The organism is Cellulomonas sp. PhB143 (assembly GCF_003752595.1).
Classification (GTDB): Bacteria; Actinomycetota; Actinomycetes; order Actinomycetales; family Cellulomonadaceae; genus Paraoerskovia.
This window is the reverse complement of the sequence record NZ_RKIJ01000015.1, coordinates 56960-113932: the sequence shown is the minus strand read 5'-3', so window position 1 is coordinate 113932 and position 56973 is coordinate 56960. Positions and strand designations below refer to the sequence as shown.

Genomic DNA, 56973 nt, shown 5'->3' with positions numbered 1-56973 from the left:
ATTGCAGTGCCTCGCTTGTCCTCGCGCTACGGCTTCACGCCCGGCGGACCTTGTTACCCAAGAGTTGACGACGAACACCGTGATGCACGACCTCGAACGACGGGGTCGTTGACACCTCTTGAAGGAGCAGCAAGAAGATGACGCTTGGAATCGTGAAGTGGTTCAACGCTGAGAAGGGCTTTGGCTTCATCGCCCCCGAGGACGGCTCGGCCGATGTCTTCGCCCACTACTCGGCGATCCAGACGCAGGGTTACCGCACCCTCGAGGAGAACCAGCGCGTCGAGTTCGACGTGACGCAGGGCCCGAAGGGCCCGCAGGCGGAGAACATCCGCCCGGCCTGATCTGCCCGGAGCGGCGCGGCCCACGGTCGCCCGCACCAGTGCACTCCAGGAACGCCCCCGCCGTCACGGCGGGGGCGTTCGTGCGTCCGGCCACCTGACGGACGTGACGCGGGCGCCCGCGATGGGCCATAGTGTGCGCGCCCCCTCGAAGGAGTACCGATGCGCTTCAACCCGCCCCCGGGATGGCAGGTCCCGCTCGGGTTCGTGCCCGACGCCGCCTGGTCGCCCGACCCGTCGTGGCCGCCGGCACCGCCCGCCTGGCAGTACTGGGTCGAGGACGCGCCCGCCACGGCACCGCTCGCCACAGCACCGCTGGCCACAGCACCGCTCGCCACAGCGTCTCTCGCCTCGGCATCCGCCGTGCCGGTGCCGACCGGCCCGACGCGCGTGCACCGCGAGACGCGTGCCGGGCTCGCCGCCGGCTCCGCGAGCGCGGCCGGCGCCCCTGCCTCCGCCACGATGGTCATGCCCGCGGTCGCGCAGGGCGCGCCGCTCGCGCCCGCGCTCCTCACGCCCGCCGGCGCCACGCCGCCCGAGGAGGGGCCGCCCGTGGAGGGTTCGAGCTCCGCGCGCCGGCCCGCCCTGGTCGTCGTCGTCGGCATCGCGGGGCTCGTCATCGGGCTCGTCGTCGGGCTGCTGCTCGCGCTCGCCGCACGCTCCGACGCGCAGGACGCCACCGCCGCGGCCGAGGCCGCCTCCGCATCGGCGTCCACCGAGCGCGGGCGGCTCACGCAGGACCAGGCGCAGCTCGAGTCCGACACGGCCGACCTCACGGCCCGGCAGGACCGGCTGGCCGAGGATCAGGCGACCCTGACGAAGGACCAGGCGACGCTGAAGAAGGACCGGGACGCCGCGACGGCGTACGAGAAGGACCTCGACCAGCGCGACAAGGCCACCGCGGCGAAGGAGAAGGAGCTCGCCGACCGGGAGGCGGCCGTCGCCGCACGCGAGCAGCAGGCACCTGCCCCGGCGGACCCGAACGTCCAGCAGGCGCAGCCACCGGCGGCGGCCCAGAAGGTCTACTGGGACTGCGGGTCGGCGCAGGCCGACGGCATCGCTCCCATGCACCGCGGCGACGCGGGCTTCAACCCGCTGCTCGACCCGGACGGCGACGGCGTGGAGTGCGGCTGACGCCCGCCGCTGCGCGCCGGCGGCTCAGAGCACGTGCGCCAGGAAGTCCTTGGTCCGCGCCTGGCTGGGCGCGTCGATGACGGCCGAGGGCGGCCCCTCCTCGACGATGACGCCGTCGTCCATGAAGACGACGTGGTCGGCGACCTCGCGGGCGAAGCCGATCTCGTGGGAGACCACGACCATCGTCATCCCGGACCGCGCCAGGTCCTGCATGACCGCGAGAACCTCGCCCACGAGCTCCGGGTCCAGGGCGGACGTCGGCTCGTCGAAGAGCATGAGGTCCGGGTCCATGGCGAGCGCCCGGGCGATCGCCACCCGCTGCTGCTGACCGCCCGAGAGCTGGGCCGGGTAGTGGTCCACGCGGTCCGCGAGGCCGACCCGGTCGAGGAGCTCGAGCGCGCGCGCCCGCGCCGTCGAGCGCGAGTCGCCGCGCACGTGCACGGGCGCCTCCATGACGTTCTCCAGCGCCGTCTTGTGCGGGAAGAGGTTGAACCGCTGGAAGACCATGCCGATGCGGGCACGCTGGCGCGCGATCACCTTCGGGTGCAGGCGGTGCAGGCGCGTGCCGTCGTCGGTCGCGACCTCGGTGTAGCCCATGAGCTCGCCCTCGACCCGCACGGAGCCGCCGGTGATCTCCTCGAGCTCGTTGATGCACCGCAGCAGCGTCGACTTGCCGGAGCCGGAGGGCCCCAGGACCACGCACACCGAGCCCCGCTCCACGGTCAGGTCGACGCCCTTGAGGACGTGCACCGCGCCGAACTCCTTGTGCAGGGCGCGAACCTCGACCATCGCCTCGCGCGCGTCCGCCGCGCTCACGGGGTCACGTCCATGAAGGGGTCCTCCTTGGTGGTGCCGGCGGCCGCGATCGCCGCCTGCCGGGGCCGGCGCGGGGTGTGGTCGGTGCCGAACCCGCGTCCGTAGTACCGCTCCACGTAGTGCTGGCCGACCATGAGGATGCTCGTGATGAACAGGTACCAGATCGCCGCGACCATGAGCAACGGGATCGGCAGGAAGATGCGGTTGCCGATGGAGTTGGTGACGAACGTCAGCTCGAGCGTGAACGGCACCGCGAGCACCAGTGACGTGGTCTTGAGCATGGAGATCGTCTCGTTGCCCGTGGGCGGGACGATCACGCGCATCGCCTGCGGCAGGACGATGCGCCGCAGGATCTTCGAGTCCTTCATCCCCAGCGCCTTCGCGGCCTCGCTCTGGCCCGGGTCGACGGACCCGAGCCCGGCCCGCACGATCTCGGCCAGGTAGGCGGCCTCGTTCAGCGCCAGACCGAACATCGCTGCCCAGAAGGCGGTGATCAGGTCGCCGGTGTCGAAGACGAAGAACTCGGGCCCGAACGGGATGCCGATGCTCAGCCGGGGGTACAGCACGGACAGCAGGCCCCAGAACACGAGCTGCGTGTAGACCGGGGTGCCGCGGAAGAACCAGATGTAGAACCAGCTCGTCCACCGCATGACGGGGTTGCCGGAGCGGCGCATCACGGCGAGGGTCACGGCGAGCGCGATGGCCACGACCATCGCGCCCGCCGTGAGCACCAGCGTCCAGCCGACGCCGCGCACGACGGTCGTGTCGCGCAGGTAGAGCCAGACGATGTCCCAGCGGAAGTTCTCGTTCGTCACCAGGCCGTGCAGGGCCATGGCGGCGAGCACGAGGACGACGACGGCGGAGACGAGCCGCCCCGGCCGCGGGACGGGTCGGGCGTCGATCCGGTTCGGGACCGGGTCGGCGCCGGCCGGGCCGTCGCCGCTGGTCGAGGCGGTCATCGTGCTCCTTCTCTCGTTCCGGGAGGTGCCGCTCAGGAGGCGGGGTTGAGCTCCGCCGTGTCGAGCGCGCCGTCGGAGGCGCCCCAGACGTCGAGGATCTTGGTCATGTCGCCGTCGTCCATGAGCACCTGGAGCGCGGCCTGGATCGCCTTGGCGAGGTCCTCGTCGTCCTTCGCGACCGCGATCCCCTGCGGCGCGGACGAGAAGGTGTCCCCGAGCTGCTCGAGCTGACCGTCGGTCTGCGTGACCGCGTACTGCACGATCGGGGAGTCCGCGAACATCACGTCCGCCTTGCCGCCGACGACGTTCGTCGTCGCGTCGGCCTGGCTGTCGTAGTTGAGGACCTTCAGCGGGTCCTTGCCGTCGGACTCGCACTTCGTCGAGATGTCGTCGACCTCGTCGTCCTGGATGGTCCCGTTCTGCACCGTGACCGTCATGCCGCAGATGTCGTCGACGGTGAGCTTCTCCGGGTTCCCCTTGGGCACCGCGTAGGCCTCGCCGGCCGAGAAGTAGCTGACCATGTTCGCGCTCTCGAGGCGCTCGGGCGTGATCGTGAAGGACGAGATCCCGACGTCGTACTTCGAACCGAGACCGGGGATGATCGACGGGAACTCCGCCGTCTGCGGCTCGGCGTCGAGGCCCAGCACCGCCGCGACGGCGTCGATCAGGTCGATGTCGTAGCCGACCGGCGTCTTGCCGTCGGGGTCGATGAACTCCGCCGGGGCGTAGGTCGTGTCGGTCCCCACGGTGAGCTTTCCCGAGGCCGCGACGTCGGCCGGCAGGAGCTTCGCGGCGGCGTCGTCCTTCTGGATGCTCGACAGGTCGAACGTCGGGGCGGGCGACGACGAGTCGTCCGAGCCCGACGTCGCACCGGTCTGGGACGCGTCGGTGCAGCCCGACAGGGCGAGGGTGGCGGCCGCCGCGAGGGCGACGAGGACGGGAAGCTTGCGCATCTGGGCTCCAGGGATCGGGTACGCAGTGGGTGGGCCCGGCCCGTGGCCGTGGCGCGGGGGCACGCTACCACCGCCGTGTTTCGCGCCCGTTCCGCCCGCCGCGCTCAGGTGTCGTGGACGACCGGGCCTCCCTGCTCGCGCACGGGGTCCTCGGGGTCCTCCTCGCCGCCGGGCGGCAGGTGGTCCGCCTCCGGGCGGGCGCGAACGTACAGCACGCTGGCCACCAGGCCGCCCCACACGATGGCGAGGGTCAGGACGAGGAAGGTCACGGACGTGGCGGTCATGGGCGGTTCCCTCCGGTCGAGGTGCCCGACGGCGCCGTAGCGGCGCTCGCCGCCGCGACCTGTCGCCCCTCGGGCGGGTAGGGCGGCCAGGCGACGAACCGGTCCGGGTCGGTGCGCCAGCGCATCGAGGACATCACCACGGCGAGCACGATGCAGAAGGCGATCGCGCCCCAACCGACCGTGAGGAGGTACCACGTCGGGTAGCTCTCGTCCGGCGCGGCCGGGTAGCCGTGCTGGACGAGGTCGACGATCCGCGAGACCAGCATGTAGCCGAGCAGCAGGGGCGCGAGCACCCCCACGCACACGTACCACCAGCGCCCGACGCGGAACGTGGAGACCGCGTTGAGGTGGTAGCGCAGCTCCGGACCCTTGCGCAGCACCCACAGCAGCAGGATCGTCATCAGGACCGCCGAGCCGACGATCCCGATGTTGTTGGCCCAGTTGTCGGCGGTGTCGAGGAAGTACAGGCCCGTGGTGGTCCCCAGGAGCAGGATCGAGACGATCGCCGAGACGGAGCCGACCCCGACGGCGGACCGGCGCGCGTTCCAGCCGAACTTCTCCTGGAAGCCGGACGAGACGACCTGCAGGATCGACACGAGCGACGTCAGCCCCGCGAGCACCAGGGCCGCGAAGAAGAGCGCCCCGAAGAGCTGGCCGCCGGGCATCTGGGCGATGACGGCGGGGAACGTCACGAACGACAGCCCGACGCCGGAGAGCCCCTCGAGGTCGGAGATCGGCACGCCCTCCTGGACCGCGAGGAACCCGAGCGTCGCGAACACGCCGATGCCGGCGAGGATCTCGAAGGAGGAGTTCGCGAACGCGACCACCAGCCCGGGGCCCGTGAGGTTCGAGCGCCGCGGGCGGAACGAGGCGTAGGTGATCATGATCCCGAACGCGATCGAGAGCGAGAAGAAGATCTGCCCGTAGGCCTGGATCCACACGTTCGCGTCGCCGAGCGCGCCCCAGTCCGGCGTGAACAGCGCGTTCAGCCCGTCCGCCGCCCCGTCGAGGAAGAGCGCCCGGACCACCATCACGGCGAAGGTCACGACCAGCACCGGGATGAAGACGACGTTCGCCCGCTCGATGCCCTTGGCCACGCCGCCCGCGAGGATCGCGATCGTCACCAGCCACACCACGACCAGCGGGATCAGCACCCACGGCACGAAGTGCAGAGAGAAGCCCGGGTCGCCCATCTGCAGGTAGTCCTGGAAGAAGAATCCCTGCGGGTCGTCGGCGTAGCGCAGGTCGAACGAGAAGAAGAAGAAGCTCGCCGCCCAGCCGATCACCGCGGTGTAGTAGATCGCGATGACGAAGCAGATGCCGACCTGGAACCAGCCCAGTCCCTCGGCCCACCGCACGACCCGCCGGAACGCCAGCGGCGACGACCCCCGGTACCGGTGCCCGAGCGCGTAGTCGAGGAAGAGGATCGGGATGCCGGCGGTCAGGAGCGCCACGAGGTAGGGCACCATGAACGCCCCGCCGCCGTTGTCGTAGGCCACGCCGGGGAAGCGCCAGATGTTGCCCAGCCCGATGGCCGAGCCGACCGCGGCGAGGATGAACGCCGTCTGCCCGGTCCACTGGTCGCGCTGGCCCGTGACGCCCCCGTCCGTGCTCGTGCGCGTGCGTGCCATCTGCACCCTCCCGTCGATCCCGGTGACCGGTGGCCCCGCTCGTTGCTGGACGTTCGCTGACTGGTGGCACGCTATCGGGCGCCACCGACGCGGGCACGCCGGGCGGCGTCGGCCGACGGCCGGCGGGGCCTGCCGGGGCGCGTCGGACGCGCGGGGACCGTAGCGTCGGTGGCGGACCCCGTCGTCGGACACCGAGGAGAGAACGTGAGCGGAACGAGCGAACCGACCGACCTGCCGGACTCCCTGTGCCTCGTCCTGCACGGGGCGCGCGGCGACCTCGCGGCGCGCATGGTCCTGCCTGCCCTGTACCTGCTCTACCGGCGAGGGCTCCTGCCGCGCGACTGGACCGTCCTCGGCTCCGGGCGCAAGGAGATCACCGACGACGAGTTCGCCGACCTCGTGCACGACGCCCTCGAGGAGTACTCCGACGAGCCCCTCGACGAGCGCTGGAACGACTTCGCCGACCGGCTCGCCTACGGCAGCGACCCGTCCGACGACGACCCGGGCACGCTCACCGACCGCGTGCGCGACCTGCGCGACCGCGAGGCGCTCGTCGTCCACTACCTGGCCGTGCCGCCGACGACGTTCGCGCCCCTGACGAAGGCCCTCGCCGCGCACGACCTGCTCACCGACGCCCGCGTCGTCTACGAGAAGCCGTTCGGCACGTCGCCCGAGACCTTCGAGGAGCTCGACGCGCTCGTGCACGAGCACCTCGACGAGTCGCAGGTGTACCGGATCGACCACTTCCTCGCGAAGGAGGGCACGCAGAACCTGCACGTGCTGCGGTTCGCCAACGAGATGTTCGCGAGCGTGTGGGACCGCGAGCACGTCGTCCAGGTCCAGGTCGACGTGCCCGAGACGCTCGACGTCGCCGACCGTGCCTCCTTCTACGACGCCACCGGCGCGGCCCTCGACATGCTCGTCACGCACCTGTTCCAGACGGCGGCGGAGGTCGCGCTCGACTCGCCCGGGTCGCTCGACGCCGGCCCGGTCCGCGAGGCGCGCGAGGAAATCTTCCGCCGCTTCCGGCCGCTGGACCCGGAGAACGACGTCGTCCTCGGCCAGTTCGAGGGGTACACGGACATCGACGGGATCGCGGACGACTCGACGACCGACACCTACGTCGCGGCGCGGCTGTGGATCGACAGCGACCGCTGGCGCGGCGTGCCGTTCGTGCTGCGCTCCGGCAAGCGGATGGCGGGCTCCGCGCAGCGGGTGACCCTCCTGCTGCGCTCCCCCGAGGGCCCGGTCGAGGACGCCGGCACGGACGCGGTCAGCGTCTCCGTCAGCGGCGACGGGGTGATCGAGGTGTCCGCGACCGTCAAGACGCCCGGCCCCGACCTGCAGCTCTCGCAGGGCACCGCGAAGCTCTCGCTGGACGACGTCGCAGGCGGCGACCCGATGCCGCCGTACGCCGCCGCGCTGCACGACGTCCTGCGGGGCGACCACCGGGCGTTCACCACGTCCGCCGCGCTGCGCGAGGCGTGGCGGGCGTTCGCACCGCTGCTCGGAGACGCCCGGCCCGCGCCGCAGCCCTACGCGCCGGGGTCGTGGGGGCCCGAGGCCGCCGACGCGCTCGTCGGCGAGCACGGCTGGTGGGTGCGCTGACGCGAGGTCCTCAGCCCGGGATCGGCGGCGCCCAGCCCGGCCGGCGGACCAGGCAGAACGGGTGACCGCCCGGATCGGCGAACACGTCCCCCTCGAGCCGCGTCGCCCCCAGCGCGAGGACCTCGGGGGCGGACGCCGCGACGTCCTCGACCATCACGTCGAGGTGCAGCTGCTGAGGCACGGCCGGGTCGGGCCAGGTCGGCGCGACGTTCCCGGTGGCTCGCTGGAACGCGATCCCGGACGCCTGGTCGCTCGTCGACACGACCACGAAGTCGGCGTCCTCGTAGGTGATCTCCCGGCCCAGCAGCGCGGCCCAGAACACGGCCGAGCCCCGCGGGTCGGGACAGTCGACGATCACGTGGTGCAGCCTGCCGATCATGCTCGCCTCCGGTGCGCGGCCCCGATCCACCTCGTGCGACACGCTACGTTCCGCGAGCGCTCCTCGCCGGGCCCGCCTACCGTCGTGCCATGGAGGCCAGGGGACTCACGCGGTTCGGGCTCTTCCTGCTCGGCACGTCGTTGCTCGCGACCTCCGTGTGGGTCGGGCTGCGGTCCGGCGACGCCCTCGCCCGCAACCACTGGCTGTACCCGGTCCTGCTCGTCGTCGCGTTCACGGTCGGTGGCGTGCTCATCGGCTACCTCCTCGTGCTGCTCTACCGGGACGGCGGCGGACGCGACCCGCAGGCACGCCCCCCGCTCCCCGTCATCCGTCCCCCGCTCGCGCGCTGGAGCCTGGGGGCCGCGTGGACGGTCGTCGCGGTCGCGCTGGTCGGGCTGACCTGGTCGGTCCTGCGGTTCCAGCCCATGGTCGCGACCGCCGACGCGCTCGCGGTCTACGCGCCGAACGACGTCGTCGGGCTCCAGGACGACGAGGACTGGTACGCGTTCGTGCCGCGGGGCGGGGACAGCGGGGGCACGACGGCGCCCGTCGCCGACCGGTCCGGCGACGGCGGGCCCGACGCCGAGCAGGTCGCCGCCACCGGCCTCGCCTACTACCCCGACGAGCGCGTCGACTCGCGCGCCCTCGCACCGCTGCTGCGCCCCGTCGCGGAGGCGGGCTACGTCGTCGTCGTCATGAACGAGCCGCTCGGGGTGGCGTCCACGGACCCCGACCAGGCGCTGCAGGCGTTCGCCGAGTTCCCGCAGGTCACGCGGTGGGTCGTGGCCGGGCACGGCGCGGGCGGGGAGGCCGCGGCGGCCGTCGCGGCACACCACTCCGGCAGCGACGGGCCCGTCCGGGGGCTGCTGCTGCAGGCCTCGAGCCCGACGACGGACGCGTCCGACGCCGACGTGCTCGCCGCGAGCGTGTGGGGGACGCAGGACGGAGTCGTGCCGCCCGCGCGGATCGCGGCGTCCCGGGACCGGCTGCCCGCCGACACCGACTTCGTGCGGATCTTCGGGGCGTCGCACGCCCAGTTCGCCGACTACGGCGCGCAGGGCTCCGACGGGGACCCGACGCTGGACGACAAGGTCGCCAGCGCGCAGATCCGCTCGGCCGACCTCGCGTTCATGGACCGGGTGGCGGTCGCGAAGGAGAAGGCCGGCAAGGACGGGAAGGTCACGGACGGCGAGGGCACGGACGGCACGAGCGACGACGCGGAGAAGAAGGCGACGACGGAAGCCGGTTCCTGACGCCAGCTCCGCCGAGAAGTCGAATTCCGCCCCCGAAGCTCCATTTTCAGGGGCGGAGTTCGACTTCTCGGCGAGCGAGCGGCGGACGGCGGACGGCGGGTCAGGCGCCGGCCAGCAGCGTGTCGACGATGCCCCCGCGGAAGCGCCCCGCCGGGTCGTACCGCTCGACCAGAGCGGCGAAGTCCGCGAACCTCGGGTACCGGCCCGCGACGTCGGCCAGCTCCGCCGGACCGTCGGTGAAGAGCTTCCCCCAGTGCGGGCGCGCGCCGAACGGCGCGAGCGCGGACTCGATCGCCGGCAGCACCGCCTCGACCTCGCGCTGGCGCGGCAGCCACGTAAAGTGGAACCCGACGAACCCCGCGCGGGGATCCGGCTGCTCCCCGGCAGCCACACCCTCGACGAACGCGGTGCTCATCCACAGGTCGTCCGCCGCGATCGTACGGATCTCGGTGATCTGCAGGAGCGGCCGCACGACGTCGGCGATCTTCCGCAGCGCCGCCATCGCCTCGACCGCGTGCCGGCGCGGCACCAGGTACTCGCTCTGCAGCTCCTCGCCGTTCGACGGGGTGAACGCGAGCCGGAAGTGCGGCAGCCGCTCGTTCCACGGCCCCGCCACGCCGAGCTGCTCGGTGCAGGCCGCCGCGTCGACGCCGGGCAGCGGGTGCATCGCGCGGGTCGCCGCCGCCGCGCCCAGGTACGCCGCCGGAAAGGCGACAGCGTCGCTGCCGGGGCGCACCGCCGTCTTGCGCCAGACCTGGTCGACGCCGTCGCCCCAGCCGGTGAACAGGCTCACCGAGGTGGCGCTCGCCGTGATCTCGTCGAGCTGCTCGGCGACGACGTCCCAGCCGAGCCCGAGGTAGACGTCCTGGCGGACGTCGTAGGTGGGCACGACGTCGAGCTCGAGGCGCGTGACGATCCCCAGCGCGCCGAGCCCCACGACCGCGCCCGCGAAGTCGGTGTCGCCGCGCGCGAGGGTACGCACCGCGCCGTCGGCCGTCACGAGCTCGAGACCGCGGACGGCGGCGGCCAGGTTCCGCGTCGTGTCGCCCGAGCCGTGGGTCGCCGTGGCGACGGCTCCGGCGACGGAGATGTGCGGGAGCGACGCCATCGCCCCGAGCGCCACGCCCTGCTCCTGCAGCGCCTGGGACGCCTCGCCGTAGCGCGCGCCGGCGGCGATGCTCGCGGTCCCGCGGGCGACGTCGACCTCGACGGCCGGGCGGCCGTCGTCGAGCGCGTCGACGACGACGTGCACGCCGTCGGTGTCCGCGACCCGGTTGAAGCTGTGGCGCGTTCCGAGCGGCCGGACGCGCGGGCTGGAGGTGACCGTCTCCGCCAGCTCGTCGAGCGTCGTCGGGCGCACGACCCGCGACGAGGAGTAGGTGAGGTTGCGGGCCCAGTTCGACGTCGACATGCCGTCAGCCTGCCACGTCGCGGGGCACCCCGCCGTGACCCGCCGTGACCCGCCGAGAAGTCGAATTCCGCCCCTCGGATCGCCAGATCCGGGGCGGAATTCGACGTCTCGGCGGAACGGACGGGCGGGCGGGCGGGCGGGCGGGCGCCTACTCCTCGATCGGCGACATGTCCGCGTAGCGCTGCCCGACGACGGCCTCGGCCGGCATCGCGTCGGTGATCGCGGCGAGGTCCTCGCCCGTGAGGTGCACGCGCGCCGCCGCGACGTTCTCCTCCAGGTAGGCCACGCGCTTCGTGCCCGGGATCGGGACGACGTCGTCGCCCTGCGCCAGCACCCAGGCGAGCGCGAGCTGGCCCGCCGTGACGCCCTTGGCCTCCGCGATCTCGCGGACCCGGCCCACGAGCGCGAGGTTCGCCTCGAACGCCTCGCCCTGGAAGCGCGGGTTGCTGCGCCGGAAGTCGTCCTCGGCGAAGTCGTCCGGGCTGGTGATCTGGCCGGTGAGGAACCCGCGGCCGAGCGGGGAGTAGGGCACGAGGCCGATGCCGAGCTCCCGGAGCGTCGGCAGCACGCTCGCCTCGACGTCGCGCGACCACAGGGAGTACTCGGTCTGCACGGCGGTGACCGGGTGCACGGCGTGCGCGCGCCGGATGGTCTCGGGCGACGCCTCGGAGAGCCCGATGTGGCGGACCTTGCCCTCGGCGACGAGCTCCGCGAGCGCGCCGACGGTCTCCTCGACGGGCACCTGCGGGTCCATCCGGTGCTGGTAGTACAGGTCCACGTGGTCGGTCCCGAGCCGCTGCAGGCTGCCGTCGATCGAGCGCCGCACGTTCTCCGGGCTGCCGTCGTAGCCGCGCCCACCGTCGGTGGCCGGGACGATCCCGAACTTCGTGGCGAGGACGACGTCGTCGCGGCGGTCGGCGATCGCCCGGCCGACGAGCCGCTCGTTGGTGTGCGGGCCGTACATCTCGGCCGTGTCGAGGAGGGTGACGCCGAGATCGAGCGCGCGGTGGACGGTGCGCACCGACTCGGCGTCGGTGGCCGAGGACTCGCCGCTCGCCGCGCCGTAGAACGCGGACATGCCCATGCAGCCGAGGCCGAGCGCCGAGACCTCGAGCGCGGTGCCGTTCGCTGCGCTGCCGAGGGTGCGGGTGGGGATGCCGGTGGGACCTGTCGAGGTCGTCGTGTCTGTCATGGTTCGAGCCTCGCCCTTCGAGCGCGCTCGAGGTCAAGCGCGCGCGAACCCGACCTCCGACTCGTACAGCGAGATCTTCCCGTCGATCGCCCGCAGGTGCTCCTGCACGCGCTCCAGCTCGACCAGCACCCGGCGCCGGTGCTCGCGCAACAGCTCGAGCCGCTCGGCGGTCGACGCCGCGCCCGCGCGCACGAGCGCGGCGTACTGGCGGATCTCCTCGATCGACATGCCCGTCTCGCGCAGCCGCGTGACCATCCGGAGCCAGTCCAGGTCGCCCGGCGAGTAGCGGCGATGGCCCGACGGCGCCCGCTCGACCGCGCCCAGCATCAGGCCGTCGCGCTCGTAGTAGCGCAGCGTGTGCACGCTCAGGCCGGTCGCGGAGGCGGCCTCGGCGATCGGCAGCGCGCGCCCCTCGGCGGGCGCGGGAGTGGGCGCCGGGGCGTCGGCCGGTGCAGCCGGGGTGGAGGTGGTCATCGGCCCAGTCTCCCACCGGCCCTCCGCCGAGGCGGGTCAGCGCAGCGCGCCCGCGAGCCCGTGATGGGCGGCCATGCGGTCGACCTCCGCCGCGAGCGCCGCACGCACGGACCCTGACGGTGCGCGGTACCACTGCGCGTCGACGACCAGCTCGCGCGCCGACACGGTCGTCTTCCACCGCCCGACGACGATCCCGTCGACCGTCACCGCGTGCAGGTACGGCCCGACGCCGTCGACCGCCGCCCGGCTCTCCAGCGCCAGGGCCGTCCCCGGCCGGTCCCCCGGCGCCGCGCCCAGGCCCTCCAGGACGACTCCGCGGCTCTGGGTGTAGGAGACGACGTACTCGTCGTAGCCCTGCAGGAGGTCGACGACGGGCACCTCCCGGCGGGACGCCCGGCCCGGTCCCGCCTGCCGGGACGGCGCCGCCGTCCACAGCTCCAGGCCGTCGAGCACCCCGGCGCCGGGCCGCGCCGCAGCCGCGCCATGCTCCGCCAGCGCCGCGAGCGCGCGCCGCACCTCCGTCAGCGTGAAGCCCGACCAGGTCGCGAGATCCTTCGCCGTCGCGGGGCCGCGCGCCGCCAGGTACCGCCGGGCGACCTTGGTCAGCGCCCGGTCCCGCGCCCGGCCCGGGACGTCCACCCGCTCGTCGGCGGCGCGCGTCAGGCCGAGCGACTCCCCCGCCCCGGCGGACCCGGGCGCGGGAGGCACGCGCTCGTCGAACGGGGCGTAGGTGTGCCGGCGCCCGCGCACCGGCCCGCTGACGATCGCCCGGTCGAGCTCGGCGCTCATCAGGAGGTACGTCAGGGCGTTGCCCGACGACGGGAACCCGCCCGAGGCGAGCACCTGCGCCGCCTCGGCCCGCGTGACGGGCGCTCCCGCGGCGGCGGTCGCCAGCGCCTCCGCGGCCCGGCCCCGGGTGCGCTCGTCCAGCCCCTCCTGCCGGTACATCCCGCTCGCCGCCCGGTGCACGCGGGGCGCGCTGAGCTCGAGGAGCCCGCGGACGTCGTCCGGCAGCACGAGGTGCCAGGTGGGTCGCAGGACGTGGGTGCGCAGGACCTCGCCGGCGTCGAAGGCCCGCAGCGCCTCCGCGGCCGTCGGGACGGGGCCGCCGCCGGGGCCGCAGCGGCTCGCGAGCCCCCACAGCGACGCCCGGAACTCCTGCGCCTGGACGGCGAGCAGGTGCCCGACGGCGGCCGGCACGTCCGCGGCCCCCGCGCCGCGCAGCCCGTGCCCGGCCAGGCGCGCGACGCGGACCGCCGGGCCGTCGAGACGGTCCGGGTGGCCGGTCACCGGCCCGCCCGTCACGACGCCGCCAGCTCGCCGAGGGCGACGTCCTCGCCCGAGAGCACGACCCGGACGCCGTCGTCCCGCACGGCGACCCGCTCGAGCCGGACGCCGTCCGGCAGGTCGAGCGGGACCCGCAGGCCGTCCAGCCGGTCGGTGACCAGGCCCGCGAGGGCGTCCGGCAGCTGGTCGGGCGAGACCTCGAGCGGGCCGACGCGCACGGACGAGACGCCGACGGCGAGGTGGCCGTCGTCGACCCGCGGCGCGACGGACACCACGACGTCGAGCCCGAAGGTGCTGGTGGTGACCTCGAGGGCGCCGTCGGCGGTCGCGACCTGCAGGTCGGCGCCGGTCGCGTCGCTCACCAGGGTGGTGAGCGACGACGCGGGCAGGACGGCGGAGGCGGTCACGTGACCCGCGCGCCACGGGTCGCGCGTGCCCAGGTCCTGGGCGGCGAAGCGCAGGTCGTCGAGCGTGACGGGGGCCGGGGCGTCGCCCGTCGCCGCGACCGCGGCCGTGCCCGCCGTGCCGGTGACGTCCTCGAGCTCGCCGCGGGCCAGCTGGGTGAGGAACGGGAAGCCGCCGACGTGCACGCCGACGTCCGTGGCGCCGTCGTCCTCCAGCCCGTCCGCGACCCGGCCCGCGACGACCCACGCCGCGGCGCGGTCGACGGCCACGAGGAGCGCGAGCACGACGACGACGCCCACGAGCCAGCCCACGGTGCGTCTCACGCTGCGTCTCACGGGGTCAGCGTAGGTGCGGCGGCGGCCCGGCGGGTGTGCCGGGGCGCGGCGTGCCTACGCTGCACGCATGACGCACCCCATCCGCATCGGAGTCCAGATCCAGCCCCAGCATGCCGACTACCCGCAGATCCGCGACGCCGTGCTGCGCGCGGAGGACGCCGGGGTCGACGTGATCTTCAACTGGGACCACTTCTACCCCTTGTCCGGCGACCCCGAGGGCAAGCACTTCGAGTGCTGGACGATGCTCGGCGCGTGGGCGGAGCAGACCGAGCGCGTCGAGATCGGCGCGCTCGTGACGTGCAACAGCTATCGCAACCCCGAGCTTCTGGCGGACATGGCGCGGACCGTCGACCACCTCTCGGGCGGGCGGCTGATCCTCGGCATCGGCGCCGGCTGGTTCGAGAAGGACTACGAGCAGCTCGGGTACGAGTTCGGCACCGCGGGATCGCGCATCGCCCGGCTCGCCGAGGACCTGCCGCGCATCCGGCGCCGCCTGGCCGCCGGGAACCCCGCGCCGGTGCGTGACATCCCGATCATGATCGGCGGCGGCGGCGAGAAGAAGACGCTGCGCATCGTCGCGGAGCACGCGGACGTCTGGCACTCGTTCGGCGACGCCGAGACGCTCGCGCGCAAGAGCGCGATCCTCGACGAGCACGGCGCGGCGGTCGGCCGGGACACCGCCGCGCTCGTCGAGCGGTCCGTGGGCGTCGGGGCCCCGCCCGAGGAGGTGGCGGACGGCGTCGTCGCGGCCGGCGCGACCCTGCTCACGGTGGGCACCGGCGGACCGGACTACGACCTGGAGCTGCTGAAGAAGTGGATCGCCTGGCGCGACGAGCGCGCCTGACCCCTCCGCCGAGATGTCGAATTCCGCCCCTGGATTCGAAGAATCCGGGGCCGAATTCGACATCTCGGCGGGTGGGCGGACGGCGGGGTGGGCGGACGGCGGGGGTCTGGGTGTGGGCGGGAGGAGGGTGGTCGAGCGGATGGACGACGACGGTGGGGTCGCCGGGCGGTCGGGTGCCGACGCTGCGACCCCCGAGCGCGCAGCGTCCGCGCCGGACCTTCCCGCCCTGGACGCGCTCGTCACGACGTGCCGCGCGTGCCCGCGGCTCGTGGCCTGGCGTGAGAGCGTCGCCCGGGAGAAGCGGGCAGCGTTCCGCGACGAGACCTACTGGGGCCGGCCGGTGCCGGGGTTCGGCGACCCCGCGGCCCCGGTCCTCGTGGTCGGGCTCGCCCCGGCTGCGCACGGCGCCAACCGCACGGGCCGGATGTTCACCGGCGACCGCAGCGGAGACTTCCTCTTCGCGGCCCTGCACCGCACGGGGTTCGCGTCCCAGCCGACCGGCCGGCGGCCCGACGACGGCCTGGTGCTGACCGGCGTCCGGCTCACCGCCCCCGTGCGCTGCGCCCCGCCGGCCAACCGGCCCACGCCCACCGAGCGCCGCACCTGCGGGCCCTTCCTGGGCCGCGAGCTCCAGCTGGTCGCTCCCTCGGTGATCGTCGTGCTCGGCGGGTTCGGCTGGCTCGCGACCCTCTCGACCCTCGCCGAGCAGGGGTGGTCCGTGCCGCGGCCGAGGCCGGTCTTCGGCCACGGCGCCGAGGTGCGGGTCGGCCATCCCGACGGCCGCTCGCTCACCCTGCTCGGGTGCTTCCACGTCTCCCAGCAGAACACCTTCACCGGGCGCCTCACTCCGCCCATGCTCGACTCCGTGCTCCTGCGAGCGGGCGAGCTCGCCGGCATCCGCGCCTGAGCCGACGACGGCCCCCACCGCCCGGGCGACGCGGCCCTCCGTCCACAGGTCGTGCCGGCGGCCCGACGGCGGCCCTGCCGGACGCGGGACGGTCGCCCCGTGCCCCGACGACCCTCCGCCGACCGTGCCCGCCCGCCGGGGCCGGAGCGCACCCTCCCGCACGGGGCGGCGCTGCTCGCCCTGGCCGTCCTCGGCGTGCTCGTCTGGATCACCGCCACCCACCTGGCCGGGCCGGCGGGTCCGGTCTACGGGGTCAGCCGTCCGATGCTCGCCGCCGCCCGCGCGGACCTCGCGGCGCTGCCGGTCCGCGGGTCGGCACCGGGCGACGGGTACGACCGGGACGAGTTCGGCCCCGCGTGGGACGACGTCGACGGCAACGGCTGCGACACCCGCAACGACGTGCTCGCCCGCGATCTGACGGCGACGACCGTCGACGCGGAGGACGCGTGCACCGTGCTCTCGGGCACGCTGGTCGATCCCTACGGCGGCGCGACGATCGCCTTCGAGCGCGGCCCGCACAGCGCCCTCGTCCAGATCGACCACGTCGTGGCGCTGAACGACGCCTGGCGCACCGGGGCGCAGGACCTGAGCGCCGACGCGCGGCGCCGCCTCGCGAACGACCCGGCGAACCTGCTCGCCGTCGACGGGCCGCTCAACCAGGACAAGGGGGCGGAGGACTCGGCCACGTGGCTGCCCCCGAACCGGGGCTTCCGGTGCGCGTACGTGCTGCGGCAGGTGGAGGTCAAGGCCGCCTACGGGCTGTGGGTGACGCCGGAGGAGCACGACGCGATGGCCCACGAGCTCGACGGGTGCCGCGTGGTGGGGTGAGCGGCCCGCCCGCGACCGCTCACGCCCGCACGTGCAGGGTGCTCGCGCCGGACGGCAGCCGCCGCACCTCGATGCGCTCGGCGATCGACTGCTTGAGCGCGTCCACGTGGGAGACGACGCCGATGACCCGGCCGCCGTCGCGCAGGCGTCCCAGCTCGGCGAGCACGGCCTCGAGCGTCTGCGGGTCGAGGCTGCCGAAGCCCTCGTCGACGAACAGCGTCCCGAGGTCCACGCCGCCGGCCTCCGCGGTGACCACGTCGGCCATGCCGAGGGCGAGACAAAGCGAGACGTAGAACGTCTCGCCGCCGGAGAGCGTGCGTGGGTCGCGCGACTGCTCGGTGACGTGGTCCACGACCCGCATGGCGAGGCCCGTGCGGCGGGTGCGGACGTCCTCGCGGGTGTCGCTGCGGACCAGCTCGTACCGGCCGTCGGACATCTCGGCGAGCCGCCCGTTCGCAGCGGCGACGACCTCCTCGAAGCGGCGGACCAGGACGAACGTGGCGAGCGTGAGCGCGTGCGCGTTGTCCCCGGAGGTGCCCGCGGCGAGCGCCGCCATCCGCGAGACCGGTGCCGCCGCGAGGCGGGCGGCCTCCCACGCGCCGATCGCGTCGCGGATCGCCGCGGCGGACGCGGCCGCGCCGGCGAGCCGTACCCGGACGCCCTCGAGCCGGCGGGCGACCGTCCGCGCCACCGACTCCGCCTCCGCGACGACCGCGCGGGCGGCATCCACGTCGGCGCCGGCGTCCTGCGCGAGGGCCGCGATCACAGGCTCGGCGAGCCCCGACTCGACGCGCGCGACCGCGGCGTCATGGGTCCGCACGGTCCGCTCGAGCGCGGCGTGGTCCTCCTCGGGGACGACGGCGTCCATCGCGTGGGCGACCTCGGCGAAGCCCGTGTCCGCGAGCACCCGCTCGACGTCCTCCGCGCACTGCGCGCACGACCGCTCCGCCGCGGCGACCGCGACCGTCGCGGCGGCGAGCTCGTCCAGCGAGCGCGAGCGCTCGCGCAGGGCGTCCTCGACAACGGTCACCGGGTTCGCGGGCGAGCCCGCTCCGGTCCGCCCGGGGCCGACATCCCCGCGAGGGGACTCCTCGCGGCCGGACTCCTCGCGATGGCGCTCCTCCGAGACGTCGTCGAGGATGCGCACCGCCGCGGCGACCTCCCCGGCGACCTGGCCGCGGTCCTGCGCCAGCGCGCGGTCCAGGGCCTCGACCCGGGACCGCTCCGCGGCCAGCGTCGTGGCGAGCTCCCCGACGCGCTCGGTGAGCCGCACGGAGTCCTCGTCGAAGTCCTCGAGCTCGCGCTCGGCGGCGACGTGCGCCTCGACGGCGTCGGTCGCGAGCCGGACGGCGAGCTCGGCGGCGTCCAGCCGCTCCTCGGCATCGACCGCGCCGTGGCCCTCTGCGGTGCGGCGGAGCGCATCGAGCCGTTCCTCGAGCACCTCCACGGCTGATCCCGCGGTGGCGAGCGAGGCCTCCGCGGCGACCCGCGAGCGCTCGGCGCCCTCGACGTCCTCGACGGTGACCGACCCGGTGGGGTCGGCGGGCGCCGGGTGCTCGGGCGAGCCGCAGACCGCGCACGGCGAGCCGTCCTCGAGCGTCGCCGCGATCTCTCCGGCCATGCCAGCGATGCGTGCCCGCCGCGCCGTGCGCTCGGCGTCGACGGCTGCCCCGGCGCGCGCGACCGCGTCCGACCGGGCGGCGCGTGCCGACACGAGCCCGGCCTCCGTCGCCTCGACGCCCTGGGCGGCCTTCAGGACCGCGCGGGCGCGCAGCACCTGCTCCTGGCGGACGCCGAGGGCCGCTGCCTCCTGGGCGGAGGCGTCGCGACGTGCGAGCAGCGCAGCGCGCAGCCCGGGCCGGGCCTCGACCTCGCCGCCCAGCAGGCCGTGCTCGGCGGCGAGCCGCTCGACCTCCTTGCGCGCGTCGGCGAGCTCAGCCTCCCGGCCCGGGATCCGCGCACCGACAGGGCGCAGGGCGGCCAGGCGTGCCGCCGCGTCGGCGACCGCGGACCGGACCGTGAGCAGCTCGGACTCACCGGCGCAGACCACGGACTCCGGCAGGCCGACGCGCGCGAGCCCGCGCCGCTCGGTGGCCGCGGCGAGCTCGCCGCGCGCCCGGCGGGCACGCCGCTCGACCGGTTCGACGACTGCCGCGCGCGCGGCGTCGCGCAGCCGCGCGCGCCCCGCGTCGACGTCGCCGGCCCGGGCGGCGAGCTCCGCACGCTCCGCGACCAGCGCCGCGCGCCGCTCGATCGCGCCCAGCACGGCGCGCTCCGCGTCGAGGCGCTCGCGCGCGGTGAGGAGGACGGCGTTGGCGTCGAGCTCGTCCGCCTCGAGTCCGTCGGCCTCGGCGCGCAGCGCGGAGACGTGCTCGTCGGCGAGCTGCGTCAGCCCGTCGGGCTCGGCCTCGGCGTCCGACCCCGCGGCGTCGCGCACGGCCTGACCCTGCTCGGGCGGCAGGCCGGCGGCGCCCACGAGCTGCTCGGCGGCCCTGCGGACACCGCCGCGGGCGTCCGTGACGGCGCCACGCGCCGCACGGCTCATCTCCGCGAGCTGTGCCTGGACCCGCTCGTAGACCTCGGTGCCGAACACCCGCTGCAGCAGGCCACGCCGGGCCTCGGGATCGGCGCGCAGGAAGCTCGCGAACTCTCCCTGCGGCAGCACCACCGTCTGCACGAACTGGCGGCGGTCGAGCCCGACGGCTCTCTCGATCTCTCCGCCCGCCTCGTCGAGCCGGGCGGAGAGCAGGTCCCCGAGCCCGTCGAGGGCGTCGGCGGTCGCGGCGTCGTCCACGCCCGGCTCGGGGACCGCGGACAGCCGCCACAGCCGCACCCCGGCCTGCTGGGTGGTGGTCCCGGAGCCGCGCTTCTTGGGCCGCTGGTACTCCGGGGTCCGGCGCACCCGATAGACCCCGGAGCCGGTCTCGAACACGAGGTCGACGAACGACTCCTCCTCCGGACCGGCATGGGCGGAGCGCAGCCGCTTCGAGCTCGACGACTCGGAGGCCACCGTGCCGTACAGGGCGAAGACGATCGCGTCGATGAGCGTCGACTTGCCCGCGCCCGTGGGCCCCTCGAGGAGGAAGATCCCGGAGGCACCGAGCTCCGCGAAGTCGATCCGGTGCCGCCCGGGGAACGGCCCGATCGCCTGCAGCGTCAGGGAGTGCAGGTACATCAGGCGCTCCGCTCCGTCGCGAGGGCGCCCTCGAGGGCCGCGCGGAGCACGTCCTGCTCGGCCGACGACGGCGGCGCGCCCGCCACGTGCTCGACGAAGTCCCGCGCGACGGCGAGCGGGTCCGTCGACGCGGCGACGAGGGCGATCCGCTCCCGCTCGACCGGCTGGGCCGGGGCGTGCTTGATCTGGAGAGCGTGGGGGAACCGCGCACGGACCCTGGCGACCAGCTCGGACGGACGGGCCGGGTCGGTGACGACCACCCGGAGCCAGTCGTCGACGTGAGCGTCCCCCGCGGCGCCGAGGATGTCGGCGAGCGGGCCGGTCAGCTCGGCGAGCCTCCGCGGCACCGGCGCGTCGACGAGCGTGACGCGCGCGTCGGCGGGCGCCTCGGTGTCGAGCAGCACCGTGGACTTGTGCTGGTGCATCTCCGAGAAGGAGTACGCGAGCGGCGAGCCGGAGTACCGGGCGAGCGGCGGCGCGGCGCCGTCGGCCTCGTCCCCCGGCGCGCGGCCCGGGACCGTCACGCGCTGGGGCCCGTGCAGGTGGCCGAGCGCCACGTAGTCGAGCCCGCGGCCGGCGAGCACGCCCGCCGGCACCGAGTCGACGCCGCCGACCCGGATGTCCCGCTCGGAGTCCGACGCGACCCCGCCGACGACGAAGGCGTGCGCCATGACCACGGCGCGCGCGTCGGCCGGTCCGCGCCGGGCGAGGCCGCCGCCGCGGCGGCCGCGCAGGTCTGCCGAGACCCGGTCCAGCGCTGCGGACGCGACCGCGTCGTGCGAGCGGGGCAGCGGCGCTGCCGCGTCGTCCGCCAGCGCCACCCGGCAGGCGTCCGGGTCGAGGTAGGGCAGCGCGTAGACCAGCACGGAGGGCCCGTCGCCGCGGGCGGGGACCTCGACGGGCGTGCCGACGCCGGCGACCCGGGCGCGGATGTGGACGCCCTCGCGCATGAGAGCCGCACCGAAGCCGAGGCGCACCGCCGAGTCGTGGTTGCCGGGCGTCAGGACGACGGCGCTGCGCTCCGCGAGCCGGCGCACCGACTCCGACAGGAGCGTGACCGCCTCGACGGGCGGCAGCGCGCGGTCGTAGACGTCGCCCGCGACGAGCACCGCGTCGACGCGCTCCGCCGCAGCCAGCTCGACGAGGTGGTCGAGGTGCGCCGCCTGGTGGTCCAGCAGGTCCACCCCGTGCAGGCCGCGGCCCAGGTGCCAGTCGGACGTGTGGAGGATGCGCATGCGTCGAACCTAGCGGCAGCCTCCGACAGTCAGCGGGCGGCGCTCCCTGCGGTCCGGACCACCGGGATCGTGTCGGCCATGCCGATCATCTCGAGGACCCGCAGGACCTCGGGGCCCGGGTCGCGCAGCGTGACGGGCGTGCCCGCCTCCTTGCCGAGCATGTACCCCTGCAGGACGAACGCGAGACCGGAGGAGTCGATGAAGGTCACCCGGGCGACGTCGAACACCACGGGCCCCTCGTGGGAGGCGAGATAGGTCATCGCCTCGCTCGCGGCGGCGCGGAGGGCGGCGTCGACGGCGCCCCACATGGTCACTACGGTCTCGCCGTCGATCGTCGATGTCTCGATACCGCCCTCGAGCGGCTGATCAGTCATGGCTGAGTCGTGCTCCATTCAAATTCCCGGGGAGTCCCGGTGGGTCGGGTCAAAAGTTTTCCATCTCGAGGGGTGACACGCAAGGCTCTGCCGGCGCTCACGCCGTCGGGCGCGTCGCCGCGGGCTCTCGCGGCGGCCTCGGCGGGGAGGGCCGTCGGGGTCAGGCGGGATCGGTCACGTCCGCGACCGTGGCGCCCAGCACGCGCACGAGATCGTCGTTGTCGACGCTCACACCGACACCGTGCGCACCGCCTCCGAGCGAGACCGTGCGCCGCGGCGCAGCGGCCCGCTCGTCGGCCACGACGGGCCACGCGCGCAGCGCACCGAACGGCGTGATGGTGCCGCGCTCGTAGCCGGTGACGTCGCGAGCAACCGCCGCGTCCGGCATCGAGAGGCGGGTGACGCCGAGCAGCGCGCGCAGCCTGGGCCACGCGATGGTCCGGTCCCCCGGGACCAGCACGAGCAGGAAGTCGTCCTCGCCGCGGCGCACGACGAGCGTCTTGAGCAGGTCTCCCGCCCCCACCCCGCGAGCCCGGGCAGCCTCTGCCAGGGAGCCGGCCGGCTCGTGCCGGGTCACCGTGTAGCCGATGCCCGTGGCGTCGAGGGCGTCGGTGACGCGGCGTTCGCTCATGGGACCACCGTAGGCGTCGCGTCCGACACGGGCCTGCTTCTCGCCGACCTGCTCCCCGACCTCTGCCTACGTCGCCGCGTCGACCTTGGCCTTCGCCGCCGCGGACGCCTTCTTCGCCGCGTCGGCCTTCGCCTTCGCCGCGTCCGCCGCCTTCTTCGCCGCGTCGGCCTTCGCCTTCGCGTCCGCCGCGGCCTTCCCGGCATCGGCCGCGTCGGCAGCCGCCGCGTCGGCGTCCGCCTCGGCCCCGGCCGCCTTGTCCGCTGCCGCGTCAGCCTCCGAGTGCGCCTGCGCCGCCGCGGCCGCCGCAGTCTTCGCCGCCGCTGCGGCGGCCTCGTCGGCAGGGTCTGCCTCCGCCGCCGCGTCCGCATCGGCAGCGGCGGCGTCGGCCGCAGCCGCCGCATCCGCGGCGTCGGCTCGCGCCTTCTCGGCCGCGTCCGCCGTGACCTGCGCGTCCGCCGCCTCGGCGTCCGCCTTCTCGGCCGCGTCGGCCTTCGCCGCTGCGTCCGCCGTCGCCGCGTCGTACGTCTTCGCCTCCGCCGCGGCAGCCGCGCTCGCCGTGTCCGCCGCTGCCGCCGCCTTCGCCGCCGCGGCCTTCAGCGCCTTCAGCTGCGCGGCGGCGTCGGACGACGGCGTCGGCTTCGGCGTCGGCGTGGGAGAAGGCGCCGGCTTCGGCTTCGGCTTCGTCGTCGCCGACGGCGTGGGCTCCGGACCCGGCTTCGGCTTCGCTGTCGCCTTCGGCTTCGCCGCGCTCGCGTGCGTGCTCCCGTGCGACGCCCCGGCGCCCGTCGTCGGGCCCGGCGCTCCACCGGCCGTGCCGGCGCCGCTCAGGAGGCTGCCGCCGCCGGCCGACCACAGGCCGGCCGTACCCCCGCCGCCCGACCACGGGATCACCGTCTCGATCTGCCCCGGCGTCAGCTCGCCGCCGAAGAACTCGAAGTGCCACGGCTCCGGCTTCGAGCCGTCGGCCCGCGCCCACGTGGGGTTGTCCCAGCCGTAGAGCGGCCCGTTCTGCCGCAGCCAGCGGTACTCGGCGCTCGTCCCGCTCGAGATCGGCGCGGCGAGGTCGAGCGCCAGGCCCCACCCGTGGTGCGACGTGCCCGGGATCGCGGCGAGCGCCGGCTTCGCGGCCCGCACGGCGACCTGAGCGGCGTAGGACCGGTAGGAGTCGGTGATGCCGATCTGGTGCCCGAACACGCTCTCGAACGCGGCCGACATCGCGACGAAGCGGTCCGCGGCGTCGCACCGCAGCGACTGCCCGGGCGCGAACGAGATGGGGCAGAGCACCGAGGCGGGCAGCTCCCCGTTCTTGTACCCGGCGCTGGTGCTCGCGTAGCGCCCGACGACGGTGCGCAGCTGGTCGAGCAACGGGTTGCCGCCCGTGACCACGGTCCCGTCCGCGAGCACGGTCCCGGCGGCCAGCACCGTGCCGTCGGGGAGCACGAGGCCCGCCGAGGGCCGCGGCTGCACCGACACGGGGACGTCCGCGCCACCGAGCTCGAGCATGTACGCGAGGCGCCGGGCGGCTGCCTCGACGTCGGCCCAGGTGACCTTCTCCTGCTCGACGCCGGCACGTTCGTCGTCGGCCGGCGCGGAACCGTCGGTGCTCGTCGAACCGTCGGCGGTCGCCGCCCCGTCGCTTCCGGAGTCCCCCGGGGGCGGGGCCGCATCGGCCTCCGGGACCGCGGCGGGGTCCTCCGAGCCGGTCTCGGACACGCCGACGTCGGCACCGGCTCCCGCGCCGGTGACGCCTGTCTCCGCGGCGCCCGCGCCGTCGGCTGCTGCCCCGCTCGCGCCTGCACCGTCGGTCGCGCTCGCGAGGCCTTGCTCGGGCGTCGGCGTCGGGCTCGGCTCCGGCTCGGTCCCCGCCAACGCGTCGCCGGTCGTCGCGGCGCCGTCGACGTCCACGTCGTCCGTCGCCGTGGTGGTCGCGTCCAGGGCGTCGGGGGTCACGTCCCCGGCAGCCTCGGTCTCGACCTGTCCGGGCCCGACGAGCGTCGGCGGCCGCAGCTCGGGCGCGGACAGCACCTGGGGCGCGACGAGCGACGTCGTCGGGCGCTGATCGATCTGCAGGCCGCGCTGCGCCCCGGTCGTCCGGGTGCCGTCGCCCTCGGGGTGGGCCGCCTGCTGCGCGTCCCAGGTCGCCAGGAGCATGGCGAGCTCGGCGAGGGGCTGCGCGAGCGGCGACGGCGTGGCCGTCTGCGAGGACGCGCCGTCGGGCGTCACCGTGACGCCGGCCGACGCACCGGCGCCCGCCGCGCCGGCGGTGCCACCGGCCTGCGTGCTCCCGCCCGCTCCCGCGGAGGGGTCGACCGAGGGGTCGACGCCGGTGGTCGCTCCGGCGGACGCGGCGACACCCGTGCCCGTGGCGCCGGTACCGGCGCCGCCGGCGGGCTGCGGAGCGCCGGACGGCGTCGCGGAGGGCTCCGCCGACGGCACGGTGCCGGCGTCGGGCGCAGGGCTCGCGTCCGGCGCGGGCGTCACGGCGGGCGAGGCAGCGGGAGCAAGCGTCGCGGCCGGCGCGGGCGAGTCAGGGCTCGTGCCGCCCGGCGCGCTCACCACGGGCGCCTGCGGCTCCTTGCCGGTCGGCGCGGCCAGGCCGGAGGGGGACGACGGCGTCGTCCCGCCCGGCGAGGTCACGCCCGGCGAGGTCACGCCCGGCGATCCCGCCGCACCCTCGCCCGCACCGGGCACCCCGGCGACCGGCCCGGTCGGGGTCTGCGCGACGGCTGCCGCGGCGTCGTCGGCGGCCGCGCGCGCGGCCTGCTCGGCGTCCTGCGACGCCTGGAGGATCGCGAGGACCGCTGCACGGTCGAGCGGGCGCTGGACCGCGTCGGGCGTCTCGTCCGCGACCGCCTGCGCACGGGTACCGCCGGCCGAGAACGCCCCGGCAGGCACACCGCTCATGGACACGGGGCGGGCGCCTCCCACGGCACCGCCCAGCGCGCCCGCGGGTGCCGCACCGGTGGTCGGGTGGTCGACCGCCCGGATCCAGCGGCTCACGTCGTCGGAGCCCACGCCGGACACGCCGGAGGCACCCACGAGGACCGTCGCGGCGCCGAACGCACCGACGACGCCCACGGACGCGCGGCGCAGTCGTGCGCGGCGGCGGGCGGCTCGTTCCTGCTCGCTGCTCACCGGTCGTGCCTCCAACCGAACTCCTCCTGGTCGACCCGGTTACCAGCGTGCGCCTCTCGCGGCGAATGTGCCAGACGTCACGTGCGGCTCCGCACGAGTTCACCCCGGCCGGGCTCGTCCGGCAACAGGGGGCTCCCGGTGACCGACGCGACGGTGCGACGATGTCGGAATGTACTCCACCTCCCGCCGTCCCCGGAGGCCGGTCCGCCCGGTCACCGCCCTGGCCCTCGCCGTGCCCCTGAGCCTCGGCGTCCTCGCCACCGCAGGCTGCTCGACGGACGACCTGCCCGACGGGTCCGGGCTGCAGTCCGCGCTCGACGACGCGAAGAGCCAGGTCTCCGACATCACCGACTCCGCGCAGGACCTCGCGGACCGGCTGGGCACGCTGCCCGACGACCTCCGGGACCGCACCCAGACCGCCGTCGACGACGCCCAGACCGCGGCGGAGCAGGCGCAGACGGCGCTCGACGACCTCCAGGGGGCGACGGGCGACGCCCGCGCGGACGCCGAGCAGCGGCTCGCCGACGCCCAGGACGCCCTCGACTCCGCCGACGCGCGGCTCGACGAGGTCCGCGAGGGCGCGGCCGACGCCGACCCCGGGCTCGGTGACCGGCTGGACGACCTGCACGGCCAGGTCGACGAGCTGAGCACGGAGGTCCAGGACGCGCGGTCCTGAGATCCAGCTCCCTGTTTCCGTCCAGGTTGGTGGCCCATGCTGTCGGACATGACATCGACGTCTACCTCACGAGGCACGGGCCCCCGGGCCGAGCGCGCCTCGGGATCGCGCGCCACGACACGGTTCGCCGCCGCCGGGCTCTTCGCGATCGCCTCCATGATCCCCTTCGCGGGCACCTCCGCCGCGACCACCGGATCCGTCCACCAGGTCATCGCCGCGGCGCGCTCGCAGACCGACGCCATCTCCGCGAACCTCGCCGCTGCGCGCACCGACGCGCGCAGCCTCGGCGGGACCCTGCGCGCGATGGTCTCCAGCGCGGTCGAGTCGGCCGCCGCCGCCTCGGAGCAGGCGGGGACCGCGCTGACCAGCGCGTCCGACGCCGCCCGCTCCACCGAGGACCTCCTGGGCCGCGCCACCGTCGAGATCGCCGACGCGCAGGTCGCCCTCGAGGCCGCGTGGGCCGAGCTGCACCACGCGACCGACCAGGTCGCCGGCTCGGGGACGCCCGTCCCCGGCAGCCTGACCGAGCTCTCCGACCACCTGGACGCCCTGCGCGGGCAGACCGAGGCCGGCTGAACGACGCATCGCCCGGTGCCCGACATCTCGCTTGCGCCCCCTTGCGAGAATGGACGACCGTGAGCACCGACCCTCGTCCCGACGCACGCCCCGACCAGGGCGGGGCACCCGCGCGCGGCGCGGGCCGACGTCGGGCAGGACGCGGACGACGGGGCGGCGGACGCGAGGACGGACGCGGTGCCCGGACCGCCGACGGGCGCGGGACCCGCTCCCGGGTGAGCGCCGCCCAGCTGGAGAAGGCCGCGGCGGCGCGGCGGGACGTCGTCGTCCCCGAGATCGTCTACCCCGAGCAGCTGCCCGTCTCCGCGCGGCGCGAGGACATCGCCGCCGCGATCCGCGACCACCAGGTCGTGATCGTCGCCGGCGAGACGGGGTCCGGGAAGACGACGCAGCTGCCCAAGATCGCGCTCGAGCTCGGGCGGGGCCGCGAGGGGCAGATCGGGCACACGCAGCCGCGGCGGATCGCGGCGCGCTCCGTCGCGGAGCGGATCAACGAGGAGATCTACGGGAGCTCCGACGTCCCCCTCGGGGAGATCGTCGGCTACCAGGTGCGGTTCACGGACCAGTCGTCCGAGCGCACGCTCGTCAAGGTGATGACGGACGGGATCCTGCTCGCGCAGATCCAGCGCGACCCGGAGCTGCTCGCGTACGACACGCTGATCATCGACGAGGCGCACGAGCGCTCGCTGAACATCGACTTCCTGCTCGGGTACCTCACCCGGCTGCTGCCGCGGCGCCCCGACCTCAAGGTCGTGATCACCTCGGCGACGATCGACTCCGCGCGCTTCGCGCGGCACTTCGCGCCCGGCGGCCCGCTCCCGGCACCGTCGCCCGCCGACCTGTCAGACTCCGGCCCCGCCCTGGCGGGGCGAGAGTCTGACAGGTCCGGGGGTGAGCAGCCCCGCACCGCACCGGTCATCGAGGTCACCGGCCGCACGTTCCCCGTCGAGATCCGCTACCGCCCGCTCGTGCCCGACGACGCGGGGACCGGCCGGGCGCGCAAGGAGGAGCGCGACCTCGTCACCGGCATCGTCGAGGCCGCGCAGGAGCTCATGGCCGAGGGGCCCGGCGACATCCTCGTGTTCCTCTCCGGCGAGCGCGAGATCCACGACGCCCAGGACGCGCTGGAGTCCTGGCTCGGGGAGCGCGCCCGCGACGCCCGCCGCCCCGACCACGTCGAGATCCTGCCCCTGTACTCGCGGCTGAGCGCCGCCGAGCAGCACCGCGTCTTCCAGTCGCACCGCTCGCGACGCATCGTCCTGGCGACCAACGTCGCCGAGACGTCGCTGACCGTCCCCGGCATCCACTACGTCATCGACCCCGGCACGGCGCGGATCTCGCGCTACTCCAAGGCCACGAAGGTGCAGCGCCTGCCGATCGAGCCGATCGCCCAGGCCAGCGCGAACCAGCGCTCCGGGCGCTCCGGGCGCGTCGCGGACGGTATCGCGGTCCGGCTGTACTCCCAGGAGGACTTCGAGTCCCGCCCCGAGTTCACCGAGCCCGAGATCCTGCGCACGTCGCTCGCGTCCGTGCTGCTGCAGATGATCGCCGTCGGGGTCGTCGCGACGCCCGACGACGTCGCGCAGTTCCCCTTCGTCGAGCCCCCGGACACGCGCGCGGTGCGCGACGGCGTCCAGCTCCTCACCGAGCTCGGCGCGCTGGAGGCGAGCTCTCCCCGCGACGGCGGCGCGCGCCAGCGCCTGACGGAGACCGGGCGGGTGCTCGCCCGGCTGCCGATGGACCCGCGCCTGGCCCGGATGATCTGGGAGGGATCGAAGCACGGCGTGGCCCGGGAGGTGGCGATCGTCGCCGCCGCCCTGTCGATCCAGGACCCCCGGGAACGTCCCGCGGAGCAGCGCGAGCGCGCCGACGAGCTGCACCGCCGGTTCGCGGACGGCCGCTCCGACTTCCTCAGCTACCTCAACCTCTGGGAGTACGTGCGCACGCAGCAGCGCGAGCTGTCGTCATCGGCGTTCCGGCGGCTGTGCAAGGCCGAGATGATCAACTTCCTGCGGGTGCGCGAGTGGCAGGACGTCGTCGGCCAGCTGCGCGAGATGGGGCGCCCGCTGGGCATCGACCTGTCGCACACCACCGAGCGCAGCACCGCCCGCCCGGTGGGAGAGGCCCGCCCGGCCGGCGAGACGCCCGAGCTGCGCCACCTCTGGGACGACGACGCCATCCACCGCTCGATCCTCGCGGGGCTGCTCTCCCAGATCGGCATGCAGGAGACCAACGAGCTCAAGGCGTCGAGCTTCGCGCACCTCAAGGGGCCGGCCCGCGAGCAGGCGGTGCGGCGTGCGAAGAAGCAGGCGCGCAACGAGTACCTGGGCGCCCGCGGGGCGCGGTTCGCGATCTTCCCCGGGTCGCCGCTGTCGAAGAAGCCGCCGGCGTGGGTGATGGCGGGCGAGCTCGTCGAGACCAGCCGGCTGTGGGGCCGCGACGTCGCGCGCATCGACCCCGAGTGGGCCGAGTCCCTCGCCGGCCCGCTCGCCCGGCGCACGTACTCGGACCCGTACTGGTCCACGAAGCGCGGCGCCGCCCAGGCGCTCGAGAAGGTGCTGCTGTACGGGGTCCCGATCGTCAGCGACCGCAAGGTCCTGTACGCGAAGGTCGACCCGGAGGCGGCGCGCGAGATGTTCCTGCGCCACGCGCTCGTCCAGGGCGAGTGGACGACGCACCACGCGTTCTTCGCCGAGAACCAGCGCCTGCTCGAGGAGGCCGCGGAGCTCGAGGCCCGGTCGCGCCGGCGCGGGCTCGTCGTGGACGACGACGCCCTGTTCGACTTCTACGACGAGCGCGTGCCCGACGACGTCGTCTCGGCCGCCCACTTCGACCGGTGGTGGCGGACGGCGCGTCGGGAGACGCCCGACCTGCTGACCTTCACGCTCGACCAGCTCGTGCCCGAGGCCGAGCAGGTCGACACCTCCCAGTTCCCGCAGGCGTGGCAGCAGGGCGACCTGACCCTGCCGCTCACCTACCAGTTCCAGCCGGGGACCGATGCCGACGGCGTGACAGTGCACATCCCCGTGGCGGTGCTCAACCGCGTCGCGCCGGACGGGTTCGACTGGATGGTGCCCGGCCTGCTCGACGAGCTCGCCACCGCGACGATCCGCTCCCTGCCCAAGGCCGTGCGCGTCCAGCTCGTGCCCGCGCCCGACGTCGCGCGGGACGTCGTCGGCTGGCTGCGCCAGAACACGCCCGCCTGGGAGGACATGGCCCGGGCCGGCGACATGGCCGAGTCGTTCCGGTCCGCCTTCACCCGCGCGGTCCGGGCGCTGCGGGACGTCGTCGTGCCCGACGCCGCGTGGGACGGGGCCGCCGAGCGGCTCCCGGCGCACCTGCGCATGACGTTCCGCGTCACCGAGCCGCGCGGCGCGGCGGGCGAGACGATCGCGCTCGACGAGTCCAAGGACCTCCTCGCGCTCCGGCGCCGGCTCGCACCGCAGGCCGAGGCCGCCGTGCGCACGGCCGTCCGCGGAGCCGTCGGCCGCGCGCTCGCCGAGGCGGCTCGGTCGAGCTCGGGTTCCGGGGCGGCCGCCGCCGAGGGGCTCGGACTGGCCGCCACGTCACCTTCCGACGGTGGGCGGCGGTCGCAACAGGCGGCCTCGACGTCCTTCGACTCCTCGTCGCCAGCCACCCCCCGCGACCCGGGCGACCGCGCCGCCGGCCCGGCCTCCGCCGCGCCGTCCGGCGGCGCGGCGCACGTCGTGGTCGCCGAGCAGGTAGGGCTGCGGACCTGGCCCGAGGGGCTGCCCGGGGGCGCGCTGCCCGACGAGGTGAGCACGGACCTCGGCGGCGGGACCGTCGTGCGGGGGTTCCCCGCGCTGGTGGAGGAGCCCGACGCCAAGGGCCGGCCCGGCGTCGCGCTGCGGGTGCTCGCCGACGCGCGGACCCGCGGTGCGCAGCACGTGCGGGGCGTGCGGCGGCTGCTCGTCACCGAGTGCGCGCTCTCCGACGGGCGCATCACGTCGCGCTGGAGCGGCACGCAGTCGCTGACCCTCGCCGCGAGCCCGTACCGGACGACGGCGGACCTCGTCGCGGACCTGCAGCTCGCCGCGGTGGCGGCGCTGACCTCGGGCGCCCCGGGGAGCGTCGCGGACGCCGCCACGATCACGGACGCCGACGCCTACCGGGCGGCGCGCGACGGCGTCCGCCGCGGGATCGAGGACGAGGTGCACACCGTCGTCGGGCACGTCGTCGCCGCTCTGACCGCGAGCCGGACGCTGGAGGGCGAGATCCGCTCGGCGAACAGCCTGGCGCTGCTGAACGCGCTGACCGACGTCCGCGACCAGGTCGCCGCGCTGGTCGACGTGGGGTTCGTGGCCGAGACCCCGCCCGAGCGGCTGCGGCACCTGACCCGGTACCTGCGCGCGGCGTCGTACCGCGTGGAGCGGGCCGCGGCGAACCCGAACCGCGACGCCGAGCTGGCGTGGCGGGTGCACGACGTCGAGGACGCGTACGCGAAGGCGCGCGCCGCGTACGCCGCCGGCCCGCCCGACGCCGCGCGGGCCGCCGAGCTCGCCGACGTGCGCTGGCAGATCGAGGAGCTGCGCGTCTCGCTGTTCGCGCAGCAGCTCGGCACCGACGGCCCCGTCAGCGAGAAGCGGATCCGCAAGGTGCTGGCGCCCGGCGGCTGGTGACGCCCGCCGCGGGAGCGCGGGCACGGCGCGATCTCGCATGTACCTGGACAGGTACGTACCAGCACGGGTACATTCAAACCATGGAAGCTGCACTGCGGGCCCTGGCCGACCAGAGCCGGCGGACCGTCATGGAGGCCCTGCTGGCCGGCCCGGCGACCGTCGGCGAGCTGGCCGCGATCCTGCCGATCGCCCGCCCGGGGGTCTCACGCCACCTGCGGGTGCTCCGCGAGGCGGGGCTCGTCGACGTGGCCCACGACGCGCAGTGGCGCGTCTACAGCATCCGCCCCGAGCCGCTCGCCGAGGTGGAGGAGTGGCTCGGCCGGTACCGGGCGCTGTGGGAGCAGCGCGCGGACGCACTGCACACCGAGGTCGCACGGGGAAAGCACGAGCGAAGGAGCACGGCATGAGCGACGAGACCCGCACGAACCACCGCACCATCGGCAGCCTGCGGACCGCGGACGGGACGGGGGTGGTCCGGATGGAGGACCGCTACGCCACCGACGTCGAGGACCTGTGGACCGCCCTCACCGAGCCCGACCGGCTCAGCCGATGGATCGCCGAGGTGACGGGCGACCTCCGTCTCGGCGGGACCTTCCACGCGCGCTTCACCAGCAGCTGGGACGGCCCCGGGCGCGTCGACGTCTGCGAGCGCCCGCACCACCTCGTGCTGTCCATGTGCCCGGGCGAGCCCGAGGAGACGGTCATCGAGGCCTGGCTCAGCGCCGACGGCGACCACACCCGCCTGGTGGTCGAGGAGCGGGGCTTCTCCCTGCCCGAGGTCGCCGCGCACGGGGCGGGCTGGCAGGCGCACGTGGAGGACCTCGCCGCGCACCTCGCCGACCGGCCGGCCGGCGACTGGAGGAGCCGCTGGGCCGAGCTGGCCCCGCACTACCGCCGGCTCGCGGAGGACCTCTCGTGACGACCGGCACCCGGGCGGCGACGGACCAGGACGCCGCGCTCCTCGCGCTGCTCGACGCGCAGCGCGGCCGGGCGTTCGAGATCGTCTCCGGCCTCGACGACCGTCAGCTCGTCGAGCCCGTCCTCCCGTCCGGCTGGACCCCGCTCGGCATGATCGAGCACCTCGGGTTCGCCGAGCGCCACTGGTTCCAGGGGGTCGCGCTGGACCTCGCGCCACCGCCGCCCTCGCCGGGGTCGCCCGACCCGGGCGGGCCGTTCACCACGACCCGGTCCCCCGACGCCGTCTTCGCCTTCTACCGCGAGCAGATCCGGCGGGCGAACGTCCTGCTGGCCACGACGCCGCTCGAGACGCCCCCGCGGGGCCGGCACGAGGGCGCGGGCCCGGGGCAGGTCCCGGACCTGCGCGCCGTCGTCCTGCACATGATCGAGGAGACCGCCCGGCACCTGGGCCACCTGGACGCCGCCCGCGAGCTGATCGACGGCCGTACCGGCCTCGGGCCGGACGACCTGTAGCGGTCCGCCCACCGTCCCCACCGACCACCGCCCACCGACCACCGCTCACCGCCCACCGACCACCGCCGAGCGCGTCATCTGTCGGCCCACGGAGCCGATCCGACCGACAGATGGCGCGTTCGGCCCCTGAGGGAACCGCCGAGCGCGTCATCTGTCGGCCCAGATCGCAGATCCGGCCGACAAGTGGGGAGCCCGTCAGCCGACCAGCCGCTCGCGCAGCGCCGACGCCTGGGCGTCGGTGAGCCCGTGCGCCCGCAGGTAGCCCAGGACGCTGCCGTGCTCCGCCTCGACCTCCCCGAGCACGCGGTCGAGGCCCTCGGGGTCCGTGCCCACGAGCAGCGCCTCGACCTGCGGCGTCAGCTCGACGCCCATGCGCTGGATCCCGGCGACCATCCGGTCGCGCCACGCGCCGCCGAGATTGCCGGTCGACGCCGCGTAGTCGGTGAGCACCGCGTCGCGGTCGGCGTCGACGGCGAGCAGCACCAGCGCAGTCGCGACCCCCGTGCGGTCCTTGCCCGCGGTGCAGTGCACGAGCACCGCCTCGGGCCCCTCCGCGACCAGCGCCGCCGTCCGCGCGAAGCCCTCGCCCGCGCCGGCCAGCAGGTCGCGGTAGATCGACTCCAGCGACGGCAGCGTCGTCAGCTGCTGGACCGACCCCTCGAGCATCGGCAGCGGCACGAGCCGCGGGTGCGGGGCGTCGGCCGGCCAGCCCGGCATCGCCTCGGTCTCGCCCCGGCTGCGCATGTCCACGACGTAGCCGACCGGCCCGGACGCGAGCGCCGCCCGCCCCGCGGCCGTCAGCGACGCCAGCGAGTCCGAGCGGAGCAGGACGCCGTGGCGCACCGGCCCGCGGGGCGTCGGGATGCCGCCGACGTCGCGCAGGTTGGACAGTCCGTCGAGCACGAGGTCGGTCATGGCTCCGCTTCCGGGGTCGGGGTGGTGGCACCACGCATCGTCCGCCACGCCGGCCCCGCGCGCCAGCCGTTCGGCGGATCTCAGGGGCGACGTCCGGGACGTCCCCGATGTGGCGACCGTGCCCGACGACGTAGCGTCGCCGCCATGTCCACCGTCACCCTGTCCCGTCCCCGGTACGACCGCTGGATCGCGGGCGTCTGCTCCGGGCTCGCCCGCCGGTTCGGCGTCCGGCCCGGCACCGTCCGCCTCGTCGCCGTGCTCTCGTGCCTCCTGCCCGGCCCGCAGGTGCTCGCCTACGTCGTCCTCTGGGTCGTCATGCCCCGCGACCCCGCCTGACCCGCTCGCCGGCGGCCGCGAGGTAGAGCGGGGGGCGGGCGGCCCGGGTCGCTCAGGAGCGCCAGCGGTCGGTCAGGTCCTGCCACCAGTCGTCGAGCCGCTCACGCAGCGCGTCGATCAGCGCGCCCAGCCCCCCGTGGCCCCCGGAGCCGGCCGACCCGCCGTCGTGCCCGCCGTCGGAGCCGGCCGACCCGCCGTCGTGACCGCCGCCGGAGCCGGAGCCGTCGTCGTGCCCGCCCGAGCCGCCGCCGCGGGGCAGCTCCCGCGCGACGGACCCGTCGCCGCCGAGCAGCTTCTTCGCGGACCCGAGCTCGAGCAGCACCGTCTCGCCGGTCGCGTCCTCGACGCCGTCGTTGTCGGTGACGGCGTACACCTGTCCGTCGCCGCCGATCGTCAGTCCCTCGAGCTTCTCCTGGGTCCAGCCCTTCGTGGCACGCAGCGCCGGCAGCACGTCGACGGCCAGGCGCTTGCGGACCGGCGTCACCGCGCCCGCCGCCGCGCCCGCGGGCAGGTCCGCGGTGTAGACCCGCTTGACCGCGGCGGCCGGCCCGTTGAGCTTGTCGCGCTCGATCACGGCGACCGTGTCGGCGTCGACCATCGTGATCTCGGACAGCCCGAGCCAGTCGTCGTCGGTCGACGGCGTCTCCAGCGAGTAACCGAACCACGTCCAGCGGGCGGTGCCGACGTCATACCGCCCGATGCGGGCGTAGCCGCCGAGGCCGTCGTCGGTCGTCAGGCCGCGCTGGAGCGCGACGACGAGGTGCTCGCCCGCGGCGTCCGTGAGGCCGGAGACGCCCTCGATCCCCCACTTGCCCAGGCCGGCGGCGACGTCGGCGGGCAGCGCGACCCGCTGCTGCACGGTGCCGGCGGCATCGGTGCGCACGAGCGCGTTCTGCGCGCCCTTCGCGCCCTCGACACCGAGCCAGAACCCGCCGGCGGGGCGCGCGTAGACGCCCTCGACGTCGAGCCCGGCGGGCGCGCCGGCGTCGGTGACGGTGAGCGAGCGGTCGACGACGGCGGGCGAGCCGTCCTTCAGCGACGACACGTCGAGCGAGAGGATCTTCGTGGGCGTCTGCGCGGCGTCGGTGGCCGTCCAGAGCCGGTCCTTCGCCGCCGGGTCGGCGGAGAGCGCGCCGAGCGCGGTCCACCCGATCGGCGTCCCGGCGGGGGCCGCGGGGTCGTCGGCGGAGACCACCGAGGGGAACTGCGGCGTCCCCGCGCCCTTCGCGTACTTCGGCCCGAGGCCGAACACGCCGACCGTGGCGCGCACGCCGTCGGCCGCCACGTCCTCCTCGCTGGAGGTCAGGAGCAGGTTCCGCGACGGCACGGGCAGCAGGCCCTCGGGCCCGTTCGTCGTGGCCAGCACCTGCACGAACCGCGGCGCGGCGGGCTTCGAGACGTCGTAGACGGCCACGAAGTTCGAGCGCTCCGAGCCGACGAACGCGTACCGCGTCCCGCCGAAGGTGGCCGTGGCGAGGCCCTCGATCTCGACGCCCTTCTTGGCCGCGCGGTCCTCGGTGTGCAGGCCGACGCGCACGGCGAGCCGCTCCATCTCGTTGCCCGCGTCCCAGACGACCGCGCCGGTCGTGGCGTCGAAGATCGACCAGCCGCGCGTGCCGCCCTTCCAGTCCCCCTCGTTCGCGGTAGCGACGTGGCGGTCGTCGACCCAGGCGATCGCGTCCGGCTCGCGGGGGACGTCGGTGATCGAGCCGCTCTGGTCGATGCCGCCGTCCTTGGCGGTGTCGATGCCGGTCACCGTGTCGGTCCCCGCGCTGAACGCCTGGACGATCGCACCCGTCGCGACGTCGAGGATCACGACCCCGTCGTTCTCCTGCAGCGTCACCGCGTACCGGGTCCCCGAGGGGTTCACGGCGACGTACTCGGGCTCGGGGTCGACCGGCGTGTCCATGGCCGCGAGCGCCGGGAGCGCCGAGCCGTCGGGGGCCGTGAGCGGGACGGGCGTCGCGCCCCAGCCCGCGGGCGTGGGCGCGGACAGGTCGAGGAGCTGCACGAACCCGGCGGGCAGCTGCGGCAGGTCGCCCTCGTCGCCGCCCGCGGGCGCGGCCTCCTCGTCGCGCTCGTTCTCGATCGCGACCGCCGCGTGCTTCCCGTCGGGCGTGACGACGATCGAGTCCGGCTGGCCGCCGAGGTCGATGGACCGCACGCGGGTGCGGGTGGCGAGGTCGACGACGTCCACGCGGCCGGTCGGCTCCGTAAAGCTCGTGGAGGTGTCCACCACGACGAGGACGCACGCGCCGACGACGGCGACCGACGTGGGCTGGTCGTCGCTGTCGCCCAGCTCGGCGAGGCTGAGGGTGCCGAGCCCCCGCGGGCTGCCCGGGTCGCTGACGTCGAGGAACCCGACGCGCTTGCCCAGCGCGTCCGTGTACACGAGCGTCTTCCCGTCCTTCGAGATGCTCGAGATCTCCGCGACGGACTCCGCGGTGGCCGGCTCCCCGTCGGGCCGGTTCTGGAAGACGGGGTAGGTCGCCAGGCGGTGGAACGTCTCGCTCGGCCTCGGGCTCGCCCAGCCGGCGGACGACGACGTCCCCTGGGCCGGGAGGGCGGCGGCGACGGTCGCGAGCGCCAGACCGACGGCGGTCGCGGCGGCGACGGTGCGGGTGCGGCCGGGGCGGTGCTGTCCGGGACGGTGCTGTCCGGCGGGGGCAGGCATGGGCTCTCCTTCGTCGATGGCCTCCGCAGGCTCTCGGACGCGGGCGACCGGACGCCGTCGGGCACCGGTCGCCGCGGTGACGGGCGGGTGAACTCGGGGGCGGCGGGCACGAGCCGGACGGCGACGTGACTGGCGTCACACGGAGCACGTAGCCTGGGCGCCAGCACGCCCGCGGGCACCGGAGCCGGCGGGATCGAGGAAGGACTCAGATGTCGAACCCCACCCACGCCACGCTCTCGGTCGCGACGATCCTCGCCGAGTCGGCGAAGGAGTACCGCGACAAGGACGCCCTGATCATGGGCGACCAGCGGATCACCTACGCCACCCTGTGGGAGGAGACCAAGGCGTACGCCGGCGCGCTGCGGGCCCGCGGCATCGGCCCGGGCGACGCCGTCGCGGTCCTGCTGCCCAACGTGCCGGACTTCGCCCGCGCCTACTACGGGATCCTCGCGCTCGGCGCCACCGTCGTTCCGGTGCACGCGCTGCTCAAGGGGCGCGAGATCGAGTACGTGCTCCGCGACTCGGGGGCGAGGCTCTTCCTCGTCGGCGCCCCGCTGCTCGGCGAGGGCGCCAAGGGCGCGGCGGGCGCGGGCGTCGACGTGCTGAGCCTGCTGCTCCCGGACGACAAGGTCGCCGACGTCCCCTTCCCGCGCCTGGAGGACGAGGCGCGGGACGCGGAGCCGATCGACACCTACGTGCCCGTGGACCCGATGAGCACCGCCACGATCCTCTACACGAGCGGCACCACGGGCGAGCCCAAGGGCGCGCTGGGCTGCCACCTGGCGCTGGTCGAGCAGGTCCACGTGATGCTCACCTCGACGCTGCCGATCGCGTCCGACGACGTGATCCTCGGCTGCCTGCCCTTCTTCCACACGTTCGGCCAGACGGTCGCGCTGAACGGCGGCCTCCGCGCGGGCGCGACGATCGTGCTGATCCCGCGGTTCGACGCCGACGCCGCCCTCGGCCTCATGGTCGAGCACGGCGTCACCGTGATGATGGGGGTGCCGACGATGCACATCGGCATCACCGGGGCCGCCCGGAAGAACCCCGCCCGCCCGCCGCTGAGGTTCGCCGTCTCCGGCGGCGCCGCGCTGCCGGTGTCCGCGCTCGACGCCTTCCAGGACGCCTTCGGCGCCCCGGTGCACGAGGGGTACGGACTGACGGAGACGAGCCCGGTCGCGACCTTCAACAAGGTGGGCACCCCCATCCGCCCCGGCACGGTGGGCACCCCGATCTGGGGCGTGGACGTCGAGGTCGCCGACCCGCTGGTCCGCGACCGCATCGAGCTGCTGCCCCGCGGCGAGCTCGGCGAGATCGTCATCCGCGGGCACAACCTGTTCTCCGGGTACCTGAACCGGCCCGACGCGACGGCCGAGGCCGTCGTCGACGGCTGGTTCCGCTCTGGCGACCTGGGCACCAAGGGCGACGACGACTATGTGACGATCCTCGACCGCACGAAGGACATGATCATCCGCAACGGCTACAACGTGTACCCGCGCGAGGTCGAGGAGGTGCTCGTCTCGCACCCGGCCGTGAACATGGCCGCGGTGTTCGGCGTCGAGGACGAGGCGCACGGCCAGGAGGTGCACGCCGCCGTCGTGCTCGCCGACGGCGCCGATCCCGTCTCGGGAGACGAGCTGGTCGCCTGGATCAAGGAGCGGGTCGCGGCCTACAAGTACCCGCGCCACGTCCAGGTCCTGCCCGAGCTGCCGCTGGGCCCGTCCGGCAAGATCCTCAAGCGCGAGCTCGTGCGCCGGCTCGAGGCCAGCTCGGAGCGCTGACGGCGCCCGCCGGGCCGGGTCAGCCGATCCGGCCCGGCAGCGCGTCCGCGCGCACGGCCCCCGAGGCGATGGCGTGCCGCGCGGCGTCGCGGGCGCCGTCGACGTTCCAGAGCAGGACCCCGCGCACCTGCACGTCCTGCGCCTCGTCGGACTCGCGCTCGACGTAGTAGACGACGCCCTTGTCCTGCGGGTCGTCCTCGCCCTGCCAGTCCTCGACCGTCTCGAGCGACGCGTCGAGCGTGCCCACGGCCTCGTACCGGTCCTCGAAGAGCACCGAGTAGTAGTAGGGCGTGTGCGTGTACGGCTCGCCCGCGCCCGCCATGTTCCGGCCGGCCTGGCGCCCCGACTCCGTCGCGTGGTCGACGTGCTCGACGCGCCGCCGGCCGAGCACCTGGTCCGGGTACTGCGCGACGTCGCCCGCGGCCCACACGTGCGGGTCGCTCGTGCGCAGGCGCTCGTCGACCACCACGCCGCCGTCCTCGGACGTCTCGAGCCCCGCGTCCGCGGCGAACCCGGTCTCGAGGGTGATGCCGAAGCCGGCGACGACGACGTCGGCCTCGTGCGTGCGGTCGCCGGACAGCTCGAGGCGCACCGGCCCGTCCAGGCCCTCGACGGAACCGCCCTCCACCGTGGTGCCGGGCACGAGGCGCACGCCGGCCTGCGTGAACCGGCTCTCCAGGCGATCGACCAGCACCGGCGGGAAGACGGCGCCGAGCAGGCGCTCCTCGGCGTGCACCAGGTCGGTCCCCACGCCGTTCTGCACGAGCGCCGCGGCGAGCTCGGTCGCGATGTAGCTGCCGCCCACGACGACGGCGTGCCCGCCGTCGCGGGTGCGCTCGCGCAAGAACGAGTAGTCGTCGACCGTGCGGAAGCGCACGACGAGCCCGGTCCCGGCCGGGTCGTCGACGTCCGGGCCGCCCGGAGTGCCCGACGTTGCGACCAGCAGGCTCCCGTAGGTGAGGGTCCGCCCGGCGTCGGTGGTCACCGTCCGGCCGGCGGGATCGAGGCCGACGACGCTCTCGCCCAGCAGGAGGGTCGCGCCCGTCTGCTCCTCGGTGCCGAGCCAGACGTCGTCGAACGCGAAGTCCGGGTCCGTCCACAGCTTCTTCGACAGCGCCGGGCGGGTCACGGGCGGCGTCGGCTCGCGGCCCACCAGGCAGATCGTGCCGTCCGCGTCGACCTCCCGGATGCCCTTCGCCGCGGCATCGCCGGCCATGCCGGCGCCGACGATCACGTAGTCGTAGGCGTTCTCGCTCACTGCACTCTCCCTCAGATGGTGGCGACGGACCCGGAGTCGACCCGGTAGCTGGAGCCGTTGACGAAGCTCGCCCGCTCGGAGCACAGGAACGCCGCCACCGCGGCGACCTCGTCGGGCCGCCCGCGCCGCTTCAGCGCCATCAACGGGCGCTCCTCGTCGAGGAAGCTCTCGACCGCCTCGTCCACGTCGGTGCCGCGTTCCTGGGCGCGGGCCTCCATCATCGCGTCGGTCATCGGCGTCTCGACGAACGCCGGCGAGACGGCATTGACCAGCACGCCGTCGGGCCCGTAGGCCTTCGACAGGCCCTTGGTCAGGGAGAGCACGCCGGCCTTCGACGCGCAGTACGGCAGCTCGTCGACGTACGGCTGGACGCCGTCCTCGGACGCGACGAGGACGATGCGCCCCCACCCGGCCTCGCGCATCGCGCCGACGACGCCGCGCACCACCCGCACCGCGGAGAACAGGTTGACGTCGAGCGTGGTGCGCCACGCGTCGTCGTCCAGCTCGTGGAACGGGCCCTGCGGGCCCGTGATCCCGGCGCAGTGCACGAGGATCTCCGGGTCCCCGTACGCGGCGCGGGCCTCCTCGAGGAGGCGCCCGACGTCGTCGGGCACCGTGAGGTCCGCGGCGATCGTGGTGTGCTCCCCGCCCAGGCCGGCGGCGGCGTCCGCGAGCCGGCCGGCGTCGAGGTCCGTGAGGACGACGCGTGCGCCCTCCGCGAGCAGGTGGCGGGCGGTGGCCAGGCCGATGCCCGAGTCCGCCCCGGTGACGAGCGCGGCGCGCCCCGTGATTCCCAGGTCCATGCCTCGACCGTAGGAACGGCGGCGCCTTCTCGCAGCCCGGGGGTGCGGCGGGCGGGCCCCGGAGGCGACGAACCGGGGGCGTGCCTACCGTGACCGGGAGCCGAGGACGACGGAGGAGCACGCCATGAGCGACGAGATCACCGCCCAGCAGCAGGAGCCGCCGGGGCTGACGGAGCCGATGAGCCCGCAGCCCGACCACGGCGAGGACAGCTACCGCGGCAATGCGCGCCTGCACGGGCTGCGCGCGCTGATCACGGGCGGGGACTCGGGCATCGGGCGGGCCACCGCGATCGCGTTCGCGCGCGAGGGCGCGGACGTGGCGATCGCCTACCTGCCGCAGGAGCAGCCGGACGCGGAGGCGACCGCGGCCCTCGTCCGCGCGGCGGGGCGCACCGCGGTGCTCGTGCCGGGCGACCTGCGCGAGCGCGACGCGTGCCGGGCGACCGTCGCCGCGGCGGTCGAGGGGCTCGGCGGCCTCGACGTGCTCGTCAACAACGCCGGGTTCCAGATGGCGCGGCGCAGCTCGCTGGCCGACATCACACCCGAGGACCTGGACCGGGTGCTGCACACCAACCTCTACGCGCTGGTGTGGCTGACGCAGGCGGCCGTGGAGCACCTGGGCGAGGGCTCCTCGATCATCAACGTGTCCTCGATCCAGGCCTACCAGCCGTCGACGATGCTGCTCGACTACGCGGCGACCAAGGCCGCGATCAACAACATGACCGTGAACCTGGCCGCGGAGCTCGGCGAGCGCGGCATCCGGGTGAACGCCGTGGCGCCGGGGCCGATCTGGACGCCGCTGCAGCCCGCGACGCAGCCGGCCGAGAAGCTGCCGACGTTCGGCAAGGACACCCCGCTCGGTCGCCCGGGCCAGCCCGCGGAGGTCGCGCCGGCGCTCGTCTTCCTCGCCGCGCCCGCCGAGGCCAGCTACGTTACGGGCACGGTCCTCGGGGTGACCGGCGGCAAGCCGGTGTTCTGAGCGTCCGCGGTCCTGTGGACGACGCCGTCTCTCCCGTCCCGCGGGCCGGCGGCGGTCGCGGGGTGGGTGGCACGCGGCAGAGTGTGCCCATGACCTCGTCCGCACCGCCCGTCATCGATCCCGCCGATCCCCCCGAACCCGGACCCGCTCGCTGCTTCGGGGACTCCGACCCCCTGTACGCGGCGTACCACGACGACGAGTGGGGCGTGCCCGTGCACGGCGAGGCGGCGCTGTTCGAGCGCATCGCCCTCGAGGGCTTCCAGTCGGGCCTGTCGTGGCTGACCGTGCTGCGCAAGCGGCCCGCGTTCCGCGAGGCGTTCGCCGGGTTCGAGCCGGAGACGGTCGCCGCCTTCGGGGACGACGACGTGGCGCGGCTCCTCCTGGACGCCCGCATCATCCGCAACCGCGCCAAGATCGGCGCGACCCTGGACAACGCCCGGGCGCTGGTCGCGCTGCACGACCAGGGCGAGACGCTCGACGAGCTCTTCTGGTCCTACGCGCCCGACCCCGTGCCCGAGCGCCCGAGCACGTGGGGCGCCGTCCCGGCGACGACACCGGCGTCGCTCGCGCTCTCGAAGGACCTCAAGAGGCGCGGCTTCCGGTTCGTCGGCCCCACCACGATGTACGCCGCGATGCAGGCGTGCGGACTGGTCGACGACCACCTGACCACGTGCCCCGTGGTGCTCGCCCGGGCGTGAGCGGCGCGGGCGCCCGTCAGGCGGAGCGGTTGCGTCGGGCGCGACCGCGCTCCTGGTAGGCATCGACGACCTGAGCGAGGACGACCAGCACCATGGCGGCGGCCGTCCACCAGTTCTGCACGGCGAACGAGGCGATCGCCAGGGGTGCCGCGATCAGCACTGCCGCCACCCTGCGAGCCGTCATACCGCCACTCTCGCAGCAACGGGCGCCCGGGGCAACGTTCTGGGTCCCGGGCGCACCACCGGGCCCCGCTCGGACCGCCGATGTGGTCAGTCGGCGCGGACCGCTCGGGCGGGTTGGATCAGGCCGGCGCGGATCGCGGGGTAGACGCAGGAGAAGGCGCCTGCGAGCAGGCCGATCAGGGGTCCGACGAGGATCGGTCGGCGTTTTATTGCCACTGGGCGACCGTGCGTGAGCTGACGCCGCGACCGCGTCCGACACGTGAGACGCGGTGCGACGATGGACCCATGTCCTCGTACGTCAGCGCCCTCGACCTGTTCTCCATCGGCATCGGGCCCTCGAGCTCGCACACCGTCGGGCCGATGCGCGCCGCGCGGGCCTTCGCGGCCGAGCTCGTCGACGGCTCCCACGAGAGCCCGGCCGCCCGGATCGCCGTGGTGCTGTGCGGGTCGCTCGGTGCCACCGGCATCGGCCACGGCACCCCCGACGCCGTGGTCGCCGGCCTGCGCGGCCTCGACCCCGAGACCTGCGACCCCGACGACGTCCCCGGCGGCTGGGCGGGCCTCGGCGACGGCACACCGGTGCGCCTGACCGGCCGCACCGGCACCCTCGACCTGACGGTCGCGACCGCGGACGTCCGCCTCGCCCCCCTGACCCGCCTGCCGGGCCACCCCAACGGCATGCGGTTCACCGCGACCGACGGCGCGGGGGTCACTGTCCTGGAGCGCGTGTACTACTCGGTCGGCGGCGGGTTCGTGCTGAGCGAGACCGAGCTCGCGCAGGCGGAGGCCGCCGAGGCGGCGCTCGTCGCCGCCGAGCGCGGTGGGCCCGGCGCGCCGGCCGCCGCCACCGTGCCCGACGACGTCCCGTACCCCCTGGTCGACGCCGCCGGCCTCCTCGAGGCGTGCGCCGCCACCGGGCTCGGCATCGCGGAGGTCGCCTGGGCGAACGAGACGGCGCTGCGCCCCGAGGCCGAGGTCCGCGCGGGCCTCGACGCGATCTGGGCCACCATGAGCGCGTGCGTGGACGACGGCCTGCGCCGCACGGGGACGCTGCCCGGGCGGCTGAACGTCCGTCGTCGGGCACGGGCGCAGGGGGAGCGGCTCGAGGCGCTCGATGCCGCCGGCGGCGAGACGACCATCGAGTGGCTGCAGGCCTACGCGATGGCCGTCAACGAGGAGAACGCCGACGGGCGGCGGGTCGTGACCGCCCCGACGAACGGTGCGGCCGGGATCATCCCGGCCGTCGGGCGCCACTACCTGCGCACCCACCCGGAGCTCGCCGGCGACGACCCCGCCACCGCCGAGGAGCGGCGCCGGACCATGCGCGTGTACCTGCTGACCGCGGCGGCGATCGGCGCGCTGTACAAGCGCAACGCCTCGATCTCCGGCGCCGAGGCGGGCTGCCAGGGCGAGGTCGGCTCGGCCTGCTCGATGGCCGCGGGCGCCGTGTGTGCGCTGCTCGGCGGGACGCCCGCCCAGGTCGAGAACGCCGCCGAGATCGCGATGGAGCACAACCTCGGGCTCACGTGCGACCCGGTCGGCGGCCTCGTGCAGGTGCCGTGCATCGAGCGCAACGCGATCGCGGCGTGCACGGCGGTCTCGGCCGCGCGGATGGCGATGCAGGGCGACGGCTCGCACGTGGTCTCGCTCGACACCGTCATCGAGACGATGCGCCAGACCGGCGCGGACATGTCCACCAAGTACAAGGAGACGTCCGAGGGCGGGCTCGCGGTCAACGTCATCGAGTGCTGAGCACCGCGCGGCGAGCGAGACTGGGCACATGGAGATCGTGACCCCCGGCTTCACCGGCCGTCCCCGCCCCGAGGGCGTCGCCCTGCCGCCGGGTCAGTACCTGACCGACGACTTCCCCGTGCTCTCGGCGACCACGACGCCGCGCATCGACCCCGCCGGGTGGTCGGTCACCGTCACCACGGAGCACGGCGTCGAGCACCGGTGGTCGTGGACGCAGCTGCTGCGGCTCCCGCAGGAGAAGCCCGTCGTCGACATCCACTGCGTCACGCGCTGGTCCAAGCTCGGCACGTCCTGGAAGGGCGTCTCGATCGACACCCTGCTGGCGGACGTGGAGTCGATGGCCGACTACGCGATGGTCGGCTGCGAGGGCGGGTACACCACGAACCTGCCGCTCTCCGACCTGCTCGGCGGCAAGGCCTGGCTCGTGCACACCTACGAGGGCGCCCCGCTGCACCCCGTGCACGGCGGCCCGGTCCGGCTGCTCGTGCCCGGACTGTACTTCTGGAAGTCCGCGAAGTGGGTGACCTCGATCCGCCTCGCGACGACGGACTCGCCCGGCTTCTGGGAGCGCCTCGGCTACCACGACCGCGGCGACCCGTGGCGCGAGCAGCGCTACCAGGGCGACCTGTGACGGTCTCCCCCGGCGCGCCGGCACCTCCCGGCGCGGTGCCCGCGCCCACGCTCGGCGCTCGCGTCGGGCCGCTGCCCGGCTGGCAGGTCGGCACGCTGGTCGACGCGTGGGAGGAGAGCGCGAGCGCGCGCACCCTCGTCCTCGCGGTCCCGTCCTGGCCCGGGCACCTCGCCGGCCAGCACGTCGACCTGCGCCTGCGCGCCCCCGACGGGTACGTCGCCGAGCGCTCCTACTCGATCGGCGGCCCCGTCACGCGCGGGCCCGACGGCGTGCCCCGCATCGCCCTCACGGTCCAGCGGGTGGCCGACGGCGAGGTCTCGACGTACCTCACCGACACCTTCGCCGTCGGCTACCCGGTCGAGCTGCGCGGCCCGGTGGGCGGCTGGTTCGTCTGGGCGCCCGACGCCGTCCCTGCCCCGGGCGAGCCCACGCCGCTCCCCGGCCCACCGGTGCTGCTCGTGGCGGGCGGGTCCGGGATCGTGCCGCTCGTCGCGATGGTCCGCGAGCGCCGTCGGGCCGGGTCACGCACCCCGTTCCGGCTGGTCGTGTCCGTGCGCACGCCCGCCGACCGGTTGTTCGTCGAGGAGGTGACGCGGACCGGCACGGACGGCGTGGACGTCACCGTCCTGTACACGCGCGCGGCGCCGCTGGACGACGGCTCGGACGAGCCGGGCCCCGCGCGCCGCGACCCCGGCCGGATGACCCCGGCGGACCTCGCCGCCCACGGGTGGCCGGCCGAGCTGGAGCCCGCGTGCTTCGTGTGCGGGCCGACGCCCTTCGTGGAGGCGGCGGCGCAGATGCTGCTCGCGCTCGGCCACGACGCGGCGCGGATCCGCACGGAGCGGTTCGGCCCCGCCGGGGACTGAGCGCCCGTGGCCGCCCGCATCGCGGCGCGTCAGCCCTGCGTGCTCGGGCCCTCGATCACGTCGCGCAGCGCCACCGCGAGGCCGAACCCGTCGGGCGCGGCGACGGTCGCCGGTCCGGGCGCCCGCAGCGCGGCGGACGGGTCCGTGTCCCCGGGGTGCGGCGGGTGATCGGCGCGCCCCCGGCCGGGTGCCGTCGGGTCGTTGGACGTCGTCGTGCCGTGCGCGAGCACCTGCTGGGCCGGGGTGAGGCGGCGGATGGCGACGGCGGCGACGTGCCCGCGGTGCCGCTGCGCCGCGCGCGTGTAGATCCCCGGGTCGTGCTGCCCGTCGTCCCCGACGAGCAGCCATTGCACGTCCGGCAGCTCGCGCACGAGCCGGTCGAGCGCCGCGTCCTTGTGGGCGGGGCCGCTGCGGAACCAGCCGGTGCTCGTGGGCCCCCAGTCCGTCAGCAGCAGCGGGCCCGCGGGGAAGCCGTGAGTCTCGAGGAAGCGGGTCAGGGTGCTCGCCGTGTTCCACGCGCCCGTCGAGACGTAGACGAACGGGGCGTCCGGGTGCGTGGCCCGGACCGAGCGGTAGAGCTCGGCCATGCCCCGCACCGGGGTGCGCGCGCTGGGGTGGCGGACGAACGTGTTCCACGCGGCGAGGAAGAGCCTCGGGACCGCGGTGACCATCACGGTGTCGTCGATGTCGCTGACCACCCCGAGCCGCTCGCCGCGCGCGACCACCACCACCTGCCCGACGGCGGCCTCGCCCTGCCGGGCGCGGAACGTCACCTCGTGCGTCCCGGCCGCCAGGTCCACGGGCACGACGACGTCGACGTACCCCCCGCGGTCGGCCGTCACGTGCACGACGGCGTCCCCCACCTCGAGCGTGACCGGCTCGGCGGGTGCCTTCGCCGCGAGGAAGCTGCGGTAGCCGCGGCGCTCGAAGCTCGCGTCCACGCGGGCGGGGCGGTTCGGAGAGGTGAGCAGCACCCGGGCGAGGACGCGGACCGATCCCGGGGCGACGCCGTCGGACGCCTGCCCGTACCCCGTGTAGGGCAGGATGCGCGGCACCCAGCCGCGCCGGCGCAGGGCCCGGCCGAGCCGGCCGGTGACCCGGTCCTCCAGGCGTGCGGCGTAGTGCGGGCGCTGGGTCTCGCGCGGCTCGTCCCGGGGGGCGTTCGATGGCACGTGCGGTCCCTTCGTCGGCGGGCGGGGCTCCACGATGGCACACGGCGCGGTTCCCTCGCTCGCGGGTGGGCTGGACAGCCGTCCCGGCTGTGGTACATCGTTGTAATCATGCCCGTGACCGCTGCCCCCGCCCGCGCCACCCAGAACGACGGCACCTATCCCCGCCCCCAGCTCGTGCGCCCCGCGTGGACCGATCTGTGCGGCGCGTGGGACTTCGCCGTCGACGCCGACGACGCAGGCCTCGCCGAGCGCTGGTACGAGCCGGGCTCCGCCGCGTTCGACCGGACGATCACCGTCCCGTTCCCGCCCGAGGCGCAGGCGTCGGGGGTCGGCGAGACCGGGTTCCTCGGCGTCGTCTGGTACCGCCGCACCGTCGCGGCCGGCGACGTCCCGGCGCTCGGGTGCGGCAACGGCACCGGCACCGACACCGGCGCGAGCTGCACCCTGCTGAACTTCGGCGCCGTCGACCACTCGTGCGACGTCTGGGCCGACGGCCGCCTCGTGGGCAGCCACACCGGCGGCCAGACGCCGTTCACGCTCGACCTGACCGACGCCGTGCGCCGGGCCGACGGCGGCGACCTCACCCTCGTCGTCCGCGCGGTCGACGACCCGCTCGACGTGGCGCAGCCGCGCGGCAAGCAGGACTGGCAGGTGGACCCGCACGCCATCTGGTACGACCGCACGACCGGCATCTGGCAGCCCGTCTGGCTCGAGACCGTCCCGCGCTGCACGTCGAGCGCCTCGCGTGGTCGACGGACCTGGCCACCGCGACCGTGCGCCTCTCGCTCGTGCTGAACGAGCGCCCGCGCGCCGACCACGAGGTCGCCGTCGAGGTCTCGCTCGGCGACGAGCTCCTCGGCGCCCAGACGCTCCTCGTGCGCGAGCGGGACGTCGAGCTCACGCTCTCGCTGCCGCGCCAGACCAACGGCCAGGTCTACGAGAAGACGCTCTGGTCTCCCGAGAGCCCGGTCCTGCTGGACGCGAGCGTCGAGCTGCGGCCGGCCGGGACGTCGTCGGGCACGACCGACCGGATCGCAAGCTACCTGGGCCTGCGCGACGTCGCCGTGCGCGACGGCCGCTTCCAGCTCAACGACCGCCCGTACTTCCTGCGCTCGGTGCTCGAGCAGGGCCTGTGGCCCACCTCGCTCCTGACCCCGCCGGACGCCGACGCGCTGCGCGCCGAGGTCCAGCTCATCAAGGACCTCGGGTTCAACTCCGCGCGCATCCACCAGAAGGCCGAGGACCCGCGGTTCCTCTACTGGGCGGATCGCCTGGGCCTGACGATCTGGGCCGAGACCGCCAACGCCTACGCCTTCTCCCCGCGCGCCGTGGAGATGCTCACCCGCGAGTGGCTCGACCTCGTGCGGCGCGACCGCTCCCACCCCTCGATCGTCACCTGGGTGCCGCTCAACGAGAGCTGGGGCGTCCAGCACGGCCCCCACGACGTCGCGCAGCAGGACTACTCCCTGGCGCTCGTGCACCTGACCCGCGCGCTGGACCCGACGCGGCCCGTGATCTCCAACGACGGCTGGGAGCACACCGACTCGGACATCTGGACGATCCACGACTACGAGCCCTCCGGCGACGTGCTGCGCACCCGCTACGGCACCCCGGAGGCGGTGCAGGCGATGCTCGACGGCGTCGGGCCGGCAGGCCGGCGGATCCTGCTCGCCGACGCGGCGCCCACCGTCGAGCGCGGACAGGCCGTCATGCTCACCGAGTTCGGCGGCGTCTCCTACGCCGGTGCGCGCGACGACGCGTGGGGCTACTCGACGGCGACCGACGACACGGACTTCGAGGCGCGCGTGGGCGACCTGATCGACGCCGCCCGCACCGCGGCGCCGCTCTCCGGCTTCTGCTACACGCAGCTCACGGACACCGGGCAGGAGACGAACGGCCTGCTGTTCGCCGACCGCACGCCCAAGCTGCCGGTCGAGGTGCTGCGTCGGCTCGTCACCGGGGAGCCGGGCGGGGCCTGACCTGGGGGTCGGCCCGACCGTCCCGGCCGGCCAGCCCTGTGGGCCTACCGGCCGGGCTGCCCCGGCGCGACGGGGTGCACCACGCGCTTGGGCCGCGGCGGCGCATAGGTGCGCACCTTCGACGTCGTCAGGCCCAGCCGCACGAGCGACTCGGCGACCGTGACCGCCGCGGCGACCCCGTCCACGACGGGGACGCCCGCGCGGGCGCGCACCTCATCGGCGAGCCCCGCCATGCCGCCGCACCCGAGGATGACGACCTCCGCTCGGTCCTCGACGACCGCACGCTCCGCCTCGGCGGCGATGGCCTCGACCGCGCGGCGCTCGTCCTGCTCGAGCTCGAGCACCGACAGGCCGGAGGCCCGCACGGACGCGCAGCGCGCCGAGAGCCCGGCCAGCAGCAGCCGGTCCTCGATGAGCGGGACGGCGCGGTCGAGCGTCGTCACGACGGAGTAGCGGTGGCCCAGGTACATCGCCGTGGAGGCCGCCGCCTCGGTGATGTCCACGACCGGGCAGGTCGTCAGCTCCTGGAGCCCCTCGCGCCCGTGCTCTCCGTACCCCGCCTGGACGACGGCGTCGTACTCCCCCTCGTAGGTCCGCACGGCCTCCTGGACGGCGACCGCCGCGAGGTAGGACTCGAGGTTGCCCTCGACGGACTCGGCTCCGAACGGCGGGGTGATCCCGACGATCTCGGTCCCGGGGGCGGCGGCCGCACGGGCCGAGGCCGCGATGGAGTCGGTCATCGACCGCGTGGTGTTGACGTTGACGACGAGGATGCGCACGCGCGCCCCTTTCGGTAGGAGGTCAGTGCAGCGGGGGGACGGCGATCGGCTCGCCGTCGACCGCGCGGAACACCGGGGAACGGTCCGCCACGACCAGGTAGATGCCGCAGGCGGCGATCGCCCCGACGAACCACGAGAAGCCGGAGACCTCCTCGAAGGCGGGGACCAGGGCGATGACGAGCGCGAGGACCGCGGCCGGCGTCCCCGCGCCGATGGCGCGCCAGTTGACGCCACGGGTGTAGGCGTAGTCGGCCGCCGGGTCGTCGGAGTAGAGGTCGAGGACGTTGATCCGCCCGCGGCGCAGGAGCCAGTAGTCGGCGACGATCACACCGAACAGCGGGCCGAGCAGGGCTCCCAGGCCACCGAGGAAGTAGACGACGACGGTCGGCGAGTTGTAGAGGTTCCACGGGAGGATGACGAGGCCGATGGACGCCGAGATGATCGCCGCCTTGCGGAAGTTCAGCCGTCGCGGGAACAGGTTCGTCAGCGTGTAGGTCGGCGCCACGAAGTTGGCCATGAGGTTCACCGCGACGGTGAGGACCATCAGGGCGAGGCACGCGAGGACGAGGATCAGGGTGTTGGGGATCTGCTGGACGATCTCGGTCGGGGACTCGATGATCGTGCCGTTGATCTTGTACTGGGACCCCGACATCACCACGACGACCGCGGCGAAGAACAGCATGTTGACGGGGATGCCGAAGACGTTGCCCTTGACCACCGACCGCTTCGACGGGGCGCCGCGCGTGAAGTCGCAGAAGTTGAGCACGAAGGTGCCGTAGACCACGACCCACAGCGCCGCAGACTCGAAGATCCGCACCCACATCTCGCCGCCGGTCAGCGACCCGTCCGTCGACCAGGCGATCGAGAAGCCGGCGCGGGAGAACATCCAGATCGCCAGGCCGAGCATCGTCGCGAGGATCACGGGGCCGGCGAACGCCTCGTACTTGCGGATCATCTCCATGCCGTAGCTGACGATGACCACCTGGACGATCCACAGGGCGACGAACGCCATCCAGCCGAGCGTGGACAGCCCGAGGATCGAGTTGTGGTCGAGGTCGTCGAGCGACGGGGCGAGGGCGACGAGCAGGACGCGCAGGACCACGGACGCGAGGTAGGTCTGGATGCCGAACCACGCGACGGCCACGGCCCCGCGGATGATCGCGGGCACCTGCGCCCCCCGGACGCCGAAGGCGATACGGCTCATCACGGGGAACGGCACCCCGGTGCGCTGACCCATGAACCCGGACAGGTTGAGCAGCCCGAGGAGCAGGAACGAGCCGACGAGGAACGCCAGCATGATCTGCCAGCCCCCGAGCCCGAGCGCGAAGAGCCCGGCGGCGAAGACGTAGTTCCCGAGCGAGTGCACGTCGCTCGCCCACAGCGTGAAGATGCTGTACGCGTGCCAGGTGCGCCCCTCGCGCGTCGTCGGCGCGAGGTCGCGGTTGTACAGCGACGGGCTCGCGCCGGCCGGGACGGGGTGCGCCGGCGAGGAGCCCCGCGGCGCGCGCTCGATCGCCGGTTCCGTCGTGCCCCACGGGGTAGGGCCCGCGCTGGCGGGCGGCTCCTTGTGCAGGTCGTCCGCCGGCAGCGTCGTCGCGTTCTTCGGGTTCGGGACCTCGGCCATGCTGACACCTCTCGCGGCGCCCCCTGGACGCCCGTCGGGTCGGTGCGCGCGCCGTCGGGCGAACACCGGTGTTCTCGGCCGACCGGCGCCGCGACTCAGAGCCGGTCGCCACTCCGGTGGTGCGGGACGGGGTTCCGTCCTTTCGCATCATGGAATTCGGCTTTTGCTTAATGGAAGCGTACGAAGGGTCGTGGAGTGTGTCAACCGCCACACCGGACGGGAGGCCCGCTCAGGCCAGCGGGATCCAGACGCGCATCGGCTGCGGGCCGCGATTGGCCCACAGGTGGTACGGGATCGCGACGAGCTCCACGTCTCGCTCGTCGTCCCCGCCGTCCGTGGGCACAGCGTCCCCGAGCGGCCGGTACGGGGCGCGCGCCGCGCCGTCGGGCGCCCGCACGACGCGACCACGGGCGCGCAGGACCGTCGTCCCGCCCAGCAGGTCGTCGCGCCGCTCGACCGTGATCGTCTCGTCCGGGTCGAGGCGCGCGTCGTCGACGACGACGCCGGCGGCCTGGTCGGGCTGCTCGAGCGCGTAGACCAGCGGGCCGCGCTCGATCGCGACGCAGCCGCGCACCGCGTCGACACGCGCGTCCGCGGTGGTCAGGCGCGGCGCCATGGGCAGGACCAGATCGACGGTGTCGCCCGCTGCGAGCAGGCCGGTCGTGCGGGCATACCCGCCCGCGGCCACCGGCGCGCCGTCGAGGGTGGCGCCCTCGGCCCACGCGGGGACCCGCAGGGCGATCTCGACCGGGCGGCCCGGGACCTCGTCGACGTGGACCACGACCCGCCCGTCATAGGGGTAGCCGGTCTCGACGCGCACGCTCAGCCCGTCGCTCGAGATCGGACCCGGCGCGTACTGGTGGATCTGCAGGCCCGCGTCCGTCCGCGTGGCGAGGTAGGCCGTGAGGCTCGAGAGCGTGCGCATGATGTTGGGCGGGCAGCACGCGCAGTCGAACCAGCCGCGCCGCCCGTGCGCCGGGCTCCGGTTCTCCTCGGGCTCCGCGTCGGCCCGCAGCTGCAGCGGGTTGACGTAGAAGTACTCGGTCCCCGCGAGCGAGAGGCCGGAGAGGAAACCGTTGAGCAGCATCCGCTCGATCTGGTCGCCGTAGCGCGCCTCGCCCGTGGCCAGCAGGAGGCGCCACGCCCACTGGACGCCGCCGATCGACGCGCACGTCTCCGCGTACGCACGGTCGGCGGGCAGCTCGTAGGGGTCCCCGAACGACTCGCCCTCCCACCGGGACCCGAGACCGCCGGTGAGGTACTGCTGCGAGCGCTCCATCGCGGCGTACTGCCGCTCCAGGGCCGCGAGCAGCTCGGTGTCGCCGGTCTCGACCGCCACGTCCGTCGCCCCCGCCCCGAGATAGACCGCGCGCACCGCGTGGCCCTCCGGGTGCGGCGTCTCGCGGACGGGGAGCCGGTCGGAGAAGTAGGTCGGCTCCGCGCCGTACCGCTCCATGTGCCCGTGACCGCGCGCCTCGACGAAGTACCGCGCCAGGTCGAGGTAGGCCCGGGTCCCCGTCTCGCGGTAGAGCTCGACGAGAGCCGTCTCGACCACCGGGTGGCCGTCGACGTCCTCACGGTCGCCGAGGCCGGGACGACCGTCCCCGAAGGTCGCCACCAGGTGGTCGGCGAGGCGCGTGGCGACGTCGAGGAGCTCGCGGCTCCCCGTCGCACGGACCTGTGCGACCGCGGCCTGGAACAGGTGCCCGGCGCAGTAGAGCTCATGGCTCCACGGCAGCTCGCGGTAGCGCTCGTTCTCGCGCAGCTGGACGACGGAGTCGAGGTACCCGTCGTCGGCCTGCGCCCGCGCGAGCAGGTCCGTGACGCGGCGCTGCAGGCATGCCAGCCGCTCGTCCTCACCGCGGCCGAGCTCCCACGCGGCGGCCTCGAGCCACTTGTGCACGTCGGAGTCGGCGAAGACCGGCCCGATCGCCTCGCCCTGCGTCTCGCCGGCGAGGATCTCGAGGTTGCGCAGGTTGCCGGCCCGGTCGAGCTGCTCGGCGCCCGCGGGGATCGACGCCCGCCGGTTCGCCTCCTGCCGGGCGGCCCACAGCCCGCCGGTGATCCGGGCGGCGTCCAGACCGAGCGGGCGGAGGACGCCGAGGGCTCCCGCGGTGGGCGACGCCGGGGCGGGGACGGGGCGGACGGCGGCGTCAGGCATGCGAGCTCTCCATCGAGTCAGGGAACGTCAGGCACCGGCTGACCGCCGCCGCCTCAGTCTGCGAGCGCCTGCCCGCTCATCGCGTGGATGCGGGTCATGACCTCGTCGGTCAGCTCGCGCCGCGCCTGCGCGGGCCGGATGCCGCTGGTGATCTGCTTGCGCGGCAGCACGGGCGGGCCGAACGAGACCTGGACGCGGTGGATGCGCGGCAGCCGCTTGCCGACGGGCTGGACCTTGTCCGTGCCGCACACCGCCACGGGCACCACGGGCGCGTGGCCGGCCAGCGCCAGCCAGGCCACGCCGGTGTGCCCCTTGTGCAGCTTGCCGTCCCGCGAGCGCGTGCCCTCCGGGTAGATGCCGAACGCGCCGCCGCTGCCGAGCACGGCGAGCGCGTCCTCCAGCGAGCGTTGGCCGGCCCGCGGGTCCTCGCGGTGCACAGGGATGTGCCCGAGCGTGGAGAAGAACCACCGGGACACGCTCCCCTTGATCCCGGTGCCCTCGAAGTACTCGGCCTTCGCGAGGAACGTGACGTGCCGGGGCGCGACGATCGGGATCAGCAGCGAGTCCACGAACGAGAGGTGGTTGCTCGCGAGGATGACCGGCCCGCTGCGCGGGATGTTGCCGAGCCCGGTGACCTGCGGGCGCAGGAACACGTATGCCAGGAGCGAGAGCAAGAGCTTCAGCACCCGGTAGGTCATCGCACCATTGTGCACCGGACCTTCACATGCCCCGTGCGCGCACGGACGTCAGACCAGCGCGCGGGCGTCGTCGTGGTCGGTGGACAGTGCCAGCCCGCGCCAGGCCGCCGACTCCCGCTGGAGCTGCCCGATCTTCCGGTCGAGCTCCGCCAGGCAGTCGCTGCCGAGCTGGGCGCGCACCGGCGGGTTCTCGGTGTCGGCGAGGGCCAGCACTGCCGTGGCGCCCTTGACCGGGTCGCCCGGCTGGGCCTGGTTGAGGCCGGGCACCGCGCCGCGGACCGCGCCGGCGGTCGCAGCGTAGTCCGCGATGACCTCGTCCTCGGTGTGCAGGCTGGTGGCGTCGAGGAAGTCGGTACGGAAGTAGCCCGGCTCCACCAGCGTGACACCGATGCCGAGGGGCGCCAGCTCCTGCTGCATCGCCTCCGAGAGACCCTCCACCGCGAACTTGGTGGAGCAGTAGACCCCGAACCCGGCGGAGCTGCTGAACCCGCCCAGCGAGCTGAAGTTGAGCACCCGGCCCGACCGCTGCCGGCGCATCACCGGCAGCACCGCGCGGGTGACGTTGAGCAGCCCGAAGACGTTGGTGTCGTAGATCGCGCGGACGGCGGCGTCCGTGGACTCCTCCACCGCGCCGAGCAGACCGCGCCCCGCGTTGTTGACCAGGACGTCGATCGTCCCGAAGGTCTCGACCGCGGACGCGACCGCGGCCCGGGCCTGGGCCTCGTCGGTGACGTCGAGGGCCACGGCGAGCAACCGACCCTCGTACCCGGGCAGCGCCGCGCGGACGGCGTGCGGGTCACGCGCGGTCGCGACGACGTCGTCCCCGCGGTCGAGCGCCTGGCGGGCGACCTGGAGGCCGAAACCGCGGGACGCGCCGGTGATGAACCACGTAGACATGCTGACTCCTCGAACAGGGGGACGTGCGTCCCCGAAGCTGTGATCGTGCGGTGGTCCCCATGCTGGCCGGGGCGCGCGGCATCATCCAGGGAAAGATCTGCCTAGGAACGGGCGCACCACGCGGACCCGCCCTTTGCGGGACGGCGCGAGCGGTGCTTGCCTGGAGCGATGAGCACACGAACCACAGGACGTGGAAGGGCGGCGGCCGGCTTACTTGTCCTCGCCGCCACGCTGGTCATGTCGGGCTGCGGGTCGTCGGACGACGACGCGGCGGCGGGCTCGCCGTCGAGCGCCGGCTCGACGGCCCCCGCTGACGACGGCTCGGCCGGCTCCCCCGGGAGCGACGACGGCGCCGCCACCTCGGGCGGCTCGGCCTCGGCCGGCCCGTCCGACGACAGCGCCGGGGACGCCGGGGACGCCGCGGGCTCGGGCTGCGCCGCCACGGGCGACGGCCCGCCGTCGGGCGCCGACACCCACGACGTGGTCGACGTCGACGGGGACGGGAAGGACGACGTCGCCTGGCTCACCGGGGGCCCGGACCGCACCTTCGGGGTCACGACGGCGTCCGGCGCCACCTTCTCCCACGAGATCGACGCGGCGGAGCCGATCAGGGCCTCCGCGGTGGTGAACGTCGTCGGCGCGGACGCCACGCCGATCGCGCTGGTCGACGTCGGCCGCGCCGTCCAGCTCTACTCGCTCGCGGGGTGCCAGGTCACCGTGACCACCGACGCGAAGGGCGACCCCTACACGTTCGACAAGGGCTTCACGGGCTACGGCACGGGCGTCGGCTGCTCGGAGGTCGACGGCCGCCTCGAGCTCGCCGGCCTGGACGCGGTCTCCGACGACTCCGGGAAGACCTTCACCGTCAAGCGCACCCTCGTCGACCTGTCCGACGACGGGGCGCACGCCGCCAACGGCGACGAGGCGACGGTCGCGACGAGCGCCGCGAAGGACGACGACGTCGTCACCACCGCCCAGGAGACGAGCTGCGGGGACGCCGTCGCCGGCACGGACGGCCCGGTCGAGCCGCAGGGCTGACCGGACCGTCCGCGCGGGCGCGTGCCTCCCGGCACGTGCGGGTGCTCAGGCCCGCGACGCCCGCAGCGTGACGATCTGGAACGGCCGCAGCGCGAGCGGCTCGCCCAGGTCCACCTCGGCCGGCTCGTCCGTCACCGGCCGCTCGAGCAGGTCGGTGCGCACCACGCCGGCCACGTCGAACCCGAACGAGACCCGGGCCCGCGACCGCGCGCCCGCCGACTCGTAGAGCCGCACCACGACGTCCCCGCTGCGGTCCTCGGCGAGCTTGACCGACTCGACGACCACGGCGTCGTCGTCCACCGTGACCAGGGGCGCGACCTCCCCCGCGCCGCGCACGACGCGCCGCGGGAGGTTGGTCCGGTAGCCCTCGCGCACGGCGTCCGCGATCGCGGCACCGGGGTGCAGGACCGTGACGAACCGGTGCTCGCCCTGGTCCGCGTCGGGGTCCGGGTAGAGCGGCGCGCGCAGGAGCGACTCGCGCACGGTCGTGACCGTGCTCCCGTCGGCCGCGAGCGACCGGCCGACGTCGTGGCCGTACGTGCCGCTGTTCGCGACCGCGACCCCGTACCCCGGCTCCGCGACGTGCACCCAGCGGTGGGCACAGATCTCGAACTTGGCGGCGTCCCAGGGGGTGTTCGCGTGCGTCGGGCGGAACACGTGCCCGAACTGCGTCTCGGACGCGCTGCGGTCGGCGTGCAGGTCGAGCGGGAAGGCGAGCTTGAGCAGCCTCTCGCGCTCGTGCCAGTCCACGTCCGTCTCGATCCGCACGGCCGCCGACCCGCGGGACAGCCCGATCCGCTGGGTGACCGACGACGTCCCGAACGTCCGCGAGACCTCG

At 74.9% G+C, this 56973-nt stretch carries 51 protein-coding genes (1 of these 51 running past the window's edge); 23 read left to right on the top strand and 28 right to left on the bottom strand.

All coding sequences use genetic code 11. From position 1 onward, the window contains the following. Nucleotides 1-137 precede the first annotated feature (137 nt). Complete coding sequence (locus EDF32_RS13235; protein WP_123309025.1) at nt 138-341, top strand: cold-shock protein; 204 nt, start codon at nt 138-140, stop codon at nt 339-341. 159 nt (nt 342-500) lie between these two features. Continuing rightward, on the top strand, nt 501-1472 hold the full coding sequence (locus tag EDF32_RS13230; RefSeq protein ID WP_123309024.1) for an excalibur calcium-binding domain-containing protein: 972 nt from the start codon (nt 501-503) through the stop codon (nt 1470-1472). Nucleotides 1473-1496: 24 nt separating this feature from the next. Here EDF32_RS13230 and EDF32_RS13225 read toward each other — a convergent pair whose 3' ends face one another. The 5 genes from EDF32_RS13225 to EDF32_RS13205 form a co-directional block, all read right to left on the bottom strand. After that, entirely contained in the window at nt 1497-2261 is a 765-nt protein-coding gene (locus tag EDF32_RS13225) for an amino acid ABC transporter ATP-binding protein (RefSeq protein WP_123309052.1), read from the bottom strand. Nucleotides 2262-2284: 23 nt separating this feature from the next. Continuing rightward, nucleotides 2285-3247 carry an amino acid ABC transporter permease gene (locus tag EDF32_RS13220; protein WP_123309023.1) on the bottom strand — a complete coding sequence of 321 codons (963 nt, stop codon included), beginning with the start codon at nt 3245-3247 and terminating at the stop codon, nt 2285-2287. A gap of 32 nt (nt 3248-3279) precedes the next feature. Continuing rightward, complete coding sequence (locus EDF32_RS13215) at nt 3280-4200, bottom strand: ABC transporter substrate-binding protein (protein ID WP_123309022.1); 921 nt, start codon at nt 4198-4200, stop codon at nt 3280-3282. A 104-nt stretch (nt 4201-4304) separates the two neighbouring features. Continuing rightward, nucleotides 4305-4484 carry a MetS family NSS transporter small subunit gene (locus EDF32_RS13210; protein WP_123309021.1) on the bottom strand — a complete coding sequence of 60 codons (180 nt, stop codon included), beginning with the start codon at nt 4482-4484 and terminating at the stop codon, nt 4305-4307. After that, nucleotides 4481-6115 (bottom strand): sodium-dependent transporter, encoded by a 1635-nt coding sequence (locus tag EDF32_RS13205; RefSeq protein ID WP_123309020.1) that lies wholly within the window; start codon nt 6113-6115, stop codon nt 4481-4483. The genes EDF32_RS13210 and EDF32_RS13205 overlap by 4 nt, the downstream gene beginning before the upstream one ends. A gap of 204 nt (nt 6116-6319) precedes the next feature. Here EDF32_RS13205 and EDF32_RS13200 point away from each other — a divergent pair, with 204 nt between their 5' ends. Continuing rightward, nucleotides 6320-7723, top strand: a complete 1404-nt coding sequence (locus EDF32_RS13200) for a glucose-6-phosphate dehydrogenase (protein WP_233565911.1) — start codon at nt 6320-6322, stop codon at nt 7721-7723. A gap of 10 nt (nt 7724-7733) precedes the next feature. Here EDF32_RS13200 and EDF32_RS13195 read toward each other — a convergent pair whose 3' ends face one another. Continuing rightward, the gene (locus EDF32_RS13195; protein ID WP_123309050.1) at nt 7734-8102 is read right to left on the bottom strand and encodes a VOC family protein; all 369 of its coding nucleotides are present in this window, start codon (nt 8100-8102) and stop codon (nt 7734-7736) included. An 89-nt stretch (nt 8103-8191) separates the two neighbouring features. Here EDF32_RS13195 and EDF32_RS13190 point away from each other — a divergent pair, with 89 nt between their 5' ends. Further along, a complete protein-coding gene (locus EDF32_RS13190; protein ID WP_123309019.1) occupies nt 8192-9355 on the top strand; it encodes an alpha/beta hydrolase in 1164 nt (387 codons plus the stop codon). Nucleotides 9356-9455: 100 nt separating this feature from the next. On the opposite strand, the gene EDF32_RS13185 is transcribed toward EDF32_RS13190, so the two are convergent. From EDF32_RS13185 to EDF32_RS13165, 5 genes are all read right to left on the bottom strand, one after another. Next, nucleotides 9456-10766 carry an FAD-binding protein gene (locus EDF32_RS13185; RefSeq protein ID WP_123309018.1) on the bottom strand — a complete coding sequence of 437 codons (1311 nt, stop codon included), beginning with the start codon at nt 10764-10766 and terminating at the stop codon, nt 9456-9458. 148 nt (nt 10767-10914) lie between these two features. After that, nucleotides 10915-11922: an aldo/keto reductase gene (locus EDF32_RS13180; RefSeq protein WP_370449993.1), complete on the bottom strand. Its 1008-nt coding sequence runs from the start codon at nt 11920-11922 to the stop codon at nt 10915-10917. A 69-nt stretch (nt 11923-11991) separates the two neighbouring features. Then, nucleotides 11992-12432, bottom strand: a complete 441-nt coding sequence (locus EDF32_RS13175; RefSeq protein ID WP_123309016.1) for a MerR family transcriptional regulator — start codon at nt 12430-12432, stop codon at nt 11992-11994. Between the two features lie 36 nt (nt 12433-12468). Continuing rightward, nucleotides 12469-13722, bottom strand: coding sequence for a DNA glycosylase AlkZ-like family protein (locus tag EDF32_RS13170; protein WP_158614103.1), 1254 nt, complete (start codon nt 13720-13722; stop codon nt 12469-12471). Nucleotides 13723-13733: 11 nt separating this feature from the next. Next, nucleotides 13734-14459, bottom strand: coding sequence for a DUF2993 domain-containing protein (locus EDF32_RS13165; RefSeq protein ID WP_123309014.1), 726 nt, complete (start codon nt 14457-14459; stop codon nt 13734-13736). Nucleotides 14460-14526: 67 nt separating this feature from the next. Here EDF32_RS13165 and EDF32_RS13160 point away from each other — a divergent pair, with 67 nt between their 5' ends. The 3 genes from EDF32_RS13160 (at nt 14527) to EDF32_RS13150 (ending at nt 17038) form a co-directional block, all read left to right on the top strand. Beyond that, nucleotides 14527-15303, top strand: coding sequence for an LLM class F420-dependent oxidoreductase (locus EDF32_RS13160; protein WP_123309013.1), 777 nt, complete (start codon nt 14527-14529; stop codon nt 15301-15303). A gap of 139 nt (nt 15304-15442) precedes the next feature. Next, entirely contained in the window at nt 15443-16210 is a 768-nt protein-coding gene (locus tag EDF32_RS13155; RefSeq protein ID WP_123309049.1) for a uracil-DNA glycosylase, read from the top strand. 99 nt (nt 16211-16309) lie between these two features. Beyond that, nucleotides 16310-17038 (top strand): HNH endonuclease family protein, encoded by a 729-nt coding sequence (locus EDF32_RS13150; RefSeq protein WP_370449992.1) that lies wholly within the window; start codon nt 16310-16312, stop codon nt 17036-17038. A 19-nt stretch (nt 17039-17057) separates the two neighbouring features. On the opposite strand, the gene EDF32_RS13145 is transcribed toward EDF32_RS13150, so the two are convergent. From EDF32_RS13145 to EDF32_RS14625, 5 genes are all read right to left on the bottom strand, one after another. Continuing rightward, a complete protein-coding gene (locus EDF32_RS13145; protein ID WP_123309012.1) occupies nt 17058-20213 on the bottom strand; it encodes an AAA family ATPase in 3156 nt (1051 codons plus the stop codon). Then, a complete protein-coding gene (locus EDF32_RS13140; RefSeq protein WP_123309011.1) occupies nt 20213-21448 on the bottom strand; it encodes an exonuclease SbcCD subunit D in 1236 nt (411 codons plus the stop codon). Before EDF32_RS13140 ends, EDF32_RS13145 begins: the two co-directional genes overlap by 1 nt. A 29-nt stretch (nt 21449-21477) precedes the next feature. Next, nucleotides 21478-21822, bottom strand: coding sequence for an STAS domain-containing protein (locus tag EDF32_RS13135; RefSeq protein ID WP_123309010.1), 345 nt, complete (start codon nt 21820-21822; stop codon nt 21478-21480). Between the two features lie 160 nt (nt 21823-21982). After that, nucleotides 21983-22453 (bottom strand): aminoacyl-tRNA deacylase, encoded by a 471-nt coding sequence (locus EDF32_RS13130; protein ID WP_123309009.1) that lies wholly within the window; start codon nt 22451-22453, stop codon nt 21983-21985. A 66-nt stretch (nt 22454-22519) separates the two neighbouring features. After that, nucleotides 22520-25588, bottom strand: a complete 3069-nt coding sequence (locus EDF32_RS14625; RefSeq protein WP_158614102.1) for a D-alanyl-D-alanine carboxypeptidase family protein — start codon at nt 25586-25588, stop codon at nt 22520-22522. Between the two features lie 169 nt (nt 25589-25757). Between EDF32_RS14625 and EDF32_RS13120 the strand changes: the two genes are divergently transcribed. From EDF32_RS13120 to EDF32_RS13095, 6 genes are all read left to right on the top strand, one after another. Continuing rightward, complete coding sequence (locus EDF32_RS13120) at nt 25758-26264, top strand: hypothetical protein (RefSeq protein WP_123309008.1); 507 nt, start codon at nt 25758-25760, stop codon at nt 26262-26264. Nucleotides 26265-26312: 48 nt separating this feature from the next. Next, the gene (locus EDF32_RS13115; protein ID WP_148061608.1) at nt 26313-26840 is read left to right on the top strand and encodes a hypothetical protein; all 528 of its coding nucleotides are present in this window, start codon (nt 26313-26315) and stop codon (nt 26838-26840) included. 215 nt (nt 26841-27055) lie between these two features. Continuing rightward, nucleotides 27056-31480 carry an ATP-dependent RNA helicase HrpA gene (gene hrpA, locus EDF32_RS13110; protein WP_370449990.1) on the top strand — a complete coding sequence of 1475 codons (4425 nt, stop codon included), beginning with the start codon at nt 27056-27058 and terminating at the stop codon, nt 31478-31480. Between the two features lie 80 nt (nt 31481-31560). After that, entirely contained in the window at nt 31561-31887 is a 327-nt protein-coding gene (locus EDF32_RS13105; protein ID WP_123309006.1) for a helix-turn-helix transcriptional regulator, read from the top strand. Continuing rightward, nucleotides 31884-32399, top strand: a complete 516-nt coding sequence (locus tag EDF32_RS13100) for an SRPBCC family protein (protein WP_123309005.1) — start codon at nt 31884-31886, stop codon at nt 32397-32399. Before EDF32_RS13105 ends, EDF32_RS13100 begins: the two co-directional genes overlap by 4 nt. Then, the gene (locus EDF32_RS13095; RefSeq protein WP_199734939.1) at nt 32396-32911 is read left to right on the top strand and encodes a DUF664 domain-containing protein; all 516 of its coding nucleotides are present in this window, start codon (nt 32396-32398) and stop codon (nt 32909-32911) included. The genes EDF32_RS13100 and EDF32_RS13095 overlap by 4 nt, the downstream gene beginning before the upstream one ends. A 195-nt stretch (nt 32912-33106) precedes the next feature. On the opposite strand, the gene EDF32_RS13090 is transcribed toward EDF32_RS13095, so the two are convergent. After that, entirely contained in the window at nt 33107-33826 is a 720-nt protein-coding gene (locus tag EDF32_RS13090) for a tyrosine-protein phosphatase (RefSeq protein WP_123309004.1), read from the bottom strand. Between the two features lie 144 nt (nt 33827-33970). Here EDF32_RS13090 and EDF32_RS13085 point away from each other — a divergent pair, with 144 nt between their 5' ends. Then, on the top strand, nt 33971-34162 hold the full coding sequence (locus tag EDF32_RS13085; RefSeq protein ID WP_123309003.1) for a PspC domain-containing protein: 192 nt from the start codon (nt 33971-33973) through the stop codon (nt 34160-34162). A 52-nt stretch (nt 34163-34214) separates the two neighbouring features. On the opposite strand, the gene EDF32_RS14995 is transcribed toward EDF32_RS13085, so the two are convergent. Further along, nucleotides 34215-36836, bottom strand: a complete 2622-nt coding sequence (locus EDF32_RS14995) for an esterase-like activity of phytase family protein (RefSeq protein WP_123309002.1) — start codon at nt 36834-36836, stop codon at nt 34215-34217. Nucleotides 36837-37045: 209 nt separating this feature from the next. Between EDF32_RS14995 and EDF32_RS13075 the strand changes: the two genes are divergently transcribed. Then, nucleotides 37046-38617 (top strand): long-chain fatty acid--CoA ligase, encoded by a 1572-nt coding sequence (locus tag EDF32_RS13075; RefSeq protein ID WP_123309001.1) that lies wholly within the window; start codon nt 37046-37048, stop codon nt 38615-38617. Nucleotides 38618-38636: 19 nt separating this feature from the next. Here EDF32_RS13075 and EDF32_RS13070 read toward each other — a convergent pair whose 3' ends face one another. Together EDF32_RS13070 and EDF32_RS13065 are read right to left on the bottom strand one after the other, a co-directional pair. Further along, nucleotides 38637-39875 (bottom strand): NAD(P)/FAD-dependent oxidoreductase, encoded by a 1239-nt coding sequence (locus EDF32_RS13070; protein ID WP_123309000.1) that lies wholly within the window; start codon nt 39873-39875, stop codon nt 38637-38639. An 11-nt stretch (nt 39876-39886) separates the two neighbouring features. Beyond that, nucleotides 39887-40678 (bottom strand): SDR family NAD(P)-dependent oxidoreductase, encoded by a 792-nt coding sequence (locus EDF32_RS13065; protein WP_123308999.1) that lies wholly within the window; start codon nt 40676-40678, stop codon nt 39887-39889. A 124-nt stretch (nt 40679-40802) separates the two neighbouring features. On the opposite strand from EDF32_RS13065, the gene EDF32_RS13060 reads away from it, so the two are divergent. Continuing rightward, complete coding sequence (locus EDF32_RS13060; RefSeq protein WP_123308998.1) at nt 40803-41657, top strand: SDR family oxidoreductase; 855 nt, start codon at nt 40803-40805, stop codon at nt 41655-41657. A gap of 89 nt (nt 41658-41746) precedes the next feature. Next, a complete protein-coding gene (locus tag EDF32_RS13055) occupies nt 41747-42355 on the top strand; it encodes a DNA-3-methyladenine glycosylase I (RefSeq protein WP_123308997.1) in 609 nt (202 codons plus the stop codon). A 16-nt stretch (nt 42356-42371) separates the two neighbouring features. On the opposite strand, the gene EDF32_RS14620 is transcribed toward EDF32_RS13055, so the two are convergent. Beyond that, nucleotides 42372-42539: a hypothetical protein gene (locus tag EDF32_RS14620; protein WP_158614101.1), complete on the bottom strand. Its 168-nt coding sequence runs from the start codon at nt 42537-42539 to the stop codon at nt 42372-42374. Nucleotides 42540-42823: 284 nt separating this feature from the next. Between EDF32_RS14620 and EDF32_RS13050 the strand changes: the two genes are divergently transcribed. Genes EDF32_RS13050 through EDF32_RS13040 form a run of 3 tightly spaced genes read left to right on the top strand, consistent with a single transcriptional unit; the run spans nt 42824 to nt 45787 of the window. Further along, on the top strand, nt 42824-44290 hold the full coding sequence (locus tag EDF32_RS13050; RefSeq protein ID WP_123308996.1) for an L-serine ammonia-lyase: 1467 nt from the start codon (nt 42824-42826) through the stop codon (nt 44288-44290). Nucleotides 44291-44318: 28 nt separating this feature from the next. Next, nucleotides 44319-44921: a molybdopterin-dependent oxidoreductase gene (locus EDF32_RS13045; protein ID WP_123308995.1), complete on the top strand. Its 603-nt coding sequence runs from the start codon at nt 44319-44321 to the stop codon at nt 44919-44921. Beyond that, the gene (locus EDF32_RS13040; protein ID WP_233565910.1) at nt 44918-45787 is read left to right on the top strand and encodes an FAD-binding oxidoreductase; all 870 of its coding nucleotides are present in this window, start codon (nt 44918-44920) and stop codon (nt 45785-45787) included. Before EDF32_RS13045 ends, EDF32_RS13040 begins: the two co-directional genes overlap by 4 nt. 29 nt (nt 45788-45816) lie before the next feature. Here the strand turns inward: EDF32_RS13040 and EDF32_RS13035 are convergent, their stop codons facing one another. After that, nucleotides 45817-46959 (bottom strand): App1 family protein, encoded by a 1143-nt coding sequence (locus tag EDF32_RS13035; RefSeq protein WP_123308994.1) that lies wholly within the window; start codon nt 46957-46959, stop codon nt 45817-45819. A gap of 114 nt (nt 46960-47073) precedes the next feature. Between EDF32_RS13035 and EDF32_RS14925 the strand changes: the two genes are divergently transcribed. After that, on the top strand, nt 47074-47754 hold the full coding sequence (locus tag EDF32_RS14925) for a sugar-binding domain-containing protein (RefSeq protein WP_233565909.1): 681 nt from the start codon (nt 47074-47076) through the stop codon (nt 47752-47754). After that, nucleotides 47733-48938 (top strand): glycoside hydrolase family 2 TIM barrel-domain containing protein, encoded by a 1206-nt coding sequence (locus EDF32_RS14920; protein ID WP_233565908.1) that lies wholly within the window; start codon nt 47733-47735, stop codon nt 48936-48938. The genes EDF32_RS14925 and EDF32_RS14920 overlap by 22 nt, the downstream gene beginning before the upstream one ends. A 44-nt stretch (nt 48939-48982) precedes the next feature. Here EDF32_RS14920 and EDF32_RS13025 read toward each other — a convergent pair whose 3' ends face one another. The 5 genes from EDF32_RS13025 to EDF32_RS13005 form a co-directional block, all read right to left on the bottom strand. Beyond that, nucleotides 48983-49717 carry an aspartate/glutamate racemase family protein gene (locus tag EDF32_RS13025; protein ID WP_123308993.1) on the bottom strand — a complete coding sequence of 245 codons (735 nt, stop codon included), beginning with the start codon at nt 49715-49717 and terminating at the stop codon, nt 48983-48985. A 22-nt stretch (nt 49718-49739) separates the two neighbouring features. Continuing rightward, entirely contained in the window at nt 49740-51341 is a 1602-nt protein-coding gene (locus EDF32_RS13020; protein ID WP_123308992.1) for an NCS1 family nucleobase:cation symporter-1, read from the bottom strand. 229 nt (nt 51342-51570) lie between these two features. Beyond that, nucleotides 51571-53502 carry a glycoside hydrolase family 127 protein gene (locus EDF32_RS13015; RefSeq protein WP_123308991.1) on the bottom strand — a complete coding sequence of 644 codons (1932 nt, stop codon included), beginning with the start codon at nt 53500-53502 and terminating at the stop codon, nt 51571-51573. A gap of 53 nt (nt 53503-53555) precedes the next feature. Next, entirely contained in the window at nt 53556-54200 is a 645-nt protein-coding gene (locus EDF32_RS13010) for a 1-acyl-sn-glycerol-3-phosphate acyltransferase (protein ID WP_123308990.1), read from the bottom strand. Between the two features lie 48 nt (nt 54201-54248). Then, nucleotides 54249-55097, bottom strand: coding sequence for an oxidoreductase (locus tag EDF32_RS13005; RefSeq protein ID WP_123308989.1), 849 nt, complete (start codon nt 55095-55097; stop codon nt 54249-54251). A gap of 168 nt (nt 55098-55265) precedes the next feature. Here EDF32_RS13005 and EDF32_RS13000 point away from each other — a divergent pair, with 168 nt between their 5' ends. After that, nucleotides 55266-56135 (top strand): hypothetical protein, encoded by an 870-nt coding sequence (locus EDF32_RS13000; RefSeq protein ID WP_148061607.1) that lies wholly within the window; start codon nt 55266-55268, stop codon nt 56133-56135. A gap of 45 nt (nt 56136-56180) precedes the next feature. Here EDF32_RS13000 and EDF32_RS12995 read toward each other — a convergent pair whose 3' ends face one another. Continuing rightward, nucleotides 56181-56973: the 3' end of a glycoside hydrolase family 38 C-terminal domain-containing protein gene (locus EDF32_RS12995; RefSeq protein WP_123308987.1), read on the bottom strand. 2225 nt of this gene lie beyond the right edge of the window; the window shows 793 of its 3018 coding nt (coding positions 2226-3018); its start codon lies off the right edge, out of view — the gene reads right to left on this strand; it ends in the stop codon at nt 56181-56183.

Coding starts and splice junctions, on each gene's coding strand:
- EDF32_RS13235 (WP_123309025.1), top strand. CDS start 138: ATGACGCTTGGAATCGTGAAGTGGTTCAACGCTGAGAAGGGCTTTGGC.
- EDF32_RS13230 (WP_123309024.1), top strand. CDS start 501: ATGCGCTTCAACCCGCCCCCGGGATGGCAGGTCCCGCTCGGGTTCGTG.
- EDF32_RS13225 (WP_123309052.1), bottom strand. CDS start 2,261: ATGGTCGAGGTTCGCGCCCTGCACAAGGAGTTCGGCGCGGTGCACGTC.
- EDF32_RS13220 (WP_123309023.1), bottom strand. CDS start 3,247: ATGACCGCCTCGACCAGCGGCGACGGCCCGGCCGGCGCCGACCCGGTC.
- EDF32_RS13215 (WP_123309022.1), bottom strand. CDS start 4,200: ATGCGCAAGCTTCCCGTCCTCGTCGCCCTCGCGGCGGCCGCCACCCTC.
- EDF32_RS13210 (WP_123309021.1), bottom strand. CDS start 4,484: ATGACCGCCACGTCCGTGACCTTCCTCGTCCTGACCCTCGCCATCGTG.
- EDF32_RS13205 (WP_123309020.1), bottom strand. CDS start 6,115: ATGGCACGCACGCGCACGAGCACGGACGGGGGCGTCACGGGCCAGCGC.
- EDF32_RS13195 (WP_123309050.1), bottom strand. CDS start 8,102: ATGATCGGCAGGCTGCACCACGTGATCGTCGACTGTCCCGACCCGCGG.
- EDF32_RS13190 (WP_123309019.1), top strand. CDS start 8,192: ATGGAGGCCAGGGGACTCACGCGGTTCGGGCTCTTCCTGCTCGGCACG.
- EDF32_RS13185 (WP_123309018.1), bottom strand. CDS start 10,766: ATGTCGACGTCGAACTGGGCCCGCAACCTCACCTACTCCTCGTCGCGG.
- EDF32_RS13175 (WP_123309016.1), bottom strand. CDS start 12,432: ATGACCACCTCCACCCCGGCTGCACCGGCCGACGCCCCGGCGCCCACT.
- EDF32_RS13160 (WP_123309013.1), top strand. CDS start 14,527: ATGACGCACCCCATCCGCATCGGAGTCCAGATCCAGCCCCAGCATGCC.
- EDF32_RS13155 (WP_123309049.1), top strand. CDS start 15,443: ATGGACGACGACGGTGGGGTCGCCGGGCGGTCGGGTGCCGACGCTGCG.
- EDF32_RS13145 (WP_123309012.1), bottom strand. CDS start 20,213: ATGTACCTGCACTCCCTGACGCTGCAGGCGATCGGGCCGTTCCCCGGG.
- EDF32_RS13140 (WP_123309011.1), bottom strand. CDS start 21,448: ATGCGCATCCTCCACACGTCCGACTGGCACCTGGGCCGCGGCCTGCAC.
- EDF32_RS13135 (WP_123309010.1), bottom strand. CDS start 21,822: ATGACTGATCAGCCGCTCGAGGGCGGTATCGAGACATCGACGATCGAC.
- EDF32_RS13130 (WP_123309009.1), bottom strand. CDS start 22,453: ATGAGCGAACGCCGCGTCACCGACGCCCTCGACGCCACGGGCATCGGC.
- EDF32_RS13120 (WP_123309008.1), top strand. CDS start 25,758: ATGTACTCCACCTCCCGCCGTCCCCGGAGGCCGGTCCGCCCGGTCACC.
- EDF32_RS13115 (WP_148061608.1), top strand. CDS start 26,313: ATGACATCGACGTCTACCTCACGAGGCACGGGCCCCCGGGCCGAGCGC.
- EDF32_RS13105 (WP_123309006.1), top strand. CDS start 31,561: ATGGAAGCTGCACTGCGGGCCCTGGCCGACCAGAGCCGGCGGACCGTC.
- EDF32_RS13100 (WP_123309005.1), top strand. CDS start 31,884: ATGAGCGACGAGACCCGCACGAACCACCGCACCATCGGCAGCCTGCGG.
- EDF32_RS13090 (WP_123309004.1), bottom strand. CDS start 33,826: ATGACCGACCTCGTGCTCGACGGACTGTCCAACCTGCGCGACGTCGGC.
- EDF32_RS13085 (WP_123309003.1), top strand. CDS start 33,971: ATGTCCACCGTCACCCTGTCCCGTCCCCGGTACGACCGCTGGATCGCG.
- EDF32_RS14995 (WP_123309002.1), bottom strand. CDS start 36,836: ATGCCTGCCCCCGCCGGACAGCACCGTCCCGGACAGCACCGCCCCGGC.
- EDF32_RS13075 (WP_123309001.1), top strand. CDS start 37,046: ATGTCGAACCCCACCCACGCCACGCTCTCGGTCGCGACGATCCTCGCC.
- EDF32_RS13065 (WP_123308999.1), bottom strand. CDS start 40,678: ATGGACCTGGGAATCACGGGGCGCGCCGCGCTCGTCACCGGGGCGGAC.
- EDF32_RS13060 (WP_123308998.1), top strand. CDS start 40,803: ATGAGCGACGAGATCACCGCCCAGCAGCAGGAGCCGCCGGGGCTGACG.
- EDF32_RS13055 (WP_123308997.1), top strand. CDS start 41,747: ATGACCTCGTCCGCACCGCCCGTCATCGATCCCGCCGATCCCCCCGAA.
- EDF32_RS14620 (WP_158614101.1), bottom strand. CDS start 42,539: ATGACGGCTCGCAGGGTGGCGGCAGTGCTGATCGCGGCACCCCTGGCG.
- EDF32_RS13050 (WP_123308996.1), top strand. CDS start 42,824: ATGTCCTCGTACGTCAGCGCCCTCGACCTGTTCTCCATCGGCATCGGG.
- EDF32_RS13045 (WP_123308995.1), top strand. CDS start 44,319: ATGGAGATCGTGACCCCCGGCTTCACCGGCCGTCCCCGCCCCGAGGGC.
- EDF32_RS13020 (WP_123308992.1), bottom strand. CDS start 51,341: ATGGCCGAGGTCCCGAACCCGAAGAACGCGACGACGCTGCCGGCGGAC.
- EDF32_RS13015 (WP_123308991.1), bottom strand. CDS start 53,502: ATGCCTGACGCCGCCGTCCGCCCCGTCCCCGCCCCGGCGTCGCCCACC.
- EDF32_RS13010 (WP_123308990.1), bottom strand. CDS start 54,200: ATGACCTACCGGGTGCTGAAGCTCTTGCTCTCGCTCCTGGCATACGTG.
- EDF32_RS13005 (WP_123308989.1), bottom strand. CDS start 55,097: ATGTCTACGTGGTTCATCACCGGCGCGTCCCGCGGTTTCGGCCTCCAG.
- EDF32_RS13000 (WP_148061607.1), top strand. CDS start 55,266: ATGAGCACACGAACCACAGGACGTGGAAGGGCGGCGGCCGGCTTACTT.